44 protein-coding genes and 2 tRNA genes are annotated in these 52,144 nt (G+C 64.6%); 27 read left to right on the plus strand and 19 right to left on the minus strand.

What is annotated here, in order from left to right:
* The 4 genes from NCG91_RS25700 to ybaK form a co-directional block, all read right to left on the minus strand.
* Entirely contained in the window at nt 1-291 is a 291-nt protein-coding gene (locus NCG91_RS25700; protein ID WP_251351751.1) for a DUF427 domain-containing protein, read from the minus strand.
* Nucleotides 292-361: 70 nt separating this feature from the next.
* Nucleotides 362-1,027, minus strand: coding sequence for a DsbA family oxidoreductase (locus tag NCG91_RS25705; RefSeq protein WP_251351752.1), 666 nt, complete (start codon nt 1,025-1,027; stop codon nt 362-364).
* A gap of 90 nt (nt 1,028-1,117) precedes the next feature.
* On the minus strand, nt 1,118-1,762 hold the full coding sequence (plsY, locus tag NCG91_RS25710) for a glycerol-3-phosphate 1-O-acyltransferase PlsY (RefSeq protein ID WP_230539942.1): 645 nt from the start codon (nt 1,760-1,762) through the stop codon (nt 1,118-1,120).
* A 105-nt stretch (nt 1,763-1,867) separates the two neighbouring features.
* Entirely contained in the window at nt 1,868-2,359 is a 492-nt protein-coding gene (gene ybaK / locus NCG91_RS25715) for a Cys-tRNA(Pro) deacylase (protein ID WP_251351753.1), read from the minus strand.
* A gap of 37 nt (nt 2,360-2,396) precedes the next feature.
* Here ybaK and NCG91_RS25720 point away from each other — a divergent pair, with 37 nt between their 5' ends.
* A complete protein-coding gene (locus NCG91_RS25720; protein WP_099666615.1) occupies nt 2,397-3,359 on the plus strand; it encodes an endonuclease/exonuclease/phosphatase family protein in 963 nt (320 codons plus the stop codon).
* 8 nt (nt 3,360-3,367) lie between these two features.
* Here the strand turns inward: NCG91_RS25720 and NCG91_RS25725 are convergent, their stop codons facing one another.
* Nucleotides 3,368-5,899, minus strand: coding sequence for a sensor domain-containing protein (locus tag NCG91_RS25725; protein WP_251351754.1), 2,532 nt, complete (start codon nt 5,897-5,899; stop codon nt 3,368-3,370).
* Nucleotides 5,900-6,291: 392 nt separating this feature from the next.
* Between NCG91_RS25725 and NCG91_RS25730 the strand changes: the two genes are divergently transcribed.
* The 4 genes from NCG91_RS25730 to NCG91_RS25745 all read left to right on the plus strand — a co-directional run bounded on the left by NCG91_RS25730 (nt 6,292) and on the right by NCG91_RS25745 (nt 12,038).
* Nucleotides 6,292-7,524, plus strand: a complete 1,233-nt coding sequence (locus tag NCG91_RS25730; RefSeq protein ID WP_251351755.1) for an efflux RND transporter periplasmic adaptor subunit — start codon at nt 6,292-6,294, stop codon at nt 7,522-7,524.
* A 3-nt stretch (nt 7,525-7,527) separates the two neighbouring features.
* Nucleotides 7,528-10,644, plus strand: a complete 3,117-nt coding sequence (locus NCG91_RS25735) for an efflux RND transporter permease subunit (RefSeq protein ID WP_251351756.1) — start codon at nt 7,528-7,530, stop codon at nt 10,642-10,644.
* A 360-nt stretch (nt 10,645-11,004) separates the two neighbouring features.
* Nucleotides 11,005-11,727 carry an MgtC/SapB family protein gene (locus NCG91_RS25740; protein WP_251351757.1) on the plus strand — a complete coding sequence of 241 codons (723 nt, stop codon included), beginning with the start codon at nt 11,005-11,007 and terminating at the stop codon, nt 11,725-11,727.
* A gap of 2 nt (nt 11,728-11,729) precedes the next feature.
* Complete coding sequence (locus tag NCG91_RS25745) at nt 11,730-12,038, plus strand: hypothetical protein (protein ID WP_251351758.1); 309 nt, start codon at nt 11,730-11,732, stop codon at nt 12,036-12,038.
* On the opposite strand, the gene NCG91_RS25750 is transcribed toward NCG91_RS25745, so the two are convergent.
* Both NCG91_RS25750 and NCG91_RS25755 read right to left on the minus strand, forming a co-directional pair.
* Nucleotides 12,030-13,427 carry a sensor histidine kinase gene (locus NCG91_RS25750; RefSeq protein ID WP_251351783.1) on the minus strand — a complete coding sequence of 466 codons (1,398 nt, stop codon included), beginning with the start codon at nt 13,425-13,427 and terminating at the stop codon, nt 12,030-12,032. The genes NCG91_RS25745 and NCG91_RS25750 overlap by 9 nt on opposite strands.
* Nucleotides 13,420-14,100, minus strand: coding sequence for a response regulator transcription factor (locus tag NCG91_RS25755; RefSeq protein ID WP_251351759.1), 681 nt, complete (start codon nt 14,098-14,100; stop codon nt 13,420-13,422). The genes NCG91_RS25750 and NCG91_RS25755 overlap by 8 nt, the downstream gene beginning before the upstream one ends.
* Nucleotides 14,101-14,335: 235 nt before the next feature.
* Here NCG91_RS25755 and NCG91_RS25760 point away from each other — a divergent pair, with 235 nt between their 5' ends.
* The 3 genes from NCG91_RS25760 to NCG91_RS25770 are packed head-to-tail and all read left to right on the plus strand — an operon-like array spanning nt 14,336 to nt 19,821.
* Nucleotides 14,336-15,460 (plus strand): efflux RND transporter periplasmic adaptor subunit, encoded by a 1,125-nt coding sequence (locus tag NCG91_RS25760; protein ID WP_251351760.1) that lies wholly within the window; start codon nt 14,336-14,338, stop codon nt 15,458-15,460.
* Nucleotides 15,453-18,557, plus strand: coding sequence for an efflux RND transporter permease subunit (locus NCG91_RS25765; RefSeq protein ID WP_251351761.1), 3,105 nt, complete (start codon nt 15,453-15,455; stop codon nt 18,555-18,557). The genes NCG91_RS25760 and NCG91_RS25765 overlap by 8 nt, the downstream gene beginning before the upstream one ends.
* Complete coding sequence (locus NCG91_RS25770) at nt 18,544-19,821, plus strand: TolC family protein (protein WP_251351762.1); 1,278 nt, start codon at nt 18,544-18,546, stop codon at nt 19,819-19,821. Before NCG91_RS25765 ends, NCG91_RS25770 begins: the two co-directional genes overlap by 14 nt.
* Nucleotides 19,822-19,886: 65 nt before the next feature.
* Here NCG91_RS25770 and NCG91_RS25775 read toward each other — a convergent pair whose 3' ends face one another.
* The 6 genes from NCG91_RS25775 to NCG91_RS25800 all read right to left on the minus strand — a co-directional run bounded on the left by NCG91_RS25775 (nt 19,887) and on the right by NCG91_RS25800 (nt 24,991).
* Nucleotides 19,887-20,093 (minus strand): hypothetical protein, encoded by a 207-nt coding sequence (locus tag NCG91_RS25775; RefSeq protein WP_070257461.1) that lies wholly within the window; start codon nt 20,091-20,093, stop codon nt 19,887-19,889.
* Nucleotides 20,094-20,173: 80 nt separating this feature from the next.
* Nucleotides 20,174-21,091: a site-specific tyrosine recombinase XerD gene (gene xerD, locus NCG91_RS25780; protein ID WP_251351763.1), complete on the minus strand. Its 918-nt coding sequence runs from the start codon at nt 21,089-21,091 to the stop codon at nt 20,174-20,176.
* The gene (locus NCG91_RS25785; protein ID WP_251351764.1) at nt 21,088-21,600 is read right to left on the minus strand and encodes a methylated-DNA--[protein]-cysteine S-methyltransferase; all 513 of its coding nucleotides are present in this window, start codon (nt 21,598-21,600) and stop codon (nt 21,088-21,090) included. The genes xerD and NCG91_RS25785 overlap by 4 nt, the downstream gene beginning before the upstream one ends.
* A 425-nt stretch (nt 21,601-22,025) precedes the next feature.
* On the minus strand, nt 22,026-23,306 hold the full coding sequence (locus NCG91_RS25790; RefSeq protein ID WP_099666605.1) for a TRAP transporter large permease: 1,281 nt from the start codon (nt 23,304-23,306) through the stop codon (nt 22,026-22,028).
* Entirely contained in the window at nt 23,303-23,875 is a 573-nt protein-coding gene (locus NCG91_RS25795; protein ID WP_251351765.1) for a TRAP transporter small permease, read from the minus strand. Before NCG91_RS25795 ends, NCG91_RS25790 begins: the two co-directional genes overlap by 4 nt.
* A 123-nt stretch (nt 23,876-23,998) precedes the next feature.
* Nucleotides 23,999-24,991 (minus strand): TRAP transporter substrate-binding protein, encoded by a 993-nt coding sequence (locus NCG91_RS25800; protein WP_251351784.1) that lies wholly within the window; start codon nt 24,989-24,991, stop codon nt 23,999-24,001.
* A 145-nt stretch (nt 24,992-25,136) separates the two neighbouring features.
* Between NCG91_RS25800 and NCG91_RS25805 the strand changes: the two genes are divergently transcribed.
* On the plus strand, nt 25,137-27,155 hold the full coding sequence (locus NCG91_RS25805; RefSeq protein WP_251351766.1) for a sensor histidine kinase: 2,019 nt from the start codon (nt 25,137-25,139) through the stop codon (nt 27,153-27,155).
* Nucleotides 27,156-27,187: 32 nt separating this feature from the next.
* Nucleotides 27,188-27,772 (plus strand): response regulator transcription factor, encoded by a 585-nt coding sequence (locus NCG91_RS25810; RefSeq protein WP_034780029.1) that lies wholly within the window; start codon nt 27,188-27,190, stop codon nt 27,770-27,772.
* Nucleotides 27,773-27,818: 46 nt separating this feature from the next.
* Here the strand turns inward: NCG91_RS25810 and NCG91_RS25815 are convergent, their stop codons facing one another.
* Together NCG91_RS25815 and NCG91_RS25820 are read right to left on the minus strand one after the other, a co-directional pair.
* Nucleotides 27,819-28,646 carry a siderophore-interacting protein gene (locus NCG91_RS25815; RefSeq protein WP_251351767.1) on the minus strand — a complete coding sequence of 276 codons (828 nt, stop codon included), beginning with the start codon at nt 28,644-28,646 and terminating at the stop codon, nt 27,819-27,821.
* Between the two features lie 22 nt (nt 28,647-28,668).
* Entirely contained in the window at nt 28,669-29,337 is a 669-nt protein-coding gene (locus tag NCG91_RS25820) for a PadR family transcriptional regulator (protein ID WP_251351768.1), read from the minus strand.
* Between the two features lie 146 nt (nt 29,338-29,483).
* On the opposite strand from NCG91_RS25820, the gene NCG91_RS25825 reads away from it, so the two are divergent.
* Entirely contained in the window at nt 29,484-29,828 is a 345-nt protein-coding gene (locus tag NCG91_RS25825; protein ID WP_251351769.1) for a DUF3052 family protein, read from the plus strand.
* Nucleotides 29,829-29,835: 7 nt separating this feature from the next.
* Here the strand turns inward: NCG91_RS25825 and queG are convergent, their stop codons facing one another.
* Nucleotides 29,836-30,927, minus strand: coding sequence for a tRNA epoxyqueuosine(34) reductase QueG (gene queG / locus NCG91_RS25830; RefSeq protein WP_251351770.1), 1,092 nt, complete (start codon nt 30,925-30,927; stop codon nt 29,836-29,838).
* A 78-nt stretch (nt 30,928-31,005) separates the two neighbouring features.
* Here queG and tsaE point away from each other — a divergent pair, with 78 nt between their 5' ends.
* The 3 genes from tsaE to NCG91_RS25845 are packed head-to-tail and all read left to right on the plus strand — an operon-like array spanning nt 31,006 to nt 33,709.
* Nucleotides 31,006-31,494, plus strand: coding sequence for a tRNA (adenosine(37)-N6)-threonylcarbamoyltransferase complex ATPase subunit type 1 TsaE (tsaE, locus tag NCG91_RS25835; RefSeq protein ID WP_251351771.1), 489 nt, complete (start codon nt 31,006-31,008; stop codon nt 31,492-31,494).
* Nucleotides 31,458-32,858: an N-acetylmuramoyl-L-alanine amidase gene (locus NCG91_RS25840; RefSeq protein WP_211548112.1), complete on the plus strand. Its 1,401-nt coding sequence runs from the start codon at nt 31,458-31,460 to the stop codon at nt 32,856-32,858. The genes tsaE and NCG91_RS25840 overlap by 37 nt, the downstream gene beginning before the upstream one ends.
* Nucleotides 32,859-32,872: 14 nt before the next feature.
* Complete coding sequence (locus NCG91_RS25845) at nt 32,873-33,709, plus strand: D-hexose-6-phosphate mutarotase (protein ID WP_251351772.1); 837 nt, start codon at nt 32,873-32,875, stop codon at nt 33,707-33,709.
* 98 nt (nt 33,710-33,807) lie between these two features.
* Here NCG91_RS25845 and NCG91_RS25850 read toward each other — a convergent pair whose 3' ends face one another.
* Complete coding sequence (locus NCG91_RS25850; protein WP_305055851.1) at nt 33,808-34,707, minus strand: carbonic anhydrase; 900 nt, start codon at nt 34,705-34,707, stop codon at nt 33,808-33,810.
* Here NCG91_RS25850 and NCG91_RS25855 point away from each other — a divergent pair.
* A complete protein-coding gene (locus tag NCG91_RS25855) occupies nt 34,706-34,897 on the plus strand; it encodes a hypothetical protein (RefSeq protein ID WP_251351786.1) in 192 nt (63 codons plus the stop codon). The two genes, NCG91_RS25850 and NCG91_RS25855, sit on opposite strands and share 2 nt — an antisense overlap.
* A gap of 99 nt (nt 34,898-34,996) precedes the next feature.
* Here NCG91_RS25855 and NCG91_RS25860 read toward each other — a convergent pair whose 3' ends face one another.
* On the minus strand, nt 34,997-35,647 hold the full coding sequence (locus NCG91_RS25860) for a VTT domain-containing protein (protein WP_071075583.1): 651 nt from the start codon (nt 35,645-35,647) through the stop codon (nt 34,997-34,999).
* Nucleotides 35,648-35,895: 248 nt separating this feature from the next.
* Here NCG91_RS25860 and NCG91_RS25865 point away from each other — a divergent pair, with 248 nt between their 5' ends.
* The 12 genes from NCG91_RS25865 to NCG91_RS25920 all read left to right on the plus strand — a co-directional run bounded on the left by NCG91_RS25865 (nt 35,896) and on the right by NCG91_RS25920 (nt 50,573).
* Nucleotides 35,896-36,834 (plus strand): peptidylprolyl isomerase, encoded by a 939-nt coding sequence (locus NCG91_RS25865; protein WP_099666596.1) that lies wholly within the window; start codon nt 35,896-35,898, stop codon nt 36,832-36,834.
* A 38-nt stretch (nt 36,835-36,872) separates the two neighbouring features.
* Nucleotides 36,873-38,780, plus strand: a complete 1,908-nt coding sequence (mutL, locus tag NCG91_RS25870; RefSeq protein ID WP_251351774.1) for a DNA mismatch repair endonuclease MutL — start codon at nt 36,873-36,875, stop codon at nt 38,778-38,780.
* A 126-nt stretch (nt 38,781-38,906) separates the two neighbouring features.
* Nucleotides 38,907-39,866: a tRNA (adenosine(37)-N6)-dimethylallyltransferase MiaA gene (gene miaA / locus NCG91_RS25875; protein ID WP_251351775.1), complete on the plus strand. Its 960-nt coding sequence runs from the start codon at nt 38,907-38,909 to the stop codon at nt 39,864-39,866.
* A 91-nt stretch (nt 39,867-39,957) separates the two neighbouring features.
* Nucleotides 39,958-40,034 (plus strand) — tRNA-Met (locus tag NCG91_RS25880).
* Between the two features lie 59 nt (nt 40,035-40,093).
* Nucleotides 40,094-40,170 (plus strand) — tRNA-Met (locus NCG91_RS25885).
* A 184-nt stretch (nt 40,171-40,354) separates the two neighbouring features.
* Nucleotides 40,355-40,882 (plus strand): sigma-70 family RNA polymerase sigma factor, encoded by a 528-nt coding sequence (locus tag NCG91_RS25890; RefSeq protein ID WP_251351776.1) that lies wholly within the window; start codon nt 40,355-40,357, stop codon nt 40,880-40,882.
* Nucleotides 40,879-41,883 carry a FecR family protein gene (locus NCG91_RS25895; protein WP_251351777.1) on the plus strand — a complete coding sequence of 335 codons (1,005 nt, stop codon included), beginning with the start codon at nt 40,879-40,881 and terminating at the stop codon, nt 41,881-41,883. The genes NCG91_RS25890 and NCG91_RS25895 overlap by 4 nt, the downstream gene beginning before the upstream one ends.
* A gap of 78 nt (nt 41,884-41,961) precedes the next feature.
* On the plus strand, nt 41,962-44,442 hold the full coding sequence (locus tag NCG91_RS25900) for a TonB-dependent siderophore receptor (protein WP_251351778.1): 2,481 nt from the start codon (nt 41,962-41,964) through the stop codon (nt 44,440-44,442).
* A gap of 182 nt (nt 44,443-44,624) precedes the next feature.
* Nucleotides 44,625-45,611, plus strand: a complete 987-nt coding sequence (locus NCG91_RS25905) for a LacI family DNA-binding transcriptional regulator (RefSeq protein WP_354004636.1) — start codon at nt 44,625-44,627, stop codon at nt 45,609-45,611.
* Between the two features lie 205 nt (nt 45,612-45,816).
* Entirely contained in the window at nt 45,817-47,217 is a 1,401-nt protein-coding gene (locus tag NCG91_RS25910) for an alkaline phosphatase family protein (RefSeq protein ID WP_251351780.1), read from the plus strand.
* A 79-nt stretch (nt 47,218-47,296) separates the two neighbouring features.
* The gene (locus NCG91_RS25915; protein ID WP_251351781.1) at nt 47,297-48,913 is read left to right on the plus strand and encodes a histidine-type phosphatase; all 1,617 of its coding nucleotides are present in this window, start codon (nt 47,297-47,299) and stop codon (nt 48,911-48,913) included.
* A gap of 91 nt (nt 48,914-49,004) precedes the next feature.
* On the plus strand, nt 49,005-50,573 hold the full coding sequence (locus NCG91_RS25920; protein WP_251351782.1) for a histidine phosphatase family protein: 1,569 nt from the start codon (nt 49,005-49,007) through the stop codon (nt 50,571-50,573).
* A 30-nt stretch (nt 50,574-50,603) separates the two neighbouring features.
* Here NCG91_RS25920 and NCG91_RS25925 read toward each other — a convergent pair whose 3' ends face one another.
* A complete protein-coding gene (locus NCG91_RS25925) occupies nt 50,604-52,103 on the minus strand; it encodes a CoA-acylating methylmalonate-semialdehyde dehydrogenase (protein WP_285817235.1) in 1,500 nt (499 codons plus the stop codon).
* Nucleotides 52,104-52,144: the final 41 nt, after the last annotated feature.

Here is a 52,144-nt window from a genome sequence, read left to right on the forward strand (position 1 = left end):
TCAGCGCTCGACGCTGACGCCGCGCCAGAAGGCGACGTGGCCGACAATTTGCTTGGCGGCATCCTTGGGCTGGGGGTAATACCAGGCCGCGTTGGCATTCGTCTGGCCATCGACGACGAGGTCGTAATAGCTGGCCGTGCCCTTCCACGGGCAGATGCTCGTGTGGCTGCTGGGACGCAGGTATTCCTGCGTCACGGTAGCTAAAGGAAAATATACATTGTTTTCAACGACTTGCACCTGCGCATCGGTGGCTTGCGCGATGACGGCGCCATTCCAGCTGGCTGTTGGCATTTGACTATCCTCCTTCTGCGCCGAGTGTAGCGCAAAAAGTCCGCCATGGCGCGCGCCATTGGCGCCCCGCTCAAGCGCCGGCGATGATCTGGCGCAAGGCTTGTTCGAACACTTCGGGAGGTTGGCCGCCGGAAATCAGGTGGCGCTCGTTGATGATGACGGCAGGCACCGAGTTGATGCCGTTCTGCTGGTAGAAACGCTCTTGCGCGCGCACCTCGTCCGCATAGGCACCGGAGGCCAGCACCTCGGCCGCTTTCACGCCATCGAGCCCCACCTTGCCGGCCACGGCCAGCAGCACCGCGTGCGAGGACGGATCCTGTCCCTGCGTGAAATACGCATCGAACAGCGCCATTTTCAATGCCTTCTGGCGCCCTTCCAGTCCGGCCCAGTGCAGCAGACGGTGCGCGTCAAACGTGTTGTAGATGCGGCCGCGCTTGTCCATGGCAAAGGTAAAGCCCAGCTGTTCGCCGCGCGCGCGGATGGCTTCGCGCGATTGCGCCATCTGCTCCGGGGTGGAGCCGTATTTGCGGGCGATGTGTTCGCCGACATCCTCGCCTTCGGGCGGCATGTTGGCGTTCAGCTCGAAGGGCTGGAAGTGGATATCGGCCTGGACGGTGTCTTGCAGCGTGTCCAGCGCCTGCTCCAGCGATTTCAGGCCGACCACGCACCAGGGGCAGGAAACGTCGGAAACGAAATCGATACGGATGGGGGTAGGTGTGGCGGGAGTGGAACTCATGGTGGGCAGCCTTTGCGCGAGTCGGTGGCGGCCGCACCGCGCGGCGCCGCAAGCACAGCATATGCGTGCGGCCCGCGGGAAATCAAGCGCTTACTTTTTCTTGGCGGGCGCCTTGGCCCCATCCTTCTTGCCGCCGATCTTGCTTTCCTTGCCAGAAAGCAAGTTCGCGATGTTCTGGCTGTGGCGGTAAGCGAGCAGCACGCTCATGACGATGACGGCCAGCAAGATGGGATCGACGCCGAACAGCAAGCCATAGTAGAACGGCGCGAACAGGGCCGCCACCAGGGCTGCCAGCGAGGAATAGCGGAAGGCATAGGCGATGATCAGCCAGGTGGCCAGGGTCGCCAGGCCCAGCCAGGGATTGATGCCCAGCAACACGCCGAGGGCCGTGGCCACGCCCTTGCCGCCGACGAAGCGGAAGAACACGGGCCACAGATGGCCGAGGAAGACGGCGATGGCCACCAGGGCCACGGCCGTGTCGCCCACGCCCAGCGCGCTGGCAAAATGGTCGGCCAGGAACACGGCCAGCCAGCCCTTGGCGCCATCGCCCAGCAGGGTCATGATGGCGGCGCCCTTGTTGCCGCTACGCAGCACGTTGGTGGCGCCCGGATTTTTCGAGCCATAAGTGCGCGGATCGGCAATGCCGTAGACCTTGCTCATCACCACGGCAAACGATATCGAGCCGAGCAAGTAAGCGGCCACTGTCATTGCCACGGTTGTGATTACTGGATTCATTTCTTCCCTTTATTGTGTTTATTACACCAGCATCGAGGCTGGCGCAGCAGAATATACACCAGCGCCCCGTCCAGGGACAGGGCGGAGCCCCGCTTTCTTGCTCTCTTAATCCTGCAAGGCGCACTGCACCGGTTTGGCTTGCAACAAATCAACGAGCACCTGCGGCGCCAGCGAGACGAGGAAACCGCGCCGCCCGCCATTGATATAGATGCGTTCGAGCGCCAGGATGGATTGCTCCACGTACACGGGCATGGCCTTCTTCGTGCCGAACGGCGAGGTGCCGCCGATCATGTAGCCGGAATGGCGCTGCGCCACTTCGGGCTTGCACGGCTCGACGGACTTGCAGCCGATGCCACGCGCCAGATTCTTGGTCGACACCTTGCAATCGCCATGCATGAGCACGATCATCGGCTTGGCCGCCTCGTCCTGCATCACCAGGGTCTTGATCACCGCGTGTTCGGGCACGTTCAATTCGCGCGCCGAGACGCTGGTGCCGCCGTGCTCCTCGTAGGGATACGGATGTTCTTCGAAGGAAACTTGATGCTTGCGCAGCAACTGCGTCGCCTGGGTTTCGGAAATATGCTCTTTTTTAGCCATGCGTGATACGCTGATCGTTCAGTGAGGAGTGCTAATTATGCAGGAAGAAATCCGCTTTGCCACATTCAATGTCTGCAACCTTGCCCCCGCCGGGGCGAAATTGTATGACAACCTGGAACCGTTGAGCCCGGCGCAATACGAAGCCAAGGCGGAATGGACGGCGCGGCAAATCGACCTGCTCGACGCCGACGTGATCGGTTTCCAGGAAATTTTCTCGCAGGCGGCCCTGCGCGACGTGCTGTCGCGCACGCGCCATTACCGCGCAGCCACCCTGGCCGGCTACGATGCCATCGATGCCGCCGGACGCATGCTGCCCACGGTGGCGCTCGTGTCGCGCTTGCCGCTGGCCGGCGCCGGTGTTGCCTGGGCGAATTTCCCCGCCGGCGTGAGCGTGCCTGCCGAAGACGATGCTGGCCGCTTCGCCCGCGCGCCGCTGCATGTCCAGGTCATCTTGCCTGGCGGACAACTCACGGACGTGGTCGTGGTGCATTTGAAATCGCGCCGCCCCGACTACCGCCATGGCGACGGCAACGATGCCACCGCCTACGCGCTGGCCAACCTGCGCTCGCTGCAGCGGCGCGGCGCGGAAGCCGTGGCCCTGCGCGTGCTGGCAAGCGAACTGGGCCACAGCGGCCGTCCCCGCATCGTGCTGGGCGACTTCAACGACATCGCCAATGCCGTCACCACGGCCATCGTCATGGGGGCGGGCGCGCCGTGCGAAGCGGGCGCCGAGATGCGCGAACGCCTGTACGACGCCAACGCCATCCAGCAGCGCCAGGACGCCCTGCGCCACGTGGGCTACACGAATATCCACGACAGCGCCTACATGACGATCGACCACATCCTCGTGTCCGAACACTTTCATCCCGCCTCGCCGCGCGCCATCGGCGTGCTGCAGGAAGTGACCTATCTCAACGACCATCTGCTGCTGGGCTTGCGGCACGCCTCCGACCATGGCCAGGTGCTGGCACGCATCAAGCTGCTGGGAAATATTGACTAAATCAGCTGCTAATTAAGCAACTTCGCCAGCGCGCTGCCCTCCACTTGCGCGCTGGCATAGCGCCCCTGGTATTGCTGGCAGCCCTGCCCCCGCAGATACGCCAGTTGCTGCGCCGTCTCCACGCCTTCGGCGATCACCGTCAATTGCAGCTCGCGCGCCATGGCGATGATGGTGGCGGCCACGGCCGTGTCGGACTCGCCCGCCGCGCCGTCCGCGGCGGCGGGCAGGAACGAAGGGTCGATCTTGAGCTTATCCACCGGGTAATGGCGCAGATTGGCCAGGCGCGAATAGCCGGTGCCGAAGTCGTCGATGGCCAGCCTGGCGCCCAGCGCGCGCAGTTGCGCCAGCACGCCGGCCAGGCGCGCGCCGCCCTTCATCAGCAAGGACTCTGTCACTTCCAGTTCCAGGCAGCCGGCAGGCAAGCCCGACACGGCCAGCGCCTCTTGTACGCTGAGCAACAAGTTGTTGTGCAGGCATTGCGCCGGCGACAGATTCACGGCCACGCGCCAGGCATGGCCCGCGTCGTGCCAGGCGCGCGCGCGCAGGCAGGCGTGGCGCAGCACCCAGTTGCCGATCGACACCATCAAGCCGCATTCCTCGGCCACGGCGATGAAGCGCTCGGGCGGCAGCACGCCCAGTTGCGGGTGGCGCCAGCGCAACAGCGCTTCGGCGCCGACGATCTGCCCGCTGGCGACATCGAGCGCAGGCTGGAATTCCAGCACGAATTCCTCGCGACCCAGCGCCTCGCGCAAGCCTTGCTCCAGGCTGGCCCGCTCGACGATCTGCGCATTCATCTCGGCATTGAAAAACTGGAAATTGTTGCGCCCGCTTTCCTTGGCGTGGTACATGGCGATGTCGGCGTTATGCACGAGGCTATCGATGCTGTCGCCATCGCTGGGAAAGATGGCCACGCCGATCGAAGTGGACACATGCAATTCGTATTCGCCCAGCTGATAGGGCTGCGTGACGGCATGCAGCAGGCTGGACGCCACGTGGGCCACCTGGTCGATGCCGCCCACCTCGGCCAGGATGATGACGAACTCGTCGCCACCATGCCGGCTGACCGTGTCGACGCCGCGCACGCAGCGCACCAGGCGCCGCGCCACTTCCTTGAGCAGCAAGTCGCCCACGTGGTGGCCCATGCTGTCGTTGATGTGCTTGAAGTGGTCGAGGTCCAGGTACAAAATGGCCAGCATGCTCAGCTTGCGCCGCGCGGCCGCCAGCGCCAGCGACAGCCGGTCCAGCAACAGCACCCGGTTCGGCAAGTCGGTGAGGAAATCGTGCTCGGCCAGGTGACGCGTGTGCTCCTCGTTTTTCTTGCGCTCGCTGATATCGCTGAGGATGGCCAGGTAATTGCTCAATTGCCCCTGCGAATCGCGGATGGCCGTCAGCGACAGCCAGGCCGGGTAGCGCCCGCCCGCCTTGCGCTGGCCCACGATATCTCCTTGCCAATATCCGTTATCTCCGACTTCGTCCCACACGTGGTCGAAAAACGCCGGCGCGTCCGGTTCCGCGCCGTGCAGGACGAAGGGCTTGCCCAGCATGTCGTCCAGGCTGTAGCCGCTGATCTCGCTATACGCGGGATTCATGCTGACCACGCGCTGCTGCGGATCGAGCACGACGATGGCTTCGCGCGCATGCTCGACCACCTGCGCCGACAGGTACAGGGCGCGCTCGGCAAGTTTGCGCGAGGAAATATCCCGGATCACGGCGTAAAACAGATAGGTGTGGTCGAGCGTGACGGAAGTGAGCAGCACTTCGCCCCAGAACAGCTCGCCCGCGCACGTCTGGTAGCGCCAGTCGTAACGGCAGTTACCGTCCGCGTGGGCCTGCGCCGCCAGTTGCGTGCCGCGCAACGCTGACAATTCGCCATCGGGCTGGCGCAAGGGCGAAAAATCGCTGAGGCGGCGCCCCAGCAGCCGTGGCCGGTCCTCGCATTGAAACAGGACGATGGCGGCGGGATTCGCGTCGGCGATATGTTCGTCACGCAGCAGCAGGATGGCATCGGCGGATTTCTCGTACAACTGGCGGAAATTGTCTCCCATCAACAACAAGGCGCCCTGCGCGGCGCCATCCTGGCCGCTGGCCGTGATGTCGATGTCGATGCAGACCACTTGCCGCACTCGCCCGGACTGGGTGACAGGAAACACGGTGGAACAGATGCAGCGCGGCGCGGCCCCATCGGCGCCGAGCTTCCACAGGCGCGTGCTGCGCGCCTTGCCGCTTTCCCACACGGCCGCCAGTTCGCCGGCAACCTCCTCGGCCAGGGTGGCATCCGGCAGCGAGGCGGCCACCCTGGCCCACGGCTGGCCCAGCGCCAGCTCGGCCGTCACGCCATACAGGCGCGCCGCACCCAAGCTCCAGTAGCGCACGATGCCATCGCGGTCGATGCCGCGCACGGCCAGGCCCGGTGCCTGCTCGACGGCGGCGACGATGATGGACAGCAAATCGAGCGCCTTGCCGGCCGCTCCCGCCTGCGGTTCGGCAGCGGCCAGCAAACGGCCCGGCGACGGGGCGGCTCCGGCAATCCGTTCAGACATCAGCCCCCCGTGGCGCGGCCGCACGGCAACCGGCGGGCGAATGGCCTGTCCGGTGGCGCAACCATCCCCCCATTCTTGCGCGCCGGCGAATCGGCTTCTTGAGGATGCGCAAGCATCGTGACGTGCATGGCATCGATGCCGGCAGTGTCTTTGGTCGCCGTTTTTTGCATTCCAGCCCCGATTTTGTGCAATCTGTCGCACGGCGATGGCGGCCGGGCTGGATTCTTCCTAAAGTGGCAACATGCGCATCGCCGTGAACGGCTGCAGCGGCAGGCGTGTTGTCTGCGGCCGCCACGGTGATGCGCTACCCGAATTCCCCCGGCCAGCGACAGGCCGGGTCCGCACCGAGACCTGGCGCCGAACCCCTGCGCCGCTCCTGACCAAAAATACCTATGAAAAACGAGACCCTGCCCCCCGCCTCTCCTTTTGCAGCCACGCGCCGCCGGCGCTGGCGCACCCCCGTGCTGATCCTGGTCGTGCTGGGCCTGGCCGGCGGCGGCTGGACGGTGATGCAATCGAAGCAACAAGCCGCCAAGGCAGCCGAACTGCAAGCGAGCAAGAAAAAGGAGCAGGCCAAGACGCCCGTGCATGAACTGGCGCAGGGCGACGTGGCCGCCATCGCGGCGCGCGCGCTCAGCATCAGCTTGCCCCTGTCCGGCTCGCTGGCGCCCGTGACCCAGGCCACCATCAAGGCCAAGGTTTCCGGCGTGATCCAGGAAACGACCTTGCAGGAAGGCCAGCAAGTGGCGAATGGGCAAATCCTCGTGCGCCTGGACGCGGCCGACCTGCGCGCCCGCCTGACGCAGCAGCAAGCCATGCTCGACGAAGCGCAGGCGCGCCTGTCGATGGCCAGCAAGAATGAAGCGAACAGCCAGGCCTTGCTCAAGCAAAAATACATCTCGCAGACGGCGTACGACACGACGCAAAACTCGGTCGAGCTGGCGCGCGCCAACGTCAAGTCCGCCGCCGCCATGGTCGATATCGCCCGCATCGCGCTGGCCGATGCGGTGATCCGCGCGCCGATGGCCGGCATCGTCAGCAAGCGCCACCTGCAGGCCGGGGAAAAAGTCTCGCCCGACATGCCCGTCTACACCATCGTCAACCTGGCGCAGCTGACCCTGGAAGCGCCCGTGCCCAGCGCGGAAATCCCCCGCATCAAGCTGGGCCAGGATGTCCACTTCAAGGTCGACGGCTTCGGCGCGCGCGACTTCGCCGGCAAGGTCACGCGCATCAACCCCACCACCGAGAGCGGCTCGCGCGCCATGCTGGTCTACATCGCCGTCGACAATGGCGATGGTGCGCTGCGCGGCGGCATGTTCGCCAAGGGCAGCATCGTCACCGAACGGTCAAACGTGGCGCCGCTGGTGCCGTTGACGGCCGTGCGCAATGAAAAGCAGGGCCCCGTCGTGTATGCGCTGGTGAACAACAAGGTGGTCGCCCAGCCAGTTACCCTGGGCCTGCGCAACGAAGATGAAGGCTATGCGGAAGTCAAATCCGGCCTGGTGCCGGGCGCGAAAGTCATCATCGCCAGGCTCGATGGCGTCAAGCCGGGCCATGGCGTGACCTTCGCCGCAGCGGCCGCCGCCCCTGCCGCGCCGGCAGCCGTGCTGGCTCGGAAGGATTAAGCCATGTGGATGACCAAAGTCAGTATCCAGAACCCCGTCTTCGCCACCATGGTCATGGTGGCGCTGGTGGTGCTGGGCATCTTCTCCTACCGGGGTCTGGGCGTGGAAAGCATGCCCAGCGTGCAGTTCCCGTTCGCCGCCATTGAAGTGAACTATCCGGGCGCCTCGCCCGAAGCCGTGGAAAACGACATCACGCGTCCCATCGAGGACGCCGTCAACACCGTCAGCGGCATCAAGACCATCCGCGCCAACTCGTGGGAAGGACGCGCCGGCGTCTACCTGGAATTCGAGCTGTCGACGAACATGGACAAGGCCATGCAGGACTTGCGCGACAAGGTGGCCCTGGTGCGCCCCCGCTTCCCGAAAGAAGCCAAGGACCCGTTCATCGCCCGCGCAGAAGGCGACAACGAGCGCCCCATCGCCACCATCGTGCTGACCTCCACCGGGCATGACCTGCGTTCGCTGTCGACCATGACGGAGCAGATCATCAGCAAGCGCTTCCAGGGCGTGGCCGGCGTGGGGCAAGTCAAGCTGCGCGGCCTGCGCGCGCGCCAGATCCTTATCAGCATGAAGCCGATCGAACTCAATGCCCAGGGCATCGGCGTCGATGAAGTGATCCGCGCCATCCAGGCCACGAATACCAATTTGCCGGCCGGCTCCATCAGCCATGGCGCGGCCGAACAGCTGGTGCGCGTGGAAGGCAAGATCAAGGATGCGCGCGAATTCGGCAAGATCATCGTCGCGCGCCGCGCAGTCGGCCCCGTCTACCTGGACCAGGTGGCCACCGTCGTCGACGGCGAACAGGAAGAACTGTCGATCTCGCGCATGAACGGCCAGCAAGCCGTGACCATGGAAATCACCAAGGTGCAGGACGCCAACGTGGTCGAAGTGGGCACCGGCATCCTGAAAGTGGCGGCGGACCTGCAAAAGACCCTGCCGCCCGATATCACCCTGCGCGTGCTGGACGACGAATCGGAGCGCGTGCAAAGCCAGCTCGATAACGTCAAGCGCACCATCATCGAAGGCGCCGTGCTGACCATGGTGATCGTCTTCCTGTTCCTGCATTCGTGGCGTTCGACCATCATCACGGGCTTGACCCTGCCGATCTCCGTGCTGGCCAGCTTCATCGCCATGAAGGCCTTCGGCTTCACCCTGAACTTCCTGACCCTGATGGCGCTGTCGCTGTGCATCGGCCTGTTGATCGATGACGCCATCGTCGTGCGCGAAAACATCGTGCGCCACCTGGGCATGGGCAAGAACCACTACAAGGCGGCCAACGACGGCACCAATGAAATCGGCCTGGCCGTGATGGCCACCACGTTCGCCATCGTCGCCGTGTTCGTCCCCGTCGCCTTCATGGACGGCATCATCGGCCGCTTCTTCCTGCAGTTCGGCATCACCGTAGCCGTCGCCGTTCTCGTCTCCCTGTTCGTCAGCTTCACGCTCGACCCCATGCTGTCGTCCGTCTGGCGCGACCCCGTCAAGGACCGCTTCAAGTACGCGCCGTGGCTGGGCCGCTTCATGGCCTGGATCGAGACGGGCATTGACCGCCTGCATGTATGGTATGGCAAGGTGCTGGCTGTCGCTTTGCGCTGGCGCAAGACGACCCTGGCCACGGCCGTCGCCCTGTTCGCGGGCAGCCTGATGCTCGTGCCGATGATCGGCGGCGAGATGTTCCCGGAAACGGACCAGGGCTGGGTCAACCTGCGCTTCAAGACGCCCGTCGGCTCCAGCCTCGAATACACGGATACCAAGGTGCGCCAGATCGAAACGGCCCTGAAGGAATTCCCAGAGATCGACAGCCTGGTGGCCAATGTCGGCACGCAGGACGGGCGCAACACGGCCGAGGTGAACCTGAAGTTGACGGACATCAAGAAGCACAAGCGCCGCTCGCAGCAGGAACTGGAAAAGCTGATCCGCGAACGCCTGGCGCCGATTGCCGGCATCACCCTGTCCGTCGGCCAGCGCCCCATCTTCATCGCCATTTTGGGCACGGATGAAGGCAAGCTCGATGCGGTGGCGCACACCCTGATGGACAAGATGCGCGGCATCAAGGGCCTGGCCGACATGGAATACAGCCAGGAAGGCGCCAATCCGTCGACCACCGTGAAGATCAATAACGAACTGGCCAGCGACCTGGGATTATCGGTGCAGCAGATCGGCAACGCCCTGCGTCCGTTCGTGGCGGGCGACACGGTCAGCCACTGGCTGGCCAGCGACGGGCAAAACTACGACGTCAACGTGCAGCTGCCCAAGTCGGGCCGGCAAAAGGTGGCCGACCTGGCCGACCTGTCGCTGGCCTCGAGCAAGCTTGACGCGAACGGCAAGCCCGTCATGATCCCGCTGCGCCAGGTGGTCGACTTCGTGCCGTCATCGAGCCCGCAGGTGCTGAAGCGCCAGGCCTTGCAGCGCCGGGTCGCCATCTATGCAGGCACGCAGGGCCGCCCTGCCGGCGACGTCGATGCCGACGTGCAGAAAGCCATCAAGTCCATCGACTTGCCGCCCGGCGTGCGCTTCGACGTGGCCGGCAATGCGCAGCAGATGGCCGAAACCATGGGCGGCGCCATGATGGCGCTGGGCATCGCCGTGATCTTCATCTACCTGGTGCTGGCGTCGCAGTTCGGCAGCTTTTTGCAGCCGATCGCCATCATGGTGTCCCTGCCCCTGTCCCTGATCGGCGTGCTGGCCGCCCTGCTCATTACGGGCAGCACCCTGAACATCTTCTCCGTGATCGGCTTCATCATGCTGATGGGCTTAGTCACCAAAAATGCGATCTTGCTGGTGGACTTCACCAACCAGCGCCAGCGCGAAGGCCTGGGCCAGTTCGAGGCGCTGATGGAAGCGGGGCAAGTGCGCTTGCGCCCCATCCTGATGACGACACTGGCCATGGTCTTCGGCATGCTGCCGATGGCCATCGGCATGGGCGACGGCGGCGAATCGCAGGCGCCGATGGGCCGCGCCGTCATCGGGGGCGTGATCACCTCGACCCTGTTGACCTTGGTGGTGGTGCCCGTCGCCTACACCTACCTCGACAGCCTGGGCAAGCGCGCCGCGCGCTTCTTCGGCGGCAGCGGCGAGCACGCCGAATCCGCCGACGACGGCAAAGCACACGCCCACTGATTGACCGGTCGCCTTCACCGTCCCCGCATTGGCGGGGACGACGCGGCGGCTTCCTGAAGAGAGCTTCAGTTGACCAAAGCTGCCCCACTGGCTAGACTGTCCCCGTTATCAATGATATGGAGTGACTCGTGGGTGCTTGTTCCAGTGACAGTAGTCGATTGACCATCGGCGATCGGCCTTAGGCAAGACGCGCGCATTCCGCCCGCCCTGCCCATGGCAAGGTGCGGTTTTATCAGCGGCAGTATTCTCTCGCCGCCACTTCCCTCCTCATCGTTCCACCGTTATCGTCTGCTGCCCCCTTTCGGGGCGAATTGTCTTCGCCCCCGCACTCGCCTGTTCCTCCCCAGCCGGGAGAAACTGATGGTGGTATTTGACTTTGCGCTGCGCGTTGCCGCGGCATTGACCCTGGGCGCCATGATCGGCGCCGAACGCCAGCTGCGCCAGCGCATGGCGGGCCTGCGCACGAACGCGCTGGTCTCCGTCGGCGCCTCGCTGTTCGTGATGGTTTCCGTGCTCGAAGGCGATAGCGCCGGCCATATGCGCATCGCCGCGCAGGTGGTCTCCGGCATCGGATTCCTGGGCGCCGGCGTCATCATGCGCGAAGGCATGACGGTGCGCGGCCTGAATACGGCCGCCACCCTGTGGTGCTCGGCCGCCATCGGCATCCTGTGCGGCCTGGGGTTTGCACTGGAAGCGGCCATCGGCACGGGATTTGTCCTGGTGGCCAACCTGGTACTGCGCCACCTGGCGCAACGCATCAACGCGCACGGCGGCGAAGCGGGCATCGAGACGGAAAGCATCTACCGCGTGACGGCCGTGTGCGAGGCGGAGCAGGAAATCCTCGTGCGCAACCTGATGCTGCGCATGATCAGCGGCATGCCGGCCCTGATGCTGCAATCCTTGCACAGCGAGGATGCCGCGCACGCCGGACGCATCGAAGTGCGGGCCGACCTGCTCACGCCCCTGTCCAGCCTGGGGTTGCTGGAACAGATCGTCAGCCAGGTCAGCCTGGAAGGCAGCGTCTCGGCCGTGCGCTGGGCACTGGTGAACAACGCGGAATTTGTCGCCGAACGGGGAGTGTGATGATGAAAAAATGGATGCTGTGGTTTGTCAAACGTGGTCCGACTGTCGCCACCTACCGCCTGACCGTCACCTGCCCCGCGGCGCAGGCCGACCACGTCGTGCGCCTGCTGCTGGCCGAACTCAAGGGCGCGGGCCTGGCGCCGTCGCAAATGCTGCGCAGCTGGGACGCGGCCAGGCAGGTGGTACAGCTGATCGCCACGGTGCTGTGCCAGGCCGTGCAGCGCGCCGTGCTGGTGCGCTTCGTCAACCGCGCGGGCGCCTGGCCGCAGGTGCGGCAAGTGCGCTGGGAAGGCGTCGCACCTTCAGCTTGAGGCGGGCAGGCGCATGAGGAACAGCGCGCCGCCCTGCGGGCGGTTCTGCGCCTCGATGCTGCCGCCATACGCGTGCACGATGGCTTGCGACAGGGCCAGGCCCAGGCCGAAACCGGGCGCCTCGCCCGCACGCGCCTGGGCGCCCCTGTAAAACCGCTCGAACAGGTGCGGCAAGTCTTCCACGCCGATACCCGGTCCCGCATCGGCCACGCCGACGATCGCATGCGCGCCATCGCGCGCCACGTGCACGCTGATGACGCTGTCGGGCGGCGAAAACTTCACGGCGTTATCCAGCAAATTGGCCAGCACCAGGTCGACCGGGCCGGCCGCCACCCTGGCCTGCACGTCGACACTTGCATCGAAGACGATGCGGATGCCGCGCTGCGCTGCCGCCTTTTCCAGGCGCTGCGCCGCCGCCCGCACGAGCGGATTGAGTGCAATGGTTTCCACCGCATTGCGCTCCTGGCCCACGTCCAGGCGCGTGAGCATCAAGAGCTCTTCCACCAGGGTCGTCAGGCGCTGCACTTCATCGAGGCACGATGCCAGCGCATCGACATACTCGGGCGACTCGCGCGGGCGGCGCAGGGTGATTTCGATTTCCGTGCGCAGGCGCGACAGGGGCGAGCGCAATTCGTGCGAAGCGTCAGCCGTGAAGCGGCGCTGCGCGTCGTAGCCGTGTTCCAGGCGGTCCAGCATGGCGTTCAGGGTATCGACCAGGCGGCCGATCTCGTCCTGCGTGCCGGGATGGGGCAGGCGCTGGTGCAGGCTGGCTTCGCCGATCGAATGCGCCTGGTCCACCACGTCGTCGATGGCGCCCAGCACGCGGCGCGTGAGCATTTCGCCGGCCAGGCCCACGGCCGCCAGCAGCGCCAGCGCCATGGCGCCAAACAGCACGGTGGCCGCGGCCAGCACGTGATTGGTGTCGTCGAGCGAACCGGCCACCTGCACCGCCAGGCGCGCACCGGACGAAGGCACGGGAATCGAGACCATGCGCAGCGGCTCTTCGCCGAACTTCGGCAGGGTCTCGAAAATGGTCTCGCCGGCCGCCAGGCGCGCCAGCAGGGCGGGAGGGGCCGGCAATTGCGCGGCCTCCAGGTTGCGGCTGCGCGCCAGCACGCGGCCTTCGCCATCGATGATCTGCACCAGGCGGTCGAGCCGCGTCAATGACGGCGGCGCCTGGCCCGGCGCCACCTCGTGCACCTGCACGGGCTGGCGCGGCGCGGCGGGCAGCATGGCCATTTCCGTCTCGGCCAGCGCCAGCAGGGCCGCATCGAGCTGGCCGTGCACGGCGCGCGACAGCTCCCAGTAACCGGCCAGCGCCGTGAAGGCGACGATGGCGAGGATGACGGCCAGGTGCACCAGCAGCAATCGCTTGCGAAAGCTAGCCACCATTGTTTTCCGCCAGGCGGAAGCCGCGTCCGCGCACCGTGTGTATCAATGGCGGTAAGCCCGGCGCATCCACTTTCCCCCGCAGGTTGCGCACGTGGACGTCGATCAGGTTGTCAATGCCGATCAGGTCCGCCTGCCAGATCTGCTCGGCCAGGCGCGCGCGGCTGACCACTTCGCCCGCCTGGCGCAGCAGGATCAACAGGATCGCGTATTCCTTGGGCGTGAGCACCAGCGGCACGCCAGCCCGCGTTGCCTGGTGGCTGACGGGATCGAGCGTCAGGTCGGCCAGCGCCAGCACCAGCGGGCGGCTGATGTCGGAGCGGCGCAACAGGGCGCGAATGCGCGCCAGCAGCTCCTCGAATTCGAACGGCTTGGTCAGGTAATCGTCGGCGCCCGTGTTCAGGCCCGCCACCCGGTCGGCCGTGGCGTCGCGCGCCGTGAGCATCAGCACGGGCGTCTGGATGCCGCGCGCGCGCAAGTCGCGGCAAAAATCGATGCCCTGCTTGCCCGGCAACATCCAGTCCAGCACGATTGCGTCGTAGTCGACGGCGTAGCTTTCGTCCTCGCCCTCTTCCGCGCTGTGCGCCACGTCGACGACAAAGCCTTCTTCCTGCAAGCCCCGCGCCAGCAGGCGCGCCGCCTTGCGGTCATCTTCCACCAGGAGGATTCTCATGCCTGCCTTTCGCATTGCGCCGTGTTTTCCATGCTGGCATTTTACCGCGCCGCACCGTGCGCGCACGGAACCTGAAGAATGATTCAGGCGTTCTTGGGCGCTTCTTCAGGACCACATTGCTATGCTTTCCCGGCGCTGTTGTGACGCTGCCTGCGCCACCTGCGCCCCTCTCATTGCCCGCCTGGGCACGGCATCCACGCATGCACCCTCACCATCAATAACAAGGAAACACGGGATGAACACGACCACCCGCAACGCCCTGGGCGCCAGCTGCGCCCTCGCTCTCGCCTGCTCGGCCCTGGCCGGCTGCGCCAAGCCGACGGCGGCAGCCACGCCTGTCGCCCAATCGATGCATCAGGACGACGGCAGCATCGCCGTCGACAAGATGTCGCCGCTGCGCCAGCGCCTGCAGATCGCCGCCGTGCTGGAACAGAACATCGCCACGCAGACGGAGGCGCCGGGCAGCATCGAGGCCATGCCGGAGAAGCTGGTGAAGATCACGCCGCCTCTGGCCGGACGCATCACGCGCTTGCAGCGCGCCCTGGGCGACAGCGTGAAGGCGGGCGATCCGCTGTTCACGCTGGACTCGGCGGAACTGAGCGCCGCCTACGCGGACGACAGCAAAGCCAGGTCCGCCCTGCTGCAGGCACGCCAGGAACTGGAACGCCAGAAAACCCTGTTCGAGGCGGAAATCGCAGCGCGCAAGGAGTACGAAGCGGCGCAGGCCAGTTTTGCGCAAGCCGGCAGCGACGCCCAGGCCAGCGCCGACAAGCTGGCCCAGTACGGAGCAGGAGCGCGCGGGTCGCGCCGCGACTATGTGCTGCGTTCGCCGATCGCCGGCACCGTGATCGCCATGGAAGGCGCCCAGGGCGGCTACTGGAACGATATCAACGCGCCCGTCATGACGGTGGCCGACCTGTCCACCGTCTGGCTGTCGGCCAACGTGGCCGAAAGGGACCTGGCGCAGGTCGCCGTGGGACAAACGACCAGCATCACCGTCGACGCCTGGCCCGGCAAGGCTTTCGAAGGCAAGGTCGCGTATGTGGGCGCCGTGCTCGACCCCGAGACGCGCACGGTGAAGGTGCGCGTGGCCATCGACAACCGCAACGGCGCCTTCAAGCCCGGCATGTTCGCCCACGCGGGGTTCGCCGGCGCCAGCCGCCGCGCCCTCCTCGTGCCAGCGTCCGCCCTGCTGCAAAGCGGCCCCTCGACGCGCGTAATGGTCGAACGCAGCGCGCTGGTGTTCTCGCCGCGCGCGGTGGAAGTGGGCGCCAGCCATGGCGACCAGGTGGAAATCGTCTCCGGCCTGAAGGCGGGCGAACGCATCGTCGTCAAGGAAGGAGTGCTGCTCAATGATTGACCGTTTCATTGCCACCTGCTGCCAGCGGCGCGGCATCGTCTGGCTGGTGCTGCTGTTCGTCGCCGCCTATGGCGTCTACTGCTGGAAGCAGCTGCCCATCGAAGCCTACCCCGACATCGCCGACGTCACCTCGCAAATCGTCACGCAGGTGCCGGGCCTGGGCGCCGAGGAAATCGAACAGCAGATCACCATTCCGCTCGAACGCGCCCTGCTCGGCACGCCCGGCATGCACGTGCTGCGCACGCGCAGCCTGTTCGCGCTGTCGCTGATCACGGTGGTGTTCGAGGATGGCAGCGACGGCTACTTCACGCGCGAGCGGCTGCAGGAACGCCTCGCCAGCGTCAACCTGCCGTATGACGCCAAGCCGGGACTCGATCCCTATACCTCGCCCACGGGCGAAATCTACCGCTACACCTTGGAATCGAAAAGCCGCAGCCTGCGCGAACTGTCCGAGCTGCAGTTCTGGACCGTGATCCCGCGCCTGCAGCAGGTGCGCGGCGTGGCCGATGTGAGCAATTTCGGCGGTTTGACCACGCAATTCATGCTGGAACTCGACCCCGCAAAACTCGACAGCTACGGCTTCTCGCTGGCGCAGGTCAAGGACGCCATCAACGCCAACAACATCAGCGGCGGCGGCAGCGTCATCGACCGCGGCCAGCAATCGTACGTGGTGCGCGGCGTGGGCTTGCTGCATTCGCTGGACGACATGGGCAACGTCGTCGTCAGCAGCAAGAACGGCGTGCCCGTGCTGGTGAAGGACCTGGGCAAGCTCGCCTACGGCAACGTGGAGCGGCGTGGCATCCTGGGCAAGGACGACAATCCCGACACCATCGAAGGCATCACCCTGCTGCTGAAGGACTTCAATCCGTCCGAAGCGCTGGCCGGCATCCATGCAGCCGTGGATGACTTGAATGCCAATGTGCTGCCGAAGGATGTGAAAGTGGTGCCCTACCTGGACCGCAGCTCGCTGATCGACGCCACCTTGCACACGGTCAGTTACACCCTGGGCGAAGGCATGCTGCTCGTCGCCCTCGTGCTGCTGCTGTATCTGGGCAGCCCGCGCGCGGCCGCCATCGTCGCGCTGACGATTCCGCTGGCCCTGCTGATCGCCTTCATCTTCATGCACCATTTTAAAATTCCCGCCAACCTGCTGTCGCTGGGGGCGATCGACTTCGGCATCCTTGTCGACGGTTCCGTGGTGGTGCTGGAAAACATGCTGCGCCGCCGCGAACGGGAACAGGAACGGCCTCTCACCCTGCAGGACGCCATCGATGCGACCCTGCAGGTGGCACGTCCCATCATGTTCGGCATGGCCGTCATCATCGCCGCTTATTTACCCCTGTTCGCCTTCCAGCGCATCGAATACAAGCTGTTCTCGCCGATGGCGTATGCGGTGGGCGCGGCGCTGGTGGGCGCGCTGGTGGTGGCGCTGGTGCTGATCCCGGGCCTGGCCTGGCTGGCCTTGCGCAAGCCGCGCCGCACCTTCCATAACCGCGCGCTGGACAAGCTGGCGGGCGCGTACGGGCGTTTCCTCGAACGCATGGTGGGCAGGAAGCGCTGGGTGGCGATGGTGTGCGCCACCTCGCTGGCGTGCCTGGCGCTGCTGGGCGGCAGCATCGGGCGCGACTTCCTGCCCTACCTCGATGAAGGCTCCTTGTGGTTGCAGGTGCAGATGCCGCCCGGGATCACCCTGGACAAGGCATCCGAGATGGCCAGCGAACTGCGGCGCGCCGCGCTGGAATTTCCCGAAGTATCGACCATCGTCACGCAGACGGGGCGCAACGACGACGGCACCGATTACTGGACGCCGTCGCACATCGAAGCGAGCGTGGGCCTGCATCCATACAAGAGCTGGAAGTCGGGCATGAGCAAGCAGCAGCTGATCGCCAAAATGAACGCGCGCTTCGCCAGCATGCCCGGCGTCACGGTGGCTTTCATGCAGCCGATGATAGACGGCGTGCAGGATAAATTGTCGGGCGCGCACAGCGACCTGACGGTGAAAATCTTCGGCAATGACCTCGACGAGGTACGCGGCATCGCCGGCAAGGTGGCAAATGTCCTGAAGACTATCCCTGGCGCCTCCGACGTGGCGGTGGACGTGGAGCCGCCGCTGCCCAACCTGAAGGTGGAACTGGACAGGGCAAAGGCGGCCCGCTACGGCATCAACACGGCCGACGTGGCCGACCTGATCGCCACCGGCATCGGCGGTGCGCCCATCGGCCAAGTGTACGTGGGCGAGAAAAGCTACGACATCGCCGTGCGCTTCCCGCCGGCCACGCGTTCCAGCCCGGACGCCATCGCCAACTTGAAGCTCAACGCCGCCAACGGCGCGAGGATTCCGCTGGCGCAGGTGGCCACCATCAGCACCACCTCGGGCGAAAGCGTGATCGTGCGCGAAATGGGACGGCGCCACATCATCGTGCGCCTGAATGCCCGCGGGCGCGACCTGGCCAGCTTCCTGGCCGAAGCGCGCCCGCTGGTGGCGCAAGCCGTAGCCGACGAGCACCAGCGCATCAGCGTCGAATGGGGCGGCCAGTTCGAAAACCTGCAGCGCGCGCAAAGCCGTCTGGCGCTGATCCTGCCGATGACCCTGGGCGCCATGTTCCTGCTGCTGTTCGGCCAGTTCCGCAACCTGCGCCAGCCCGCGCTGGTCTTGCTGGCCGTGCCGCTGGCCATGCTCGGTGGCCTGGCCGCGCTGCACCTGCGCGGCATGACCTTGAACGTGTCGAGCGCCGTCGGCTTCATCGCCCTGTTCGGCGTGGCCGTCCTGAATGCCGTCCTGATGCTGGCGCAGATCAACCGCTTGCGCAGCGACGAGGGGAAAAGCCTGCGCGATGCCGTGCTGGAAGGTGCGCGCGACCGCATGCGTCCCGTGCTGATGACGGCCACGGTGGCCGCCCTGGGGCTGACGCCGGCCATGCTGGCGACGGGCCTGGGCAGCGACGTGCAACGCCCGCTGGCTACCGTCGTGGTGGGAGGCCTGGTGACGGCGACCGCACTGACCCTGCTGCTGTTGCCGGCCCTGTATTACCTGATCGAGGCGCACCTGCAAAAACGCCGGACCGACACCGAAGGAGAGACCCATGACACGTTTTAATGTACTGCTGGCGGCCTGGCTGATTGCTCCATGCGCCATTGCCACACCCTTGAGCTTTGAAACCTATCTGTCCGCCGTGGAAAGCCACAGCCTGGAATTGCAGGCGCAGCAGGAAGGCATCACCTCGGCCAAGGCCGGCATCGGCATCGCCGGCCTGCGTCCCGACCCGGAATTCACGCTGGGCGCCACGCGCGAAACCGTGCGCAGCGTCGAACACCGTCCCGTCACGTGGAATCCGGCCATCAGCATGGCCATCGAGACGGGCGGCAAGCGCGCCGCGCGCCTGAAGGCGGCGCACAGCAATGTCGCGCTGGCAGAGGAGACGGTGGCCGGTTTCAGGAGCGAACTGTATGGCACGGCCGCCGCCGCGTTCACGGAAGCTTGCCGCACGCGCGAGGTCCTCGCGCGCAAGGAGCAGACCATGGCGGCCCTGTCGAAGGTAGTCGAGGCGAATACCGTGCGGCGCAAGGCGGGCGACGTGGGCGGCATCGAGCTGCTGCAGTCGCGCGTGGAACGCGACCAGTTCCAGGCCGACCTGGCGCAGGCGCGCAGCGAGGCAGATAGCGCGATGCTGGCCCTGTCGCCGCCGCTGGGGCGCCAGTTCGATGGCCTGTTTCCGCAAGCGCAGCTGGCGTGCGACTTCGCCGCGTACGAGGGCGGCGACGCCGGCGTGCTGGTGCCGCAGGCGCTCGAGGCCCGCAACGACGTGCGCATCGCCCGCGCCACGCTGGACAACCTGCGCGACGGTGCGGCGCTGGTGCGCGCCAACCGCGCCGTCGACCCGACCGTGACCGTAGGCCTGGCCGCCGCGCGCGGCTACCATGACAGCATCGACGCCAGCGGCAATCCCGTCGATGGCGCGCCCCGCTCCCGTGCGCTGTCCATCTCGCTGGCCATCCCGATCCCCCTGTCGCGGCGCGACAAGGGCGACGTGGTGCAAGCCGAAGCAGGGGTCACGCAAGCGATGCTGGCCCTGCGCCAGGCCGAATTACAGGCGGAGACGCAAGTGCGCACGGCGCAGCGGCAGCTGCATGCGGCGCAGGACAGGCTGGCGCGCTACCGCGACGGCGTGCTGGTCGATGCGCAAAAGGTGGTCGACGGCATGCGCCTGTCTTACTTCAGCGGCAATGCCTCGCTGCTGGAATGGCTGGCGGCGCAGCGCTCGGCCGACGAAGCGTACCAGGGCTATGTGCAGGCGCGCGCCGATGCGGCCATGGCCAGCACGCAGCTGCAACTGGCGCTTGGCCAGCGGCCGCACTTGTAGCGGGGGAAGGGGAAACGAGGAGATACCGGCGCGGCGATGCCGCACCGGTCGTCAGGAACGGGGAGTTACTGGGGCTGGGCGGGTGCGTCGCCCTCGGCGGCCGGATCTGCATCGACGTCGGCGTCGTCCGCTTCCGGCTCATCGCCTTCGCCGCCGTCGGCCGGCTTCGGATTGTTCTTCGCTTCCAGCTTGCGTCTGGCTTTTTCCTCGGCTTTCTTCTTCTTTTCCAGCTCTTTTTGCCGTTTTTCGTATTGGAAATTTGTCTTGGCCATTTACTACCTCTTTAGTTTTTTATTGTTACAGATAAGCACATAGGGCACATTATGACGCAGTTGGAGCAAATACAAAATTTTTAGCCGCGCGGATGATGCTGCGCATGCAGCAGTTTCAGCCGTTCGCGGGCCACATGCGTGTAAATCTGCGTGGTGGAAATATCGGAGTGCCCCAGTAACAATTGCACAACACGCAAGTCCGCGCCATGGTTGAGCAAATGCGTGGCGAACGCATGGCGCAAGGTATGCGGCGACAGCGGTGCCGTGATGCCGGCGCTCAGCGCGTGTTTCTTGATGATGACCCAGAACATTTGCCGCGTCATGGCGCCGCCGCGCCGCGTGACGAACAGCGCATCGTCCATCTGCCCATCGAGGATGACGCCGCGCGCTTCCTTCAGGTAGCGCTCAATCCACAGCCGCGCCTGCTCGCCGAACGGCACCAGGCGCGTCTTGCTGCCCTTGCCCGTGATGCGCAGCACGCCATCGTTCAGGCTCAGTTCCACCGATTTCAAGTCCACCAGCTCCGACACGCGCAAGCCGCTCGCATACATGAGCTCCAGCATGGTGCGCTCGCGCAGGCCCAGCGGCGTGCTGACGTCGGGCGCCGCCAGCAAGGCTTCCACTTGCGCTTCGCTCAAGGTGTGCACGAAGCGCGCCGGCTGCTTGGCCGAGACCATCTTCAGGCACGGATCGGCCGCGATATGCTTGTGCCGCAAGGCCAGCTGGTAAAAGCGCTTGAGCACGGACAAGCGCCGGTTCGACGACGTCGCCTTGCTCTCGTCGTGGCGGGCCGCGAAATACGCGTCGATATCAGCCGTGGATACTTCGTACAGGCCCTCGCGCCCGGGCCGGTTCACTTCCAGCCAGCGCGCGAACAGACGCATGTCGCGCCGGTAGGCGTCGAGCGAGTTCTTCGACAAGCCGTCCTCCAGCCACAGGCTGTCGCAAAATTCATCGATCAGGGTAGTGTTGTCGGGCGCCAGCAGGCTGTTCATCATCGTTTGGACCATCCCATGCCCTCGACGCCTTCATGCGCCAGCAGCCAGCGCTTGACGCCCGGGTGGAAGCCCGCCGCATCGTCGTGGTGGGCAAAGCCGCCCAGGCCGCCAGCGGCCGTGACCCGGTGGCACGGTATGACCACGGGAAACCAGTTGGCGCCGCAAGCCTGGCCCACGGCGCGCGGGGCCGAGCCGATCAGACGCGCCACGTCGCCATACGTGCGCACCTGGCCGCGCGGAATGCCGGCAATCGCCGCCCATACGCGCTGCTGGTAGGCGCTGCCCGCGTCTGCCAGTGGCAGGTCGAAGACATAATCGGGATCAAGGAAATAGCGCGCCAGTTGCTGGCACGCCCGCTCGGAGACGGCATCCTGCGCATCTTTTTCCACGAAGTGCGGCGGCAAATACACCAGTTCGCATAACTGGCCCTCCTGCGCGCGCACGCCCATGGCGCCGAACGGCGCGGCCACGATGGCGCTGAACAGTTCACTGCCCTGTTGTTTTTTCATCTGCTGATCAAAGTTCAAGTGTGGCATATATACAACCTGCCGGTGCATCTGGCTGCGCCCTGGTGATTATGCACCGACTTTGGGCGTGCCGGCGGACGTTTCCCCGACACGAAAAAAAAGCGCACCAGTCGGTGCGCTTCAAATATTGCTTCACGTTCCCGGTCGTTTGGGTCCGCCGGTGCCGGCTTGTGGCCGCAGACAGCTATGACTCAACAACTTCTGTGAAACGTGTGTCTCCTCAATATATCCCCGGTATCAATACCGTTTTTATAGACCACTCCCCCACTAACCTTGTTACCAATTCTGTCTTTCAGCCTTGCTACCAGGGCGTATATGCATATACGTGTTTCCCCTTAAGGCTGCCCATCATAGCGCATTTATTCGGCCGGATCGACTTTTTTTGCACCATGACGGGGACAACTGTTTTAGTTGTAAATTAAATTTGGCAACCACAGCGAGATTTGTGGTACGTAGGTAATCAGCACCAGGAAGCCCAGCATCGTCAGCAGCCACGGCATCACGGCCACGGTCAGCTCCGAGATGCCCATCTTCGTGATGCCGGACGCCACGTACAGGTTCAGGCCCACGGGCGGATGGCACATGCCCACTTCCATGTTGACCACGATCAAGATGCCGAAGTGCACAGGGTCGATGCCCAGCTTCATGGCCACGGGGAACAGAATCGGCGCCATGATCAGCACGATGGACGACGGTTCCATGACGTTACCAGCCAACAACAGCAGCACGTTGACCACCAACAAGAAGCTGATCACGCCCAGGCCCTTGCCCGTAATCCATTCAGCCATCGCTTGCGGGATGTTTTCGCTGGTCATCAGGAACGAGAACAGCACGGCATTCGTGATGATGTACAACAGCATCGCCGACATGGCGGCCGAATCGAGCAAGACCTTGCCCACTTGCTTGATCTTCAAGTCCTTGTAGACGAAGACGGCGATGATGAAGGCGTACACGGCGGCCATGGCGGCCGCTTCCGTCGGCGTGAAGGCGCCCGAATAGATGCCGCCCATGACGATGACGATCAGCAACAAGCCCCAGGCGCTTTTCTTGAACGTCACGAAGCGCTCGCCCCAGCTGGCCTTCTGCATGCGCGGATAATTGTGCTTGCGCGCCAAGAACCACGTGGTCAGGCCCAGCAGCATGGCCAGCATCATGCCGGGAATCACACCCGCCATGAACAGTTTGCCAACGGACGTGTTGGTGCTGACGGAATACATCACCATCACGATCGATGGCGGTATCAAGATGCCCAGGGCGCCCGAGGTGGTGATGACGCCGGCGCCGAAACCGCGCGGATAGCCCTGCTTGACCATGGCCGGCAGGATGATGGAACCGATCGCCACCACGGTGGCGGGACTGGAACCGGAGACGGCGGCAAACAGCGCGCACGCCATCACGCCGGCCAGCGCCAGGCCGCCATGCCAGTGGCCCACCATGGAGCTGGCGAAGTTGATCATGCGCCGCGCCACCCCGCCATGCGTGAGGAAGTTGCCCGCCAAAATGAAGAACGGGATGGCCATGATTTCGAATTTTTCGATGCCCGTGAAAATTTTCAGGGCCACCGATTCGATGGGCACGCTGGTCATGGTAAACAGGAACGTCAGTACCGTCAGGCCCAGCGAAATGGAAATGGGCATGCCGGTCAGCATCAGCGCCAGCAGCAATACAAAGATGATCAGCGCGTTCATGCCTTGGCTCCTTTTTCTTCAGCCGTCAATTCGTCTTCCAGCCCCTCGACATGCGAATGGTCGTGTTTCGGCAAGGCGCCCGTCTTGATGAAATGCACCATCACCTGCAGGAAGCGGAAGCACATCAGGTAGGAACCCAGCGGGACGGCCAGGTAAACCAGCCACATCGGCACTTCCATGTCGGCCGACGTCTGGTCCGTGTGGCCGATCGACCACACGAAGCTGGCGCCCAGGGTGCCCACGATGCCCGTAAACAGGGCGCCGGCCCCCAGGCCGAAGACGATGAAACGGTCGCGCCAGCGGGGATTCATGCGGTTGATCAAGACGTCGACGCCCACGTGGATGCCCGTGCGCACGCCGTACGCGGCGCCGAACTTGGCCATCCAGACGAACATGTAGATGCACAGTTCCTGGGCCCAGCTGGTATTGATTTGAATCAGGAAGTCTTGCACGACCGGTATCGGCAAGCCGGCCAGATAGCGGTGCACGACCGCGACGAAGATGATGAAGGTGGCCGCGCCCATCAGGGTCGCGATCAGCCACTCTTCCAGGTGATCCAGAAATTTCATGGTGGACTTTCAAAGAATGCGGGTACACGCACTCCCGCGCAGGACGCGCAGGAGTCGTTCCAACGGACTGGCAGGGTGCCCTGCCTGCCGCGCCAGGCGGCGCGGCGCGCTACAGCCTGCGGCTTACTTCGCGCTTTCCTTGTTGATGGCCGAGATCAGATCTTTGCCGATGCGCGCTTCCATGGCCTTCTGCACGGGCGCCAGCGCCTTGCGCCACTCGGCCTGCTCCTGCACCGTCAGGGTATAGATCTGCGTCCTGCCCGCCTTCTTGATGGCGTCGAGGGCCTGGTCATTGTCGCGCTGGGCGATGGCTTTTTCAAACGTGGTCGCCTCGCGCATGGCTTTTTCCAGCTGGCCGCGGATTTCGGGCGGCAAGCCATCCCAGAATTTCTTGTTGACGATGACGGCATAGCCCAGGTAACCGTGGTTCGACACGGTCACGTGCTTTTGCACTTCATGCATCTTTTGCGTGTACATATTCGATGGCGGATTTTCCGTACCGTCGACCACGCCCGTCTGCAGCGCCTGATACACTTCCGAGAAGGCCAGCACCTGCGGGTTGGCGCCTAGCGCGCGCATCTGCGCGTCGAGCACCTTGGACGACTGGATGCGCATTTTCAGGCCCTTGAAATCGGCCGGCGTATGCAGCGGCTTGTTGGCCGACATCACCTTGAAGCCGTTATCCCAGTAGGCCAGGCCCGTGATACCCTTGGGTTCCAGTTTCTTCAGCAGGCTCTTGCCGATTTCGCCTTCGGTGACGTTGTACAGCGCCGTCTTGGTGGGGAAGATGTAGGGCAGGTCGAACGCTTCGAATTCCTTTACGCCCAGGGGGCCGAACTTGGCCAGCGACGGCGCCAGCATCTGCACGGCGCCCAGCTGCAGGGCTTCGAGTTCTTCCTTGTCCTTGTACAGCTGGCTGTTCGGGTAGAGTTCGACCTTGACCTTGCCATTCGTGGCTTTTTCGGCCAACTGCTTGAAGCGCTCGGCGGCCTGGCCTTTCGGCGTATCGGTGGCCACGACGTGGCTGAATTTGATGACGATGGGCGCTTGCGCGTAGGCGTGGACGCCGGCGGTGGCGCCGATGGCGGCGCACAGCGCGACGAACAGGGTTTTCATTGGCGGCAGTTGCATTTTTGTCTCCTGAGTGGTTTTTTAAAAAACTTTATTTTTTGTCTACTTGGATATTGTGCCAAAGAAACTACTCCGGCTATTGTGGTTAACCACAATAGCCGGCTCCCGATAAGCCGCTACCCTGCCAGCCATGCCGACTTCCCCCACCTTTGCGCGCCGCTTCAAGCTATCGAGCCCGATGCGCTGGCTGCTGCCCGTCATCCTGCTGCTGCTGTTCCTGTCCATCCTGTTCTGGCTGCCCTGGCAGGCGCGCCAAATGGAAAGCAACGAGCGCCAGGAGCAGCTGATCGCCGACACACTGTGGGTCGAGCAAACCATCCGCTTCCAGCTGGCGCGCAACGAGGAAAGCCTGTTCAACCTGGGCGTGGACATCGCCAGCGCCTCGCTGGGCGCAGAAAAAGTGCACGAACGGCTGCAGCAGATGTTGCGCAATGGCCGCGAATTGCAGCGCGTGCTGTGGCTCGACACCAGCGGCAAGGTGCTGGCGACCAGCGACAACAGCCTGCCGCATGCGTTGTCGTTTTCGCCAGCCTCGCTGACGGCGGCCGACAATGCGCGCCGCCTGCACCGGGGCCAATATGCCCAGCCTTCGCAGCAAAGCGGCTTTCCCGACGCGCCGCCGGGCGCCATGCTGATGGATTACCACCAGCCCCTGTTCGACGGCCAGCGCTATGTCGGCAGCCTGGTGGCCACCTACCAGATCAGCAGCCTGCTCGATGAAATGGTGCCGTGGTGGTTCGCCCAGGACAACCAGATTTCGCTGATCGACCGCGACGACAAGGTGCTGGCGCGGCGCGCCGCCGCCGGGCCTGGCCACGGCGTGTACACGCACAAGCGCGCGCTCGACGTGCCCGGCGCCACCATCACCCTGTTTACCGACAGCGTGAAAAGCCAGCCCAAGCTGCTGCCCAATCTGCTGGTCGGCTCCGTCATCGCCCTGTCGCTGGGGCTGCTGTGGAGCTTGCTGGCCCTGTGGCGGCACATCTCGCGCCGCCTGGTGGCCGAAGGCGCGCTGCGCCAGCAGATGCTGTTTCGCACGGCGATGGAAAACTCGCTGGTGACGGGCATGCGCGCACGCGACCTGGAAGGCCGCGTCACGTACGTCAATCCCGCGTTCTGCCAGATCGTCGGCTATCCGCCCGAGGAAATCCTGGGGCGTCTGCCGCCCATGCCCTACTGGGTGCCCGAGGCGCTGGAGGAATACCAGCAGCGCTTCGTCAAGGCCCTGGCTGGCAATCCCACGCCGCAGTTCGAAACCTATTTCCAGCGGCCCGACGGCACGCGCGTGGCCGTGCTGATCTTCGAAGCGCCGCTGGTGGACAAGAACGGCCAGCAGACGGGCTGGATGGGGTCCGTGCTCGACATCTCGGACCGCAAGCGGGTCGAGGAATTGAATCGCCAGCAGCAGGAAAAACTGCAAACGAGCTCGCGCCTGGCCACCATGGGCGAGCTGGCGTCGATGCTGGCGCATGAATTAAATCAGCCGCTGGCGGCCATTTCCAGCTACACGACGGGCGCGCTGAACCTGATCCGCCGCGCCATCGAGCATGACGCCCCCGTCGATCCGGGCACCCTGAAGCCGGCGCTGGAACAGGCCAGCGCGCAGGCGCAGCGGGCCGGCCAGATCATCCGCAGCGTGCACGATTTCGTGCGCAAGAGCGAGCCGCAACGCCAGGATATCGCCATCCGCACCCTGATCGACGGCATCCGCGCGCTGATCGACCTGCAGGCGCGCAAATACTATGTCACCATCCAGGAAGAACTGCCGCCGGACCTGCCGCTGCTGCGCGCCGATCCCGTGATGATCGAGCAAGTGCTGCTGAACCTGACGCGCAACGCCATCGAGGCCATGCAGGATGCGGCGCCGGGACGGCGTATCATGCGCCTGCGGGCCAGCCACGACGCGCAGCAAGGCATGGTGACAGTGGACGTGATCGACCATGGCCACGGCATCCCGCAGGACGTGGCCGAACGGCTGTTTTCGCCGTTTTTCTCGACCAAGTCCGAAGGCATGGGTATGGGCCTGAACATCTGCCGCACCGCCATCGAATTTCACGGCGGCGCGCTGACCTTCGGCGCCAACCCCGCTGGCGGTACGATCTTTACATTCAGCGTGCCGGCCGCGCCGCGCGCGCCGCACTCGCCTTAACGAATAACGCATAACGACAATCCGGAGACACCATGCTGCACATCATTGACGACGAAGAGGTCGTACGCGACTCCCTGTCCTGGCTGGCCGCCTCGCGCAGCATTGAGGCGCGCAACTACGCCAGCGCCCAGCAATTTCTCGATAGCCTGGACGGCAGCTTCGACGCCGCCGGCGACTGCGTGCTGCTCGACGTGCGCATGCCCGACATGAACGGCATCGCCCTGTTCGACCAGCTGGTCAAGCGCGACCTGACGGCGCGCCTGCCTGTGATTTTCCTCACCGGTCACGGCGACGTGCCGATGGCCGTCGACAGCCTGAAACGGGGCGCCTTCGATTTCTTTGAAAAGCCGTTCAACGACAACGACCTGATGGATCGCGTGCAGCAGGGACTGGCCAACTCGCGCCAGGCGGGCGAACTGGCCGCCGTGCACGCGCGCCTGGCCACCCTGTCGACGCGCGAACGCGAAGTGCTGGACCTGATTTTGGCGGGGAAGATGAACAAGGTGGTGGCCGACAAACTGGGCATCAGCATGCGCACCGTGGAAGTCCACCGCGCGCATATCTTCGACAAGATGCAGGTCAAGACGGCGGTGGAGCTTGCGGGGTTGTTGAAGTAGACTGAAATCCGGGGTCAGACCCCGGATCGAGGTTTCAAGTATCTAATCAGTCATCGTGATGCTCATGGTGCTCTTCCACGCCATGCTTCCAGTAGCTGGCCACGTGCAGATGCTGCTTCGGCACCCCGGCGTCGATGAAATGCCCGCGCAGGCCCTGCACCTGCGCATGCTCGCACGCCACCCACACATAGCCATCGCCATCCTGCGGCAAGGCGACCTGCGCCAATTCCTCCAGCAGCAGCGGTCCCTTGCGGCCATGACGCGCCACCCAGCGCACATCCAGCTGCGCCGCGCACTCCAACGCGATCTGTTCGCCGTCTTCGACGATCTCGATCACGGCCGTCGCGCGCGCCGTGGCCGGCAGCTGCTCCAGGCGGCGGGCAATGGCCGGCAAGGCCGTCTGGTCGCCCACCAGCACATACCAGTCGAAATCAAGCGGCACCAGCATCGAGCCGCGCGGTCCGCCCACGCCCAGAGTCTGGCCGGGTGCAGCTTGCGCCGCCCAGCTGGCCGCGGGGCCGTCGCCATGCAGCACGAAGTCGATTTCCAGCTCGCGCCGCGCGGCGTCGTAGCGGCGCGGCGTGTAGTTGCGGGCGATGGGACGCGCGCCTTCCGCGTACTGGATGGGATTCGCGCCATTGCCCAGCACGGGAAACACGGGCACCGTTTCGCCGGGAGCGGGGAAGAACAGCTTCACGTGGTCGTCGTGCGCCGGCGAGACAAAGCCGTCCAGGTCGTCGCCGGCCAGGGTGATGCGGCGCATGTACGGCGTCAACTGCTCGGTGCGCACGACGGTGAGCACGCGCAGTTTCAAGTCGTGGCGCATGCGCTCGATGGCGTGCGGGCGGGGTGCTGCAAGTGATGCAGTAGTCATTGCTTATCCTTGTAAAGTAGGCTCAGTGGCCGTCGACGATGGCGTTAGCCGCCTGTTCCAGCACGGCCGAGACGCGCTCGGCTTCCGCTTCGCTCCAGTTGGTCTTGTTCAGCAACAGCGCATGCTTGAGGGTGTGCATGGCCTGGCGCACGCGCTCGGGCAAGGCGTTGCGCGCCTGGACGCGGGCAAACATGTCGAGGCGCGCCAGGATGCCATCGACCTGCGCACGGTTCTCGTCGAGGTAAGCGCGGCCCAGGTCCGTGATCGTGTAGAGCTTTTTGCCGCTGGCGCTTTCGGAGGACGTCACGTGGTCCTGCTCTTCCAGCAGGGTCAGGGTCGGATACACGGCGCCTGGGCTGGGGGCATAGGCGCCGCCGCAACGCTCTTCGATGGCCTTGATGATTTCATAACCGTGGCGGGGGCTGATTTCGATCAGCGCCAGCACGATCAGCGGCAGGTCGCCGCGGCCAAAGACGCGCTCGGCCCGTTCGCCGCGCCCGCCCCTGCCACCGGGGCCGCCAGGGCCCATGCCGTCGCCGCGCTCGTCGAAGCCGCGCGGACCGCGGCCGTGCATGGCGTATTCACTGCGGTGCTCGTGGCGATGTTCGCCATGGTGATGCTGCTGGCCGCAATGGCCGTGATGATGGTGATGACCGTGATGGCCGTGTTCTGCGTGGTGTGAGTTTCTCATGTTTTCTCTTTAAAGATATATCGTTAGTAGGTATCGCTATTTTATAACGATATATCGATAAGTCAAGGAGAAATTTGTTATGCTCGTCTTTCTTCAATCGACACGTCCCTGCCATGCCTGACAAAACCGCCGCTGACAAAATGTATGTGAAAAATGCCAAAGCCCTGGCCGTGCTCAATGACGGCGGCGAGCACGATGCCCTGCTGGCGCAACTGCCGGCCGAGCGGCGGGTGAGTGAAGGAGAAGGCGCCGACTGGATCGTGCTGTTCGCGCGCAGCCGCGCGGAACTGGAACAGTTCCTGCCGGTGGCGCAGGCGCGCCTGGCGCACGGTGGTGCGGTCTGGGTGGCGTACCGCAAGGGTGGCGTGAGAGCGTGCAGCGACATCCACCGCGACGATATCCGCAATTTTGCGCAAACCATGGGACTCGACAGCGTGGCGATGATCGCCATCGACGCAAACTGGTCGGCGCTGCGCCTGAAGCAGGCTTGATAGGGGGTTAAACGACGCCGTGCAAGGCCAGCGCCCACTCGACGTGCTCCCGCACGATGGCCGACGGGTGCTCGCGGCGCGACAGCAGGGCCGCGACGATGTCGGCCTGGCCCCGGGCCTTGGCGGCCGCGTTGCCCATGCCGACGGCCAGGTTGCGCAGCCAGCGTTCGTGGCCGATGCGGCGAATCGCGCTGCCTTCCATGCGGCGGTTGAATTCTTCTTCCGTCCAGGCGAACAGCTCCACCATGCCGGCGCTGCCCAGGCTGTGGCGCTCGTCGAAGTCGGGCACGACGGCGCGCTGGGCGAACTTGTTCCACGGGCAGACGGTCTGGCAATCGTCGCAGCCGTACACCTTGTTGCCGATCAAAGGCCGCATCTCCACGGGAATGGCGCCCTTCAATTCGATGGTCAGGTAGGAGATGCAGCGGCGCGCGTCGAGCTTGTGCGGCCCCAGGATGGCTTGCGTCGGGCACACCGTGATGCATGCCGAGCACTGGCCGCAGCGCGGCGTTTCCGGCGGGTCGACCGGCAGCGGCACGTCGATGAGGATCTCGCCAAGGAAAAAGAAGGAGCCGCCCTGGCGGTTGATCAGCAAGGTGTGCTTGCCGCGCCAACCCAAGCCGCCCTTTTGCGCCAGCTCGACTTCCATCACGGGCGCCGAATCGCTGAAGACGCGGTAGCCGAAGTCGCCGATTTCGCCCTTGATGCGCTCGGCCAGCTGCTGCAGGCGCGAACGCATCACCTTGTGGTAGTCGCGGCCCCGCGCATACACGGAGATCACGGCCGCCGCGGGATCGGCGTCGCGCGCCGCCTCGCGTTCGCGCCAGCCGGGCCCCAGCGCCGGCGGCAAATAATTCATGCGCGCGCTGATGGCGCGCACCGTGCCCGGCACCAGTTCGGCCGGGCGGGCGCGCTTCATGCCGTGGCTGGCCATGTAATCCATTTCGCCGTGATACCCTGCATCGAGCCAGGCTTGCAAGGGCGCTTCCATGTGCGACAGGTCCACGTCGGCGATGCGCACCTCGGCAAAACCCAGCTCGCGCCCCCATTCTTTAATGGTGCGCGCCAAGGCGGCGAGATCGGTGACGGTGGCGGACATAGGGGACTTTACGGAAAACGGCAGGGGCGCGGGCGGTTACAATGACAGCAGCCTCCATTTTATGCGATACAGAAGATAATGACCGAACACTTCAAAGCCCACCTCCACGACGAAGCCGGCACCGCCGCGCTGGGTGCCGCGCTGGCGCGCGCGCTGGCGCCGGGCCTGGCGATCTACCTGCACGGCGACCTGGGCGCCGGCAAGACGGCCCTCACGCGCGCGCTGCTGCACGCGGCCGGCCATGCTGGACACGTGAAAAGCCCCACCTACACCTTGTCCGAACCGTACACGGTGCAGCTCGATGGCCAGAGCGTCAACGTCATCCACTTCGACCTGTACCGCATGGGCAGCGCCGAGGAATTCCTCGACGCCGGTTTTCGCGAAGACTTCGACGGCCGCAATATCTGCATCGTCGAATGGCCGGAGAAAGCCGAACCGGTGCTGCCGCCGGCGGACCTGAATATTTATTTGAACGTTACGGGTACAGGACGTGATGTAGAATTGCAAGCGTCTTCTGAATTGGGTCTGTCATGCCTTCACCGTCTCAAATTCGCCCCGAACCTTTGATCTCCTCGCCCATCACCCGGCGCACGGTGCTCAAGGCCGGCGGCACCCTGCTGTTGTCCGTGTTCGCGCCCATGTCGGCGATGGCGGCGCAAATTCTCGCCGTGCGCGTCTGGCCGGCCGAGGACTACACCCGCGTCACCCTGGAAAACGACAGCATCCTCAAGGCGACCCACTTCATCGTCAAGGATCCGGAACGGCTGGTGGTCGACATCGAAGGCCTGGAACTCAATCCCACCCTGAAGGGCCTGGTGGCGAAGATCCAGTCGAACGACCCGTATATCAAGCAGGTGCGCGTGGGCCAGAACCGGCCCAACGTCGTGCGCCTGGTGTTCGACCTGAAGGAAGAAGTCACGCCGCAGCTGTTTACCCTGCCGCCGGCCGGCTCCTACAACCACCGTTTGATCTTCGACCTGTATCCCGTGCGCGAGCCGGACCTGATCGCGCAGATGATCGAAAAGGGCGACTGGTCGAGCGACCCGGCCAAGCCGCCCATGGCCGGCACGCATACGCCGCCGCCCGCGCTGCCCCTGCCCGAAAGCGGCAAGCCGCCCGTGGCCGCCGTGGCGCCGCCGGTAGCGCCCATCGTGCCGCCCGTACCCGATATCCGTCCGGAACAGCGCCCCGAAGCGCGCCCGCTGCCGGGCCAGAAAGTGGTGCGTATGATTACCATCGCGCTCGATCCCGGCCACGGCGGCGAAGACCCGGGCGCCATGGGCAGCCGGGGCAGCCGCGAAAAAGACGTGGTACTGGCCATCGCCAAGCGCCTCAAGACCAAGCTGGAACTGCAGCCCAACATGCGCGTCATGCTCACGCGCGACGCCGACTTCTTTGTCCCGCTGGGCATGCGCGTGGAAAAGGCGCGCAAGGTGCAGGCCGACCTGTTCGTCTCCATCCACGCCGACGCCTTCATCCAGCCGACGGCGCGTGGCTCGTCCGTGTTCGTGCTGTCCGAAAAGGGCGCCACCTCGACGGCCGCGCGCTGGCTGGCCAACAAGGAAAACCAGGCCGACCTGATCGGCGGCGTCAACGTGAAGAACCACGACAAGCAGCTGGCCAGCGTGCTGCTCGACCTGTCGACGACGGCGCAGATCAATGACAGCATGAAGCTGGGCAAGGCCGTGCTGCGCGAAATCGGCGGCATCAACCGCCTGCACAAGGGTTCCGTCGAGCAGGCCGGCTTCGCCGTGCTGAAGGCGCCCGACATTCCCTCCATCCTGATCGAGACGGCGTTCATCTCGAACCCGGAAGAAGAAGCCAAGCTGACCGACAACGGCTACCAGGACCAGATGGCCGACGCCATCGTCACGGGCATCAAGAATTACTTTGCCAAGAATCCGCCGCTGGCGAAAAGCCGCCTGACCTGACATGAAAGCCTAGCATGAGCAACAGCACTTTTGGCCTGCTGCCGGCCGTGACCATCCGCGCCGCCGACGGTGCGCAGGCGACCGTCACCCTGTACGGCGGCCACCTGGTCTCGTGGCGGAGCAGCGATGGCCAGGAGCGCCTGTTCTGCAGCCGTGCATCGAGCCTCGATGGCAGCCGCGCCATCCGTGGCGGCGTGCCCGTGATCTTCCCCCAGTTCGGCGCGCGCGGCACGGGCATGCGCCACGGCTTTGCGCGCGTGGCGACGTGGCAGCTGGAATCGACGGGCGACGCCGATGGCGCAGCCTGGGCGCAATTTGTCCTGACCCAGGCTGACTTGCCGGAAGCGATCGCCGCCGCCTGGCCTTATGCCTTCACCCTGCACCTGCGCGTGGCCGTCAAGGCGCAATCGCTGGAACTGCACCTGTCCGTGCACAACACGGGCGAACAGGCGTTTCCGTTCTCGGCCGCCCTGCACAGCTATTTTGCGATTGATCAATTGAGCGAGGCGCGCATTGGCGGCCTGCAACGCGTGCGCTATTCGGACGAGACGCCGCAAGACGCCTTGCAGGCGGAAGAGGTGCTGCAATTCGAGGACAAGCTGGACCGCATCTACTACCAGTTGCCGGGCGCCTTGAGCCTGCAATCCGGCAGCCATACCCTGCGCCTGGAACAGCAGGGCTTTACGGATGCCGTCGTGTGGAACCCCGGTGCGCAAGACGCGGCCGCCCTGTCCGACCTGGCCGACGACGAGTACCAGCGCTTCCTCTGTATCGAGCCAGCGCTGATCCAGCCCGATCTGCTGGCTGCCGGCGCCGAATGGACCGGCCGCCAGCGCCTTGAATTTACATAAGAGTGACTGAAAAAGTCCAGGGCTAGGCGCCTCGCCGAAGGCAGTACGCATGTACGACGAGGCGGGGTAACAACGCCATGGGCTTTTCGCAGGCGCTCTTAATTCGACTCCTTGATGATGCGGCCGTTGGCAGGCTGAATCGGGCGCGCATTCAAGGGATACAAACGGCTGAACAGCGCCATCTGCGCCGGCGAAGCCTGCACCGGCTGCTTCATCACCATCCACAACACGCCTTCGCTGCAAGGCGGCTCCGTCATCGACCCCATGTAGGTGTAGTAATCGCGCCGCGTCGGCAGCATCTCGGCCGGGTCGAGCAGGATGGTCGGCTGCATGGTCTCGAATTTTTCCAGCGGCAGATTGTTCCACACGGTCTGGATGGTCGCCTGCGGCGCGCCCCGTTCCAGCAGCAGCGCCAGCACGGCTTGCCGGCCTTCCGCATCGCGGTGCACCAGGTGCACCACCATCTCGAATGCCTTGCCATTGATGCGCTCTTCGGACGGACGATGGAAATGGAATTGCTGCAGCTCGAACATGCGGTTCTGCACCGTGATGTAATTGCCGCCGCTGACGCCCACCTGCACCGTGTGGCCATTGTCGACCACATTGAACGACGACGGGTGGTAGTCAAAGCTGATCTGCTCGAGTTCCACCTTCATGCCATCGCGGATGTCGATCGGCGACTGGCGGTTGCCATTGCCGCACTTGGCCCAGTCGACATTGATCTTGCTCCAGTTGGACGGGCCGCTGTCGCCCTCGTACGACCAGTGCGTACCGCGCGGCACGGGTGGCGGTGGCGGCGGCGCGGCCTTCACCACGGCGGCGCGCTTGGCGCGGGCGGCGGCGCGGGCCGCCTGGGTGGCGCGCATTTCCGCCAGGCGCGCCGCGATGCGTTCGGACAGGTCGACTTCGGCCGCTTCTTCCTTCTCGCGCGCCGTCGGCGCGACGACGACAGGCGCCTTGGCCTCCTTGCCCTTCACCGATTCGGTCAGGGTTTTCATGGCGGCCGCACGCGCCGACGCCGACATGGGCGCGGATGCAGCGGCGCTCGCCGAAGCGGGGGCATCTTTGGCGCTTGCCATGGCCGCCATCGCGGCAAGGCTGCAAGCTAACAGGGCGCTCAAATGTCGCATGGAAATCCAGAAAGTGAGAATACCCTCTGGTTTACGGCTGGAAAGCAACAAAACTTGAATCAGGGCGGGAGTAAAACAGAAACAAGACAGCGAAAAACGGGATCCGGGGCCGGCTGCGGGCTGTGCCGCAGCGCACTGGCCCCGGATCCATGCGGCCTTACGCCGACTTGCCGACCATACGCTTGTAGAGTTTCCACATGCCGCCCAGTACCACCGGCACGACGGCGGCGCCGACTCCGATCAGCACGATCAAGGTCAGGTGGTCGCGGATCCATGGGATATTGCCGAAGAAGTAACCGGCCGTCACCAGACCGACCACCCACAACAGGGCGCCCGTCACGTTGTACATCTGGAAGCGCGCATGCGTCATGTCGGAAATGCCGGCCACGAACGGCGCGAAGGTGCGCACCACCGGCACGAAACGGGCCAGGATGATGGTCTTGCCGCCGTGCTTTTCAAAGAATTCATGCGTGCGGCGCATGGCATCCTTGTTGATCCAGCGGTAATCGTGGGTAAACACCCTTTGCCCGATTGCCTCGCCTATCCAGTAATTGAGCGTGTTGCCCGTGACGGCGGCCGTCACCAGCAAGGCTATCAGCAAGCCCAAGTGCATCTGTCCCGTCGCGCAAAACGCGCCGGCGATAAACAATAAGGTATCCCCAGGGAAGAAAAACAGCACCACGAGGCCTGTCTCGCAAAAAATAATGGCAAACAGCACCGCATACACGAGGGTACCGTACTGCTCGATCAAGAGACCCAGCGTCTTGTCGACATGCACGATCATGTCGAGGAATTGCACAAAATCCATATATTTTTCCCTAAAGGTAGCGGCGGAATCATACACCACCCGGCCAGCGCAACGGCAGTCCCCGGGCCGATATTTCGTGATTAATTCGGCAGCGCCCGTGGCGGCGTGGCATTTTAAGTAAAGGTTAAGGAAACGCCTTATCGGCAGGCAACTGCCAGGATTGCCATATGCAATGTTTTTCCAACGAAATATTGGCATTCCGGTATACACTTTCTGCACGGCGCAACCCGCGCCGACCAGGAGAAAACATGTATCGACACCCACTGAGCGGCCTGACCATGGCCACCGTACTGGGCCTTGCACATCTGACTGCCCACGCGGCGCCCGTCCAGATCAAGGCGCCCGCCGAACTGCCCGCCAAGGCGACCTTGGCCGACGTGATCAAGGCTTCGAAGCCGTCCGACTGGCGTGCGCTGGACCCGGACAACACCCTGTACCTGGACATTCCCGCCGGCCGCGTGGTGATCGAACTGGCGCCGGACTTCGCGCCGAAACACGTGGCCAACATCAAGGCCCTGGTGGCCGAGCAGTATTACGACGGCCTGGCCATCACGCGCGCGCAGGACAACTGGGTGGCGCAGTGGGGCGATCCGAACGAGAAAAATCCAAAACCGATCCAGCATGCCCAGCGTACCCTGCCCGGCGAATTTACGGTACCTTTGACAAACGTCAAGAGCTTCACGCGCCTGCCGGACGTCGATGGCTATGCGCCGCAGGTCGGCCATTCGAACGGTTTCCCGTCCGCGCGCGATCCGAAAACCGGCACGGCCTGGCTCACGCATTGCTATGCCACCGTGGGCGTGGGGCGCGACAGCGCCAGCGACAGCGGCGGCGGCACGGAGCTGTACGCCGTCATCGGCCAGTCGCCGCGCCACCTGGACCGCGACATCACCGTCGTCGGCAGAGTCGTCTCCGGCATGCCCTTACTGTCGACCCTGCCGCGCGGCACGGGCCCCATGGGCTTTTATGACAGCCCCGAGAAAAACGTGCCGATCAAGGCCATCCGCCTGGCTGCCAGCGTGCCTTTGGCGCAGCGCAGCAACCTGGAAGTGATGCGCACCGACAGCGCCGCCTACCAGGCCGTGCTGGAAGCCCAGCGCCACCGCGGCGGCCCGTGGAGCAAGGTCACGGCCGGCCATGTCGACGTGTGCAATGCGCCGATACCGGTGCGGGAGGTGGCGAAGTAGCCGGTGCCCGGCAATTCGCAACCCGTTATAATCAGGGAATGAACGCTCCCATCACGCCCCACCGCCCGATCCAGGCCCTGCCTGACCAGTTGATTTCGCAAATCGCCGCCGGCGAGGTGGTCGAACGGCCATCCGCCGTCGTCAAGGAGTTGCTGGAAAACGCGCTCGACTCGGGCGCCACGCAGATCACGGTGCGGCTGGAAGAAGGGGGCGTGAAACGCATCGCGATTACCGATAACGGGCGCGGCATTGATAAAGATCAGCTGCCGTTGGCCTTGGCACGCCACGCCACGTCGAAGATCGCGTCCCTGCACGACCTGGAAAACGTGGGTACCCTGGGCTTTCGCGGCGAAGCGCTGGCCTCGATCGCTTCGGTCGCCGCCGTCACCGTGACGTCGCGCACGGCCGACGCGGCCCACGCGTGGGAAATCGTCGGCTCGCACAATGGCAGCGTCTCGCCGTCGTCAGGCGCGCACGGCACCACGGTCGACGTGCAAGACCTGTATTTCAACACGCCCGCGCGGCGCAAATTCCTCAAATCGGAACAGACGGAGTATGGCCACTGCGCCGAAGTCGTGCGCCGCATCGCCCTGGCGCGGCCGGACGTATCGTTCTCGCTGTCGCACAACGGCCGCACCATCGACCAGTGGAATATCAGCGAACTGGCCAAGCGCAGCGCCCACATCCTTGGCAATGACTTCGCCGAAGCCCGCCTGGCGCTGGACGAATCGGCCGGCACCTTGCGCATCCACGGCTTTGCCGGCTTGCCGACGGCGTCCAAGGCGCGCGCCGATGGCCAGTTCTTTTATGTCAACGGGCGCTTCGTGCGCGACAAGCTGCTGGTGCACGCCGTGCGCATGGCCTACCAGGACGTGCTGCATGGCGACCGTTTTCCCTCCTACGTGCTGGCGCTCGACCTCGACCCGGCGCTGGTCGACGTCAACGTGCACCCGTCAAAGATCGAAGTGCGCTTCCGCGACAGCCGCTCCGTGCACCAATTCGTCTTCCACGCCGTGCAGCGCGCGCTGGCGCAAACGTCGGCCACGGCCTTCGGCAGCGTGCCGGCGCCCCTGCCGGCCGCCTCCAGCCTCGGCGGTGATACCGCGGGCGCGGGTTTGGGTGGACCTGGCATCTGGCGCCGCGAACAGACGCAAACCTCGTTCGGCGCGCAGTTTACAAATACCTTCGCGCCCGCCTCGCCCGGCGCTGCCCGCCCCTTCTTTGCCGACGCACCAGGCGTGGCGCAAGACACAGCGTCGTATGGCGCCCTGTTCGGCGGCGGCGCTGCCAGTTCTCCCATCACGCAGGCGGAGCCCTACATCGCCTCGCCCGAAGCGATGGCGCGCGAAGAATATCCGCTGGGTTTTGCCCTGGCCCAGCTGCACGGCATTTATATATTGGCGCAAAATACCAAGGGCCTGGTGCTGGTCGACATGCACGCCGCGCACGAGCGCATCCTCTATGAACAGCTGAAAAACGCGCTGCAGGCGCAAGTCTCGGGCCAGGACATGCAGGTGCAATCCTTGCTGATCCCCGTGACGTTTTATGCGGACGCCATCGAAGTGTCGACGGCGAATGAAAACCAGGACACCTTGAAGGCGCTGGGCTTCGACATCGCCGCCCTGTCGCCCACCACCCTGGCCGTGCGCTCCGTGCCGACGCTGCTGAAAAACGCCGATGCGCAAACGCTGGCGCGCGACGTGCTGCGCGACGTGCGCGAATACGGCGGCTCGCGCGTGTTGATCGAGCGCCAGAATGAATTGCTGGGCACCCTGGCCTGCCACACGGCCGTGCGCGCCAACCGGATTTTATCGGTACAGGAAATGAATGCCCTGCTGCGCCAGATGGAAAGCACGGAACGCGCAGACCAGTGCAACCATGGCCGGCCGACGTGGGTGCAGGTCGAGATCAACGCGCTAGATAAACTGTTCCTGCGCGGCCAATAAAAGAGCCTGAAAAACGTCCATGGCGGCGTTGCACTGCCTCGCCGTACTGGTCGTACTGTCTTCGGCAATGCGCCTTGCCCTGAACGTTTTGCCAGTCTCTTTTGCACCACATCATACAAAACCAACATGCAAAACACTCAACACCTCCCCCTGGCTGTCGCCATCATGGGCCCCACGGCCAGCGGCAAGACGGCCAGTGCGCTGGCCATCGCGCAAGCCATCCCGTCCGAGATCATCTCCGTCGATTCCGCCCTCGTCTACCGGGGCATGGATATCGGCACGGCCAAGCCATCGAAGGAAGAACTGGCCCAGGTACCGCATCATTTGATCGACATCATCGACCCGCTCGACGCGTATTCGGTAGCGCAGTTCCGCAACGATACCCTGCGCCTGGTGGCCGAGATCACGGCGCGCGGCAAGCTGCCGCTGCTCGTCGGCGGCACCATGCTGTACTTCAAGGGCCTGGCCGATGGCCTCGACGACTTGCCCGGCGCCGACCCTGCCTTGCGCGCCCAGCTGGAAGAAGACGCGGCCGCCATCGGCTGGCCCGCCATGCATGCGCGCCTGGCGCAGCAAGACCCCGTCACGGCCGCGCGCCTGGCGCCGCAGGACGCGCAGCGCATCGGCCGCGCGCTGGAAATCATCGCCCTGTCCGGCCAGCCCATGTCGGCCCTGCTGGACCGGCGCGAAAAAACCGTGCTGCCATTTCAATTGCAATCGTTCGCGCTGGAACCGTCGGACCGCGCCGTGCTGCACGCGCGTATCGCCACGCGCTTCGACCTCATGCTGAAAAACGACGCCCTGCTCGATGAAGTGGAGCAGCTGCGCCGCCGCGGCGACCTGCATCCGGGCTTGCCCTCGATGCGCTGCGTGGGCTACCGCCAGGCCTGGGATTACCTGGACGGCCGCATCGACCGCGCCGCCTTGCGCGAGACGGGCATCATCGCCACGCGCCAGCTGGCCAAGCGTCAGCTGACCTGGTTACGCTCCATGCCGGAACGCCTCGTCATCAATTGCCTGAGCGCTGATCCGGCCAGCACCATGCTGGCGCAAATCCAGCCCTTGCTGACGGCGTTACAAAAATAATCACGCCAGCGCCGGCGCGTGAAAAAAACGCACATTTTTTTGCGCTGGCATTGACAAGAAAAAGGGAAGACTGGATAATGCTCGGCTGTTGGGTGATATAGCTCAGTTGGTTAGAGCACAGCATTCATAATGCTGGGGTCGGTGGTTCAAGTCCACCTATCACCACCAAAGAACATCGATCAGGTTTAGCCTGGTCAAAACGAGCATCCGGTTTGACCGGTCTGTTTGGTGATATAGCTCAGTTGGTTAGAGCACAGCATTCATAATGCTGGGGTCGGTGGTTCAAGTCCACCTATCACCACCAAGAATTTGCAGTATTGATGAACCCGCCTCTGCCCCCGTGCAGCGGCGGGTTTTTTCATTTCCGCCATCACCGCGCGTGCGGCCTGTACGCAACACCAGCCCCATCCACATGCAATCGGGGATTGTGGCAATCCGCCGCTGGCGCTTACAATGAGAATAATTCTCATTTATATTATTCGTCCCCCATGTCCGCCATCCAGCCCAGCCTGCAACAGCAAGTGCAGTCGCTCTACAGCGAGCATCACGGCTGGCTGGTCGGCTGGCTGCGCAAAAAACTCAGTTGCCCGCATGGCGCGGCCGACGTGGCGCAAGATACATTTGTGCGCATCATCGCCTCGCGCGACGCGCTGTTCGGCATGCGCGAGCCGCGCGCCTACCTGTCGACGACGGCAAAGCGCTTGCTGCTCGACCGCGCGCGCCGCCAGATACTCGAGCGCAGCTACCTGGCGGAACTGGCCCTGCTGGCCGACAGCCTGCCCGGCGCGCCCTCGCCGGATGAAGTCCTGATGGCCGTGCAGGCGCTCGAGCAGATCGCCACGGCGCTGGCCGGCTTGTCCGCCAAGGCGCGCGACGCCTTTTTGCTGCACTACCTGGAAGAGCAGCCGCAGGCCGCCGTCGCCGCACAACTGAACGTCTCCACGCGCATGGTGCAAAAATACCTGGTGCAAGCCTTGCTGGCCTGCCGCCACGCCTGCCCGGCCCTGGCGGCATGAATAGCCCCCGCACGGATATCGCCGCCGAACAGGCCGCACGGTGGATCGTGCGCCTGAGCGCCGACGACCCGGCCGAGCGCGACTCCGCGCAGGCCGGCTTCGCAGCATGGAAGGCCGCCGATCCGCTGCACGCGACGGCGGCCGCCGGCATGGAAAACCTGCTGCGTCAGTTGAACGCCGTGCGCGAGCCGGCCGGCGGCGACCATCGCCCCGCGCGCGCCGCCCTGGCCGCCATCGCACCCAAGCCCCGCCAGCGTCTGCGCCAGCTGGCCGCGGCCAGCGCCGTGGCCGTGCTGACGCTGACCGGGGCGCTGGTCTTCAGCGAGCGCCCCGCCTACCTGCTGGCCGACCTGCGCAGCCCCACGGGACAATGGTCCACGCACACCCTGGCCGATGGCAGCCGGATCACCCTGGCCGGCAACAGCGCCGTCAACGTGCATTTCAATGCGGGCGAACGACATGTGGAACTGGTGCAGGGCGATATTCTCGTCGACGTGGCGAAAGATGCGCAGCGCCCCTTCATCATCGACAGCCGGCAGGCGGCGATCCGCGCCCTGGGCACGCGTTTCAGCGTGCGCAGGGAAGACGGCGCCACCATCTTGAGCATGCTGGAGTCCAAGGTGCTGGCGCAAGTGCCGCAACATCCGGCCGTCGTGGTGCAGGCGGGCCAGCGCACGCGCATCACGGACGATGGCGTGGGGCCGCTCACGGCCATCGATGCGGCCAGCGTGCAGGAAGCGTGGCGCGCGCACCAGCTGGTGGTCGACGACCTGCCGCTGGCCGAGGTGCTCGACGAGCTGGCGCGCCACCGCCCGGGCCAGCTGCATTACGACCGCGCGCAGATCGCCGGCATCCGCGTGGCCGCCGTGCTGCCGCTGGACGACACGGACAAGGCGCTGCAGCTGTTGATCGACAATTTCCCGCAACTGCGCATCCGCATGCTGACGCGCTACCTGGTGATGGTTGATGTCCCCGCCAGCGGTCCCGCAAAAAATAAATAAGAAATTGTGCGTTCGCGGTTCCACTTTGCGCATCTCGTGCGTCAAGGCAGCTGAGATCATTCAAAAAAGGCTGTCACCATGTACGCTCAAGTCGTTGCCGTTTCCTCCCCGAACACCCTGCGCACGCGTCTGCGCCCGCTCGCCCTGGCGGCCATGCTGCTGGCAAGCGCCGGCCTGCACGCCCAGGCAGTCGCCCGGGCTACCCCGGCTGTCGCCAGCTACGCCATCCCCGCCGGCCCGCTGGCCGGCGCCCTGAACCGCTATGCGCAGCAGGCGGGCGTGTCCATCGTCATCGATGCATCCCGGGTGCAGGGCTTGACCAGTGCGGGCTTGCAAGGCAGCTACGCCATCGATGACGGTTTCGCCGTGCTGCTGCGCGGCAGCGGCTACGCCATCGGCAAGACGCCGACCGGCTATGTGCTGGTGGCCGCGCCGGCGTCCCCGCCCACGGCGGCGATCGGCGCGGCTTCAGCGGCCGAACGCACCATGCCCTCGATTACCATCGTTGGCCAGGCCGAGCAAGGCGCCACCACGGAAGGCAGCGGCTCCTACACGGCGCGCAAGCTCACCATCGGCAAGGGCGAGCAATCGATGAAGGACATCCCCCAATCCGTGAGCGTGCTGACGCGCCAGCGCCTGGACGACCAGGGCATCACGGACTTGCGCGAAGCCGTCAACAACGTCACCGGCGTGGTGGGCGTGCATGGCGTGGGACCGGGCGTGGTGATCACGGCGCGCGGCTTCCAGATCGATCAATGGCAGTACGATGGCGTGCCCATCGACCGCAACACCTATGCGCTGGGCAACTGGGGCCAGGAAAACATGGTCATCTACGACCGCCTGGAAGTGCTGCGCGGCGCCGCGGGCATGCTGGTCGGCACGGGCAGTCCCGGCGGCTCCGTCAGCCTGGTGCGCAAGCGCCCGACCGCCGCGCGCAGTGTCAGCATGACGGCGCGCGCCGGCTCGTGGGACCATTACGGCGCCCAGCTCGACGTCAGCATGCCCCTGAATGCGGACGGCAGCCTGCGCGGACGCGCCATCGTCGATGAAGACGATACCCATTCCTTCGTCGACCAGGTATGGAGCCAGAACCGCACCCTGTACGCGGCGCTCGACTACGACCTGGGACCGGCCACCACCCTGGGCCTGGCCATCAGCAACGTCAACGACCACGGCCGTCCCACCTTCATCGGTCTGCCCCGCTACGCGGACGGCAGCGCGCTGAACCTGCCCCGCTCCACCTTCACGGGCGCCGACTGGAACCGTAGCGAAGCCAAACAAACCAACGTGTATCTCGACCTGGAACACCATTTCAACAGCCAGTGGAGCCTGAAGGCATCCGCCGTGAACATGAAGGAAAACACCGGCTCCGTGCATCAGCGCGTGGCCTTGCCCATTAATCCCGACGGCAGCGGCGCGAGCTATGCCGACTTTGGCATGGATTTCGACAACCGCAAGCGCGGCATCGATACCTACGTGCGCGGTAAATTCGACGGCCTGGGCATCGCGCAAGAAGTCCTCGTCGGCGCCAGCTATGTCACGATGGCGTCGGACGACGTCTACGCCCGCGTCTGGGAATCTGGTGCGGACGTCTTCAACATCAGGCACAACCGCCCATGGCAAGACCTCGACAGCATCGCCGCGCGCCCGAAGGGCGTGCGTCCCGTCAGCACCTACGAAATACGCCAGAAAGGCCTGTATGGCAGCTGGAACGGCCAGCTGACCAGCCAGCTGAAAGCCGTGCTGGGTGGACGCTTCAGCTGGTACGACTTCGTGTATGCGACGCCCAAAGGTCCTGAAGAACAGCTCAACGCCACCGCCAAGTTCACGCCATCGGCGGCACTGATCTACGCGCTCGATCAGCAATGGTCGGCCTACGCCAGCTATGCCGACATCTTCACGCCGCAAAGCGTCCGCGATGCGCAAGACAAGGTCCTCAAGCCCATCACGGGCAGCAACTACGAGGCGGGCATCAAGGGGGAGCTGATGGATGGCAAGCTCAACACCTCGCTGGCTGTGTTCCGCTACGACCACAAGAACCGTGCCGTCACCGACTATGCTGCGGGCATGGTGTGCCCCAACGGGTATTGCTCGCGCGCCTCGGGCAAGGTGCGCAGCCAGGGCCTGGAAGCGGAAGTGTCGGGCGAAGTGGCGCGCGGCTTGCAGCTGTCGGCCGGCTACGCCTATACGACGACGACCTATCTGAACGACCCGGACGAGCAGGGCAAGGTCTTTTCCACCTGGACGCCCAAGCACATGCTGCGCGTGTGGTCCAGCTACACGCTGCCCGGCGCCTGGGACAAATTCAGCGTGGGCGCCGGCGTCAACACGCAAAGCCATACGCTCGATACCAATAGCACCTTCAAGGTTGCCGGCGTATCGATCTGGAATGCACGCATGGCCTGGCAAGCCACGCCGCAAGTGGCCCTGTCGCTGAACGTCAACAACGTCTTCGACAAGCGCTACATCATCCCGGCCTACAACACCACCGGGTCGAATAACTACTATGGCGACCCGCGCAACGTGCAGTTCACCCTGAAGTACACGCCGAAGTGGTAAGACGATCGAGAGGCTGAGCACCGGCACGCTGGCCATGGCGCGGGACTGGCATTCAGTTTGCGCCGCGGCCGGGATTTTCGGCTAAGATGATGGCGCGGCATTGCGCCGCACCGCATCGTGCATAGGCCTCTCATTCATCTACACCGTCAATGGAACAAAAAGACAAGTCTTGGGTCACTTCGGTGGACGTCGCCAAACGGGCCGGCGTCTCCCGCTCCGCCGTCTCGCGCACGTTCACACCCGGCGCCAGCGTGGCGCCCGAAACGCGGGCCCGCGTGATGGAAGCCGCACAATCGCTGGGTTACCAGGTCAACATCCTGGCGCGCAGCATGAACCAGGGACAAAGCAACCTGGTGGGCGTCGTCATCACGGGCTTCACGGACCCGTTCCGCGTGGCCCTGCTGGGCGAAGTCACGCGCAGCCTGAGCGAACATGCGCTGGTGCCGCTGCTGATGAATGCGGAAGACCCCGAGCGCCTCAGCGAATTGCTGCGCATCCTCCTCAGCTACAAGATTTCCGGCGTCATCATGACGTCCGGCTCGCCGCCGTCCGCCGTCGCCACGGAATACCTGCAGCGGCAAGTGCCGGTGGCCATGATCAACCGCGCGCGCGACCTGAAAGGCGTGGACGTGGTCAACAGCGACAACCGCCACGGCGGCGAACTGGCGGCCAGCACCCTGCTCGACAGCGGCGCCAAACGGCTGGCCTTCATCAACACGCGCGCCAGCAGTTTCAGCGGCATCGCGCGCGGCCAGGCCTTCCTCGACCACCTGGCGCCGGCCGTGGCGAAGAAACGCTGCACGGCCGGCGAATACCTGGCCGACGCCATCGGCTACCAGGCGGGCCAGGAAGCGGCCGACGCCCTGCTCGCCTCCGGCAAACTGCCTGACGGCGTCTTTTGCGCCACCGACCTGATCGCCTGCGGCTTCATCGACGCGGCGCGCAGCAAGTATGGCATCGACGTGCCCGCACAACTGCAGGTGATCGGCTTCGACGACATTCCCATGGCCGCGCTGGACGCCTACCAGCTGACCACCATCCGCCAGGACGCGGGCGAACTGGCGCGCCGCGCCGTCAAGAGCCTGGTCGAGCGCATGGAAAAATTTGCCATGCCGGGCCGCCTGAAGGAAGTGCCCGTCACCCTGGTGCGGCGCGGCACGACGCGCTAAGCCATTCAATGCGGCAGATGGCGCAACGCCATCTGCCCGCCGTTCCCCGTTTTCCACACTTTTTCGTCCCCCGCCTGTACTTGTTGACATCAAAAAAAATCCGGGTTACTGTTTGCACACGTGTGCAATTTCTTCAAACAAGCCAGTTCTGGCCACACCACTAAAAAAGCGCCCCGTCCACGGAGGCGTCATCAAGGAGACTGTTATGTTGAACCACGTTCTAAGAATCGCCCTGTTCGGCGCCGGGGCCATCGGCCTCGCGGCCTGCACCACCCCAGTCGGCACGCAGCACAATATGGCCGCGGCAGTCGCCGCCGATCCGAAACTGGCGAAGATCGGCCAGATCGTCGTCGTGTACATGGAAAACCGCAGCTTCGACCACCTGTTCGGTACCTTCCCCGGTGCCGACGGCATCGCCAATGGGCACTCGTCCGACACCACCACGCAGATTGGCCCCGACGGCAAACCCTATGCCATACTGCCCGCCGTGGCACTCGACAAGGGCGGCCTGGACCAGCGCTTCAAGGCCGACATCGCCAACGCGCCCTTCCGCATGGAGCCGAGCGTCTCGCTGGGCGACAAGACGGCAAGTCCCGTGCACGCGTTCTGGACGCACAAGCGCCAGATCAACGACGGCAAGAATGACCGCTTCGTCGTCGAGGGCAATACGGGTGCCCTGCCCATGGGCTATTTCGACGGCAGCAAGCTCAAACTGTGGGCGCTGGCGCAACGCTACACCTTGGCCGACCGCTTCTTCCAATCCGCCTACGGCGGCTCCTTCCTCAACCACATGTGGCTGACCTGCGCCTGCACGCCCGTGTTCCCGAATGCGCCCAAGTCCATCGTCGCCCAGGATGAGCGCGGCACGGGCCACAAGAAGGGCGAGGAAGCGGAAGTGACGCAGGACGGCTACGCCGTCAACACCATGCAGGGCCCGCTGCTGTTCGACCCGACAAAAAAACAGACGTTCCTGCCGCCGCAAACCATGCCCACCATCGGCGACCGCCTGACGGACAAGGGCATCTCCTGGGTCTATTATGCGGACGGCTACGACATCGCCGTCGCCTCGACCAAGTCAGGCAAGAAGGCCGACGATTTCTCATATCACCACCAGCCGTTCACCTACTTCAAGCGCTTCATCGACAGCCCGCAGCAGCGCGCCACGCACCTGAAGGACCGCTCCGACATGCTCGCCGACGTCCAGGCAGGCAAGCTGCCGCCCGTCTCGTTCTACAAACCCATGGGCAAGAAGAACATGCATCCGGGGATGGATAAATCGAGCGTGGCGGCCGGCGACGACGAAGGCGTGGCCATCATCAGCGCCATCATGGAAGGCCCGCAATGGAAGGACACCGTCATCATCGTCACCACCGATGAAAACGGCGGTTTCTGGGACCACGTGGCGCCACCGAAAGGCGACCGCTTCGGCCCGGCCACGCGCATCCCCGCACTGGTCATCTCGCCCTTCAGCGAAGGCGGGCATATCGACCATACCGAGTATGAAACCGTGTCGATCCTGAAATTCATCGAGGAACGCCATGGCCTGGCGCCCTTGAGCGAGCGCGATGCGCGCGCCAACAGCCTGGCCAAAGCCCTCAAGCTGTAATACCTATTCCCCTGCCTGTCTGTCCTGGGTGCGCCATCTGCACGGCGCGCCTGGGCTAACCACACCTGAAGGAAACACCATGCTGCGCGCACGCCATCTCCCCCTGTCCCTCCTGATGCTTTCCCTGGCCGCCTGTGGCGGCGACGATACACCGCCCGTCCCCGTCACGCCCCCGGTAACGCCGCCCGTGACGCCGGCCGCCCCCGCCACCTACTACCAGACCAAGACGCCCTACACGCCGCAGCAGGATGCGGCCACGTATGAAGCGGCACCTGCCGGCTACGCGCCCGTGTTCACCGAACTGGTGGCCCGCCACGGTTCGCGCGGCCTGTCGAGCATGAAGTATGACGCCGCCTTCTACAACGTCTGGCAACGGGCTGCAGCCGACGATGCGCTCACGCCCCTGGGGCAAAAGCTGGGCGCCGACATCCTGAAACTGATGAAGGCCAACGCGCTGCTCGGCTACGGCGTGGACGGCATCACGGCGCCCGGCTACGGCAACCTGTCGCAGACGGGCATCAATGAACACAAGCAGTTGGCCGTGCGCATGCTGACGCGCCTGCCTGCCCTGTTCACGCAACTGGGTAACAATGCCGCCAGCGCACCGCGCCAGATCGTCACCGTCAGTTCCGGCGTGGACCGCGCCAAGGACAGCGCCGCGTACTTTGCGCAGTCGCTGGCCGCCACGGCACCAAACGTCGCGCCGCTGATTACCCTGCCGCCCGCCCCGACCGGCTACCCGGCCGGCAAGCCCGTGGCGCAGCCCGATGGCACCAACCGCTTCCTGCTGTATGCGCACAAGCTGGTGCCGAAGACGGATCTGGTCACCGGCACCCTCGACCGCCATTACCAGACTTACCAGGATAGCCAGGCCTATCAGGCCTACCTGGAAAGCCCCGGCTTCCTGGCCAAATACACGGCCATCGACACGGATGCCACGGCGCGTACCCTGGGCCGCGAAGTACTGGAACGCTTGTTCACCAAGGCCTTCGTCGACAAGATCGACAACGGCACTTACCGCTTCGCCAACACGGGTACCTACAGTTTTACCAGCGACGACGGCAAGTTCACCAACACCGTCACGGGCGACGGCGGCACCACCATCAAGGGCCTGGCAGATGCCGCCTCGGTGCTGTACAACCTGTACGCCATCATGGCCGGCATGACGAACGAAGTGAAAGCCGATTTCGTGCAATACATGCCGTCGGACGCGGCCAAGTACCAGGCATTCGTGCAGGATTACCAGGATTTTTACAACAAGGGCCCCGGCACCACGGAAAGCGCCGGCATCACCTGGAACTACGTGCGCGCGCTGCGCGACGACTTCTTCACGGAAGTGGACGCCATCGCGCGCGGCGACCTGTCGCACGGCGCCAAACTGCGCTTCACGCATGCGGAAGCCATCATTCCGCTGGCCACGGCCATGGGCCTGAAGAACGTCGTCGGCGCGCTGCCGGCGGCGCAGACCTACAGCTATGACAACAGCAGCTGGCGCGGCCTGTACGTGGCGCCGATGGCGGCCAACATGCAGTGGGATGTGTACCGCGACGCCGGCGGCAATGTGCTCGTGAAAATGCTGTACAACGAAAAGGAAACGGACTTCCAGGCCGCCTGCGATGGCGCCCGCTTTGCCGCCGGCAGCCATTTCTATGTGTATGCGAAGCTGAAGACGTGCTACGACCACGTGGCGCAGTAAGTACGAATGCAGGCGGGCAGCCGTGCCCGCCTGTTGGACGTTTGCTGCTAGGCTTGCACGTAAGAACCAATCACGTCACTTACGGATAGCCATGCCCCCACCGCTCCCCTTGTCCAGCATGCTGCTGGCCCTCACCATCTGCGCCGCTCCCGCCCAGGCCGCGGAAGGCCATTACCAGACCAAGGCGCCGTATGCGCCGCAGCAGGACCTGGCCACCTATGCCGCGCCACCGGCCGGTTTCCAGCCCATCTACACACAACTGGTGGCGCGCCACGGTGCGCGCGGATTGACCGGCATGAAGAGCGACGCAGCCCTGTATGCGATGTGGCGGCAGGCCGCCGCGCAGGATGCGCTCACGCCTTTGGGGCGCGAACTGGGACCCGACATCCTGGCCCTGATGCAGGCGAACGCCTTGCTCGGTTACGGCGTGGCCGGCATCGAGCGGCCCGGCTACGGCAATCTGTCGCAGACGGGCATCGAGGAACACCGGCAACTGGCCGTGCGCATGCTGGCGCGCCTGCCCACCCTGTTCGCGCAAGTGGGGCAAGACGCCGCGACGGCGCCGCGCCAGCTCGTCACCATCCATTCCGGCGTGGACCGCGCGCGCGACAGTGCGCGCTTTTTTACGCAGTCGCTGCTGGAGCACGCGCCCGCGCTGGCGCCCTTGTTATACCTGCCGCCCGCACCGGCGCCGTATCCGCAGGGACGCAAGGCAGTGGTGCAGTCCGATGGCGTGAACCGCTTCCTGCTGTATGCGCACAAGCTGGCGCCGCAGACGGATTTTGTCGCCGATCGGGCCAACCCGCATTACGCCACCTATGCCGCCAGCCAGGCCTACCAGTACTATGAAAGAACCAAGCAGCTGCACGCCCTGATGGATGCCCCGGCCAGAAAACCGGAAGCGGCCGCGCATGCGCGCCACGTGCTCGAACGGCTGTTTGCACCCGCCTTCCTCGACCAGCTTGAGCGCAGCGGCGCCAGTTTTGCGGATACGGGCAGCTACACTTTCACCAGCGCGGACGGCCAGCTCACGCGCACCATGACGGGCAGCGGCAAGACGGTCATCCGCAGCTTGCATGCGGCCGCGACGAAACTGTATGAGCTGTACGCGATCGCTGCCGGCATGCGCCATGAAATGCCGGCCGATTTCGGCCGCTACATGCCCGCCGAGGATGCGCGCTACTACGCTTATATCGCCGACCACGAGGATTTTTACCAGAAAGGGCCGGCCACCACGGAAAGCAGCGGCGTGACCTGGCGCTTCGCACTGGCCTTGCGCGAGGATTTTTTCAAGGAAGTCGATGCGCTGGCCAAGGGAGATTTGCGCCACGCGGCCAAGCTGCGTTTCACGCACGCCGAGATGATCATTCCGCTCGCCTCGGCCATGGGCTTGCAACAGGCGCTGGCCCCCTTGCCGGTATCGGCCAGCGACAGTTATCAAAGCAATCAATGGCGCGGCCAGAACGTCTCGCCGCTGGCGGCCAACATGCAGTGGGATGTGTACCGCAACAGCGCAGGACAACTGATCGTGCGCCTGCTGTACAACGAAAAGGAAACCGGTTTCCAGGCCAGTTGCGACGGCGCCCGCATCGCGCCGGACAGCATCTTCTATGACTACGCAAAGCTGAAAAGCTGCTACGGCCACGTGGCGGCGCCCTGACGCGCTGATGCTGCGCGCCGCCATCGCACCTTACTTCAAGGTCGGCATGGCAAACTCCGCTCCCGCCGCCGTCGAGGCCGGCCAGCGCTGGGTGACGGCCTTCTGTTTCGTGTAGAAACGCACGGATTCCGGGCCATGCGCATGGTGGTCGCCGAACAGGCTGCGCTTCCAGCCGCCGAAGCTGTGGAAGGCCATCGGCACGGGGATCGGCACGTTCACGCCCACCATGCCCACCTGCACGCGGTGCGTGTATTCGCGCGCCGTATTGCCGTCGCGCGTATAAATCGCCGTGCCGTTGCCGTACTCGTGCGCGTTGACGAGGTCCAGCGCCGTGGCGAAATCGGGCACGCGCACGATGCAGAGGACGGGGCCGAAGATTTCCTCTTTATAGATCGTCATCTCCGGCGTCACATGGTCGAACAGGCTGCCGCCGAGGAAAAAGCCCTTTTCGTGACCGGGCAGCACGAAACCGCGCCCGTCACTGACCAGCTTGGCGCCTTCCTTGACGCCCGTGGCGATGTAGCCGGCAATTTTGTCCTTGTGCACTTGCGTGACCACGGGGCCCATTTCCGCCTGTAAATCCATGCCTTGCGTAATCTTCAGGGCCGCAATACGGGGCACCAGCGCCTCGACCAATTGATCGGCCACATTGCCCACCGCCACGACGACGGAAATGGCCATGCAGCGCTCGCCCGCCGAACCGAACGCCGCGCCCATCAGGGCGTCGACCGTCTGGGGAATGTCCGCGTCGGGCATGACGACCATGTGGTTTTTCGCGCCGCCCAGCGCTTGCACGCGCTTGCCCTGGGCGCAGCCGGTGGCGTAGATGTATTCGGCGATCGGCGTGGAACCGACGAAACTGACGGCGCGCACGTCCGGGTGGTGCAACAAGCCATCCACGGCTTCCTTGTCTCCCTGCACCACGTTGAAGACACCGTCCGGCAAACCGGCGTCCGTCAACAACTGCGCCAGCAGCAGGCTGGCCGACGGGTCGCGCTCGGACGGTTTCAAGACGAAGGTATTGCCGCAGGCGATCGCCATCGGAAACATCCACATCGGCACCATCACGGGGAAATTGAACGGCGTGATGCCGACGCACACGCCCAATGCCTGGCGGATCGACCAGGCGTCGATGCCGCCGGCCACTTGCTCCGAATATTCGCCCTTCATCAGCTGCGGGATGCCGCAGGCAAATTCCACCACTTCGATGCCGCGCGTCACTTCCCCTTTCGCATCCGTGAACACCTTGCCGTGTTCGGCCGTGATCAGGGCGGCCAATTGGTCCGCATGTTCTTCCAGCAACTCCTTGAACTTGAACATGACTCTAGCGCGGCGCAGCGGCGACGTTTGCGACCAGGCGGGAAAGGCCGCATGGGCGGCAGCCACGGCCGCATTCAGCTCGGCGGCAGTCGCCAGCGCCACCTTCGCCGTGACGGCACCCGTGGCGGGGTTAAAAACGTCGCTGGTGCGCTCGGAGCGCGACGCCATGGGGTTGCCACCAATAAAGTGGCCGATCATCGGGGTAGTCATTATCTTGTCCTTATTATTTCGTCATCAGCCAGTCATGGGCT

Source organism: Janthinobacterium kumbetense (assembly GCF_023703445.1).
Taxonomy (GTDB): Bacteria; Pseudomonadota; Gammaproteobacteria; order Burkholderiales; family Burkholderiaceae_D; genus Janthinobacterium; species Janthinobacterium kumbetense.

Coding starts and splice junctions, on each gene's coding strand:
- ybaK (WP_251351753.1), bottom strand. CDS start 2,359: ATGGCTAAAAAAGAGCATATTTCCGAAACCCAGGCGACGCAGTTGCTG.
- NCG91_RS25740 (WP_251351757.1), top strand. CDS start 11,005: ATGGTGGTATTTGACTTTGCGCTGCGCGTTGCCGCGGCATTGACCCTG.
- NCG91_RS25795 (WP_251351765.1), bottom strand. CDS start 23,875: ATGAAATTTCTGGATCACCTGGAAGAGTGGCTGATCGCGACCCTGATG.
- mutL (WP_251351774.1), top strand. CDS start 36,873: ATGAACGCTCCCATCACGCCCCACCGCCCGATCCAGGCCCTGCCTGAC.
- NCG91_RS25855 (WP_251351786.1), top strand. CDS start 34,706: ATGGCGGCCGCACGCGCCGACGCCGACATGGGCGCGGATGCAGCGGCG.
- NCG91_RS25785 (WP_251351764.1), bottom strand. CDS start 21,600: ATGAAAAAACAACAGGGCAGTGAACTGTTCAGCGCCATCGTGGCCGCG.
- NCG91_RS25860 (WP_071075583.1), bottom strand. CDS start 35,647: ATGGATTTTGTGCAATTCCTCGACATGATCGTGCATGTCGACAAGACG.
- NCG91_RS25800 (WP_251351784.1), bottom strand. CDS start 24,991: ATGAAAACCCTGTTCGTCGCGCTGTGCGCCGCCATCGGCGCCACCGCC.
- NCG91_RS25865 (WP_099666596.1), top strand. CDS start 35,896: ATGTATCGACACCCACTGAGCGGCCTGACCATGGCCACCGTACTGGGC.
- NCG91_RS25760 (WP_251351760.1), top strand. CDS start 14,336: ATGAACACGACCACCCGCAACGCCCTGGGCGCCAGCTGCGCCCTCGCT.
- NCG91_RS25850 (WP_305055851.1), bottom strand. CDS start 34,707: ATGAAAACCCTGACCGAATCGGTGAAGGGCAAGGAGGCCAAGGCGCCT.
- NCG91_RS25820 (WP_251351768.1), bottom strand. CDS start 29,337: ATGAGAAACTCACACCACGCAGAACACGGCCATCACGGTCATCACCAT.
- NCG91_RS25840 (WP_211548112.1), top strand. CDS start 31,458: ATGCCTTCACCGTCTCAAATTCGCCCCGAACCTTTGATCTCCTCGCCC.
- NCG91_RS25895 (WP_251351777.1), top strand. CDS start 40,879: ATGAATAGCCCCCGCACGGATATCGCCGCCGAACAGGCCGCACGGTGG.
- NCG91_RS25745 (WP_251351758.1), top strand. CDS start 11,730: ATGAAAAAATGGATGCTGTGGTTTGTCAAACGTGGTCCGACTGTCGCC.
- NCG91_RS25725 (WP_251351754.1), bottom strand. CDS start 5,899: ATGTCTGAACGGATTGCCGGAGCCGCCCCGTCGCCGGGCCGTTTGCTG.
- NCG91_RS25755 (WP_251351759.1), bottom strand. CDS start 14,100: ATGAGAATCCTCCTGGTGGAAGATGACCGCAAGGCGGCGCGCCTGCTG.
- NCG91_RS25925 (WP_285817235.1), bottom strand. CDS start 52,103: ATGACTACCCCGATGATCGGCCACTTTATTGGTGGCAACCCCATGGCG.
- NCG91_RS25810 (WP_034780029.1), top strand. CDS start 27,188: ATGCTGCACATCATTGACGACGAAGAGGTCGTACGCGACTCCCTGTCC.
- NCG91_RS25765 (WP_251351761.1), top strand. CDS start 15,453: ATGATTGACCGTTTCATTGCCACCTGCTGCCAGCGGCGCGGCATCGTC.
- xerD (WP_251351763.1), bottom strand. CDS start 21,091: ATGATGAACAGCCTGCTGGCGCCCGACAACACTACCCTGATCGATGAA.
- NCG91_RS25735 (WP_251351756.1), top strand. CDS start 7,528: ATGTGGATGACCAAAGTCAGTATCCAGAACCCCGTCTTCGCCACCATG.
- plsY (WP_230539942.1), bottom strand. CDS start 1,762: ATGAATCCAGTAATCACAACCGTGGCAATGACAGTGGCCGCTTACTTG.
- miaA (WP_251351775.1), top strand. CDS start 38,907: ATGCAAAACACTCAACACCTCCCCCTGGCTGTCGCCATCATGGGCCCC.
- NCG91_RS25705 (WP_251351752.1), bottom strand. CDS start 1,027: ATGAGTTCCACTCCCGCCACACCTACCCCCATCCGTATCGATTTCGTT.
- NCG91_RS25915 (WP_251351781.1), top strand. CDS start 47,297: ATGCTGCGCGCACGCCATCTCCCCCTGTCCCTCCTGATGCTTTCCCTG.
- NCG91_RS25775 (WP_070257461.1), bottom strand. CDS start 20,093: ATGGCCAAGACAAATTTCCAATACGAAAAACGGCAAAAAGAGCTGGAA.
- NCG91_RS25815 (WP_251351767.1), bottom strand. CDS start 28,646: ATGACTACTGCATCACTTGCAGCACCCCGCCCGCACGCCATCGAGCGC.
- NCG91_RS25845 (WP_251351772.1), top strand. CDS start 32,873: ATGAGCAACAGCACTTTTGGCCTGCTGCCGGCCGTGACCATCCGCGCC.
- NCG91_RS25890 (WP_251351776.1), top strand. CDS start 40,355: ATGTCCGCCATCCAGCCCAGCCTGCAACAGCAAGTGCAGTCGCTCTAC.
- NCG91_RS25770 (WP_251351762.1), top strand. CDS start 18,544: ATGACACGTTTTAATGTACTGCTGGCGGCCTGGCTGATTGCTCCATGC.
- NCG91_RS25920 (WP_251351782.1), top strand. CDS start 49,005: ATGCCCCCACCGCTCCCCTTGTCCAGCATGCTGCTGGCCCTCACCATC.
- NCG91_RS25720 (WP_099666615.1), top strand. CDS start 2,397: ATGCAGGAAGAAATCCGCTTTGCCACATTCAATGTCTGCAACCTTGCC.
- NCG91_RS25805 (WP_251351766.1), top strand. CDS start 25,137: ATGCCGACTTCCCCCACCTTTGCGCGCCGCTTCAAGCTATCGAGCCCG.
- NCG91_RS25900 (WP_251351778.1), top strand. CDS start 41,962: ATGTACGCTCAAGTCGTTGCCGTTTCCTCCCCGAACACCCTGCGCACG.
- NCG91_RS25790 (WP_099666605.1), bottom strand. CDS start 23,306: ATGAACGCGCTGATCATCTTTGTATTGCTGCTGGCGCTGATGCTGACC.
- tsaE (WP_251351771.1), top strand. CDS start 31,006: ATGACCGAACACTTCAAAGCCCACCTCCACGACGAAGCCGGCACCGCC.
- queG (WP_251351770.1), bottom strand. CDS start 30,927: ATGTCCGCCACCGTCACCGATCTCGCCGCCTTGGCGCGCACCATTAAA.
- NCG91_RS25700 (WP_251351751.1), bottom strand. CDS start 291: ATGCCAACAGCCAGCTGGAATGGCGCCGTCATCGCGCAAGCCACCGAT.
- NCG91_RS25910 (WP_251351780.1), top strand. CDS start 45,817: ATGTTGAACCACGTTCTAAGAATCGCCCTGTTCGGCGCCGGGGCCATC.
- NCG91_RS25730 (WP_251351755.1), top strand. CDS start 6,292: ATGAAAAACGAGACCCTGCCCCCCGCCTCTCCTTTTGCAGCCACGCGC.